The 54,628-nt window shown below is 62.7% G+C and carries 54 protein-coding genes and 1 tRNA gene (2 of these 55 cut by a window edge); 26 read left to right on the plus strand and 29 right to left on the minus strand.

Annotation, left to right across the window (positions count from 1 at the left end):
- Positions 1-262: the 3' end of a phosphocholine cytidylyltransferase family protein gene (locus ABUH87_RS05795; protein WP_367772134.1), read on the plus strand. The gene continues 482 nt to the left of window position 1, outside the view; only the last 262 of its 744 coding nucleotides appear in the window; the start codon falls outside the window, past its left edge; it ends in the stop codon at positions 260-262.
- Between the two features lie 28 nt (positions 263-290).
- On the opposite strand, the gene ABUH87_RS05800 is transcribed toward ABUH87_RS05795, so the two are convergent.
- From ABUH87_RS05800 to ABUH87_RS05810, 3 genes are read right to left on the minus strand one after another with little or no spacing between them, the layout of a single operon-like run.
- Positions 291-1,412 (minus strand): glycosyltransferase, encoded by a 1,122-nt coding sequence (locus tag ABUH87_RS05800; RefSeq protein ID WP_367771024.1) that lies wholly within the window; start codon positions 1,410-1,412, stop codon positions 291-293.
- A 12-nt stretch (positions 1,413-1,424) separates the two neighbouring features.
- Positions 1,425-1,850, minus strand: a complete 426-nt coding sequence (locus tag ABUH87_RS05805) for an HIT family protein (protein ID WP_367772136.1) — start codon at positions 1,848-1,850, stop codon at positions 1,425-1,427.
- On the minus strand, positions 1,850-2,989 hold the full coding sequence (locus ABUH87_RS05810) for a CDP-alcohol phosphatidyltransferase family protein (protein ID WP_367771027.1): 1,140 nt from the start codon (positions 2,987-2,989) through the stop codon (positions 1,850-1,852). Before ABUH87_RS05810 ends, ABUH87_RS05805 begins: the two co-directional genes overlap by 1 nt.
- Positions 2,990-3,159: 170 nt before the next feature.
- Here ABUH87_RS05810 and ABUH87_RS05815 point away from each other — a divergent pair, with 170 nt between their 5' ends.
- The 3 genes from ABUH87_RS05815 to ABUH87_RS05825 are packed head-to-tail and all read left to right on the plus strand — an operon-like array spanning position 3,160 to position 5,899.
- On the plus strand, positions 3,160-4,200 hold the full coding sequence (locus tag ABUH87_RS05815) for a diacylglycerol/lipid kinase family protein (protein ID WP_367771030.1): 1,041 nt from the start codon (positions 3,160-3,162) through the stop codon (positions 4,198-4,200).
- Positions 4,197-5,093 carry a hypothetical protein gene (locus tag ABUH87_RS05820; protein WP_367771033.1) on the plus strand — a complete coding sequence of 299 codons (897 nt, stop codon included), beginning with the start codon at positions 4,197-4,199 and terminating at the stop codon, positions 5,091-5,093. The genes ABUH87_RS05815 and ABUH87_RS05820 overlap by 4 nt, the downstream gene beginning before the upstream one ends.
- On the plus strand, positions 5,090-5,899 hold the full coding sequence (locus ABUH87_RS05825) for a nucleotidyltransferase family protein (RefSeq protein WP_367771038.1): 810 nt from the start codon (positions 5,090-5,092) through the stop codon (positions 5,897-5,899). Before ABUH87_RS05820 ends, ABUH87_RS05825 begins: the two co-directional genes overlap by 4 nt.
- Here ABUH87_RS05825 and ABUH87_RS05830 read toward each other — a convergent pair.
- A complete protein-coding gene (locus ABUH87_RS05830; RefSeq protein WP_367771044.1) occupies positions 5,865-6,401 on the minus strand; it encodes a DUF2141 domain-containing protein in 537 nt (178 codons plus the stop codon). The genes ABUH87_RS05825 and ABUH87_RS05830 overlap by 35 nt on opposite strands.
- A 220-nt stretch (positions 6,402-6,621) precedes the next feature.
- Here ABUH87_RS05830 and rpe point away from each other — a divergent pair, with 220 nt between their 5' ends.
- The 6 genes from rpe (at position 6,622) to dxs (ending at position 13,871) form a co-directional block, all read left to right on the plus strand.
- Entirely contained in the window at positions 6,622-7,281 is a 660-nt protein-coding gene (gene rpe / locus ABUH87_RS05835) for a ribulose-phosphate 3-epimerase (RefSeq protein ID WP_419956670.1), read from the plus strand.
- Between the two features lie 4 nt (positions 7,282-7,285).
- Complete coding sequence (locus ABUH87_RS05840) at positions 7,286-9,202, plus strand: heparinase II/III family protein (RefSeq protein ID WP_367771054.1); 1,917 nt, start codon at positions 7,286-7,288, stop codon at positions 9,200-9,202.
- 145 nt (positions 9,203-9,347) lie between these two features.
- Complete coding sequence (gene purH, locus ABUH87_RS05845) at positions 9,348-10,940, plus strand: bifunctional phosphoribosylaminoimidazolecarboxamide formyltransferase/IMP cyclohydrolase (RefSeq protein WP_367772138.1); 1,593 nt, start codon at positions 9,348-9,350, stop codon at positions 10,938-10,940.
- Between the two features lie 122 nt (positions 10,941-11,062).
- On the plus strand, positions 11,063-11,230 hold the full coding sequence (locus tag ABUH87_RS05850; RefSeq protein ID WP_367771057.1) for a hypothetical protein: 168 nt from the start codon (positions 11,063-11,065) through the stop codon (positions 11,228-11,230).
- A gap of 127 nt (positions 11,231-11,357) precedes the next feature.
- Positions 11,358-11,816: a Fur family transcriptional regulator gene (locus ABUH87_RS05855; RefSeq protein ID WP_367772140.1), complete on the plus strand. Its 459-nt coding sequence runs from the start codon at positions 11,358-11,360 to the stop codon at positions 11,814-11,816.
- 132 nt (positions 11,817-11,948) lie between these two features.
- Entirely contained in the window at positions 11,949-13,871 is a 1,923-nt protein-coding gene (dxs, locus tag ABUH87_RS05860) for a 1-deoxy-D-xylulose-5-phosphate synthase (RefSeq protein WP_367771060.1), read from the plus strand.
- A gap of 4 nt (positions 13,872-13,875) precedes the next feature.
- Here dxs and ABUH87_RS05865 read toward each other — a convergent pair whose 3' ends face one another.
- Together ABUH87_RS05865 and ABUH87_RS05870 are read right to left on the minus strand one after the other, a co-directional pair.
- On the minus strand, positions 13,876-14,331 hold the full coding sequence (locus tag ABUH87_RS05865; RefSeq protein WP_367771063.1) for a DUF3429 domain-containing protein: 456 nt from the start codon (positions 14,329-14,331) through the stop codon (positions 13,876-13,878).
- Positions 14,332-14,423: 92 nt separating this feature from the next.
- Entirely contained in the window at positions 14,424-16,079 is a 1,656-nt protein-coding gene (locus ABUH87_RS05870) for a peptide MFS transporter (RefSeq protein WP_367771066.1), read from the minus strand.
- Between the two features lie 244 nt (positions 16,080-16,323).
- Between ABUH87_RS05870 and ABUH87_RS05875 the strand changes: the two genes are divergently transcribed.
- Positions 16,324-16,605, plus strand: a complete 282-nt coding sequence (locus tag ABUH87_RS05875; protein WP_367771068.1) for an integration host factor subunit beta — start codon at positions 16,324-16,326, stop codon at positions 16,603-16,605.
- Positions 16,606-16,739: 134 nt separating this feature from the next.
- A tRNA-Leu gene (locus ABUH87_RS05880) sits at positions 16,740-16,824 on the plus strand.
- Positions 16,825-16,948: 124 nt separating this feature from the next.
- On the opposite strand, the gene ABUH87_RS05885 is transcribed toward ABUH87_RS05880, so the two are convergent.
- Complete coding sequence (locus ABUH87_RS05885; protein WP_367771071.1) at positions 16,949-18,148, minus strand: FUSC family protein; 1,200 nt, start codon at positions 18,146-18,148, stop codon at positions 16,949-16,951.
- Between the two features lie 140 nt (positions 18,149-18,288).
- Between ABUH87_RS05885 and ABUH87_RS05890 the strand changes: the two genes are divergently transcribed.
- A complete protein-coding gene (locus ABUH87_RS05890) occupies positions 18,289-18,915 on the plus strand; it encodes a PilZ domain-containing protein (protein ID WP_367771075.1) in 627 nt (208 codons plus the stop codon).
- A gap of 22 nt (positions 18,916-18,937) precedes the next feature.
- Here ABUH87_RS05890 and msrB read toward each other — a convergent pair whose 3' ends face one another.
- Genes msrB through ABUH87_RS05905 form a run of 3 tightly spaced genes read right to left on the minus strand, consistent with a single transcriptional unit; the run spans position 18,938 to position 21,739 of the window.
- Positions 18,938-19,456, minus strand: coding sequence for a peptide-methionine (R)-S-oxide reductase MsrB (msrB, locus tag ABUH87_RS05895; RefSeq protein ID WP_367771081.1), 519 nt, complete (start codon positions 19,454-19,456; stop codon positions 18,938-18,940).
- A 31-nt stretch (positions 19,457-19,487) separates the two neighbouring features.
- Entirely contained in the window at positions 19,488-20,750 is a 1,263-nt protein-coding gene (locus ABUH87_RS05900) for an ABC transporter permease (RefSeq protein ID WP_367771084.1), read from the minus strand.
- Positions 20,747-21,739: an ABC transporter ATP-binding protein gene (locus ABUH87_RS05905; protein ID WP_367771088.1), complete on the minus strand. Its 993-nt coding sequence runs from the start codon at positions 21,737-21,739 to the stop codon at positions 20,747-20,749. The genes ABUH87_RS05900 and ABUH87_RS05905 overlap by 4 nt, the downstream gene beginning before the upstream one ends.
- Here ABUH87_RS05905 and queG point away from each other — a divergent pair.
- Positions 21,738-22,871 carry a tRNA epoxyqueuosine(34) reductase QueG gene (gene queG / locus ABUH87_RS05910; RefSeq protein ID WP_367771091.1) on the plus strand — a complete coding sequence of 378 codons (1,134 nt, stop codon included), beginning with the start codon at positions 21,738-21,740 and terminating at the stop codon, positions 22,869-22,871. The two genes, ABUH87_RS05905 and queG, sit on opposite strands and share 2 nt — an antisense overlap.
- On the opposite strand, the gene ABUH87_RS05915 is transcribed toward queG, so the two are convergent.
- The 4 genes from ABUH87_RS05915 to ABUH87_RS05930 form a co-directional block, all read right to left on the minus strand.
- Positions 22,855-24,081 carry an NAD(P)/FAD-dependent oxidoreductase gene (locus tag ABUH87_RS05915; RefSeq protein ID WP_367771094.1) on the minus strand — a complete coding sequence of 409 codons (1,227 nt, stop codon included), beginning with the start codon at positions 24,079-24,081 and terminating at the stop codon, positions 22,855-22,857. The two genes, queG and ABUH87_RS05915, sit on opposite strands and share 17 nt — an antisense overlap.
- 88 nt (positions 24,082-24,169) lie before the next feature.
- Positions 24,170-25,150, minus strand: a complete 981-nt coding sequence (locus ABUH87_RS05920; protein WP_367771096.1) for an LLM class flavin-dependent oxidoreductase — start codon at positions 25,148-25,150, stop codon at positions 24,170-24,172.
- Positions 25,147-25,986, minus strand: a complete 840-nt coding sequence (locus tag ABUH87_RS05925; protein ID WP_367771098.1) for a tetratricopeptide repeat protein — start codon at positions 25,984-25,986, stop codon at positions 25,147-25,149. The genes ABUH87_RS05920 and ABUH87_RS05925 overlap by 4 nt, the downstream gene beginning before the upstream one ends.
- A gap of 18 nt (positions 25,987-26,004) precedes the next feature.
- On the minus strand, positions 26,005-26,751 hold the full coding sequence (locus ABUH87_RS05930; protein WP_367771100.1) for an alpha/beta hydrolase: 747 nt from the start codon (positions 26,749-26,751) through the stop codon (positions 26,005-26,007).
- Between the two features lie 119 nt (positions 26,752-26,870).
- Between ABUH87_RS05930 and ABUH87_RS05935 the strand changes: the two genes are divergently transcribed.
- The 3 genes from ABUH87_RS05935 (at position 26,871) to ABUH87_RS05945 (ending at position 31,114) form a co-directional block, all read left to right on the plus strand.
- Entirely contained in the window at positions 26,871-28,202 is a 1,332-nt protein-coding gene (locus tag ABUH87_RS05935; RefSeq protein WP_367771103.1) for a glycosyltransferase family 39 protein, read from the plus strand.
- 234 nt (positions 28,203-28,436) lie between these two features.
- A complete protein-coding gene (gene thrS / locus ABUH87_RS05940) occupies positions 28,437-30,446 on the plus strand; it encodes a threonine--tRNA ligase (protein WP_367771107.1) in 2,010 nt (669 codons plus the stop codon).
- The gene (locus ABUH87_RS05945) at positions 30,443-31,114 is read left to right on the plus strand and encodes a spermine/spermidine synthase domain-containing protein (RefSeq protein WP_367771110.1); all 672 of its coding nucleotides are present in this window, start codon (positions 30,443-30,445) and stop codon (positions 31,112-31,114) included. Before thrS ends, ABUH87_RS05945 begins: the two co-directional genes overlap by 4 nt.
- Positions 31,115-31,284: 170 nt before the next feature.
- Here ABUH87_RS05945 and ABUH87_RS05950 read toward each other — a convergent pair whose 3' ends face one another.
- The 6 genes from ABUH87_RS05950 to ABUH87_RS05975 form a co-directional block, all read right to left on the minus strand.
- Positions 31,285-32,256 (minus strand): agmatine deiminase family protein, encoded by a 972-nt coding sequence (locus ABUH87_RS05950; protein WP_367772142.1) that lies wholly within the window; start codon positions 32,254-32,256, stop codon positions 31,285-31,287.
- A 64-nt stretch (positions 32,257-32,320) separates the two neighbouring features.
- A complete protein-coding gene (locus ABUH87_RS05955; RefSeq protein WP_367771113.1) occupies positions 32,321-32,602 on the minus strand; it encodes a DUF167 domain-containing protein in 282 nt (93 codons plus the stop codon).
- A complete protein-coding gene (locus ABUH87_RS05960; protein ID WP_367771116.1) occupies positions 32,602-33,168 on the minus strand; it encodes a gamma carbonic anhydrase family protein in 567 nt (188 codons plus the stop codon). Before ABUH87_RS05960 ends, ABUH87_RS05955 begins: the two co-directional genes overlap by 1 nt.
- Entirely contained in the window at positions 33,165-35,378 is a 2,214-nt protein-coding gene (locus ABUH87_RS05965) for a fused MFS/spermidine synthase (protein WP_367771119.1), read from the minus strand. The genes ABUH87_RS05960 and ABUH87_RS05965 overlap by 4 nt, the downstream gene beginning before the upstream one ends.
- 65 nt (positions 35,379-35,443) lie before the next feature.
- Positions 35,444-36,439 carry a porphobilinogen synthase gene (gene hemB, locus ABUH87_RS05970; RefSeq protein WP_367771123.1) on the minus strand — a complete coding sequence of 332 codons (996 nt, stop codon included), beginning with the start codon at positions 36,437-36,439 and terminating at the stop codon, positions 35,444-35,446.
- Positions 36,440-36,470: 31 nt separating this feature from the next.
- Complete coding sequence (locus ABUH87_RS05975; RefSeq protein ID WP_367771126.1) at positions 36,471-38,114, minus strand: M23 family metallopeptidase; 1,644 nt, start codon at positions 38,112-38,114, stop codon at positions 36,471-36,473.
- 285 nt (positions 38,115-38,399) lie between these two features.
- Between ABUH87_RS05975 and ABUH87_RS05980 the strand changes: the two genes are divergently transcribed.
- The 5 genes from ABUH87_RS05980 (at position 38,400) to ABUH87_RS06000 (ending at position 42,883) form a co-directional block, all read left to right on the plus strand.
- Positions 38,400-40,946: a helicase-related protein gene (locus tag ABUH87_RS05980; RefSeq protein ID WP_367771129.1), complete on the plus strand. Its 2,547-nt coding sequence runs from the start codon at positions 38,400-38,402 to the stop codon at positions 40,944-40,946.
- A gap of 18 nt (positions 40,947-40,964) precedes the next feature.
- Positions 40,965-41,279, plus strand: coding sequence for an RNA-binding S4 domain-containing protein (locus ABUH87_RS05985; RefSeq protein ID WP_367771132.1), 315 nt, complete (start codon positions 40,965-40,967; stop codon positions 41,277-41,279).
- Complete coding sequence (gene fdxA / locus ABUH87_RS05990) at positions 41,276-41,614, plus strand: ferredoxin FdxA (protein ID WP_367771135.1); 339 nt, start codon at positions 41,276-41,278, stop codon at positions 41,612-41,614. The genes ABUH87_RS05985 and fdxA overlap by 4 nt, the downstream gene beginning before the upstream one ends.
- Positions 41,615-41,893: 279 nt before the next feature.
- On the plus strand, positions 41,894-42,427 hold the full coding sequence (locus tag ABUH87_RS05995; RefSeq protein ID WP_367771138.1) for a CarD family transcriptional regulator: 534 nt from the start codon (positions 41,894-41,896) through the stop codon (positions 42,425-42,427).
- 84 nt (positions 42,428-42,511) lie between these two features.
- The gene (locus ABUH87_RS06000) at positions 42,512-42,883 is read left to right on the plus strand and encodes a hypothetical protein (RefSeq protein ID WP_367771142.1); all 372 of its coding nucleotides are present in this window, start codon (positions 42,512-42,514) and stop codon (positions 42,881-42,883) included.
- Positions 42,884-42,890: 7 nt separating this feature from the next.
- Here ABUH87_RS06000 and ABUH87_RS06005 read toward each other — a convergent pair whose 3' ends face one another.
- Positions 42,891-43,835 (minus strand): L-threonylcarbamoyladenylate synthase, encoded by a 945-nt coding sequence (locus ABUH87_RS06005; protein ID WP_367771145.1) that lies wholly within the window; start codon positions 43,833-43,835, stop codon positions 42,891-42,893.
- Between the two features lie 24 nt (positions 43,836-43,859).
- Here ABUH87_RS06005 and ABUH87_RS06010 point away from each other — a divergent pair, with 24 nt between their 5' ends.
- Positions 43,860-44,732, plus strand: a complete 873-nt coding sequence (locus ABUH87_RS06010) for an ATP-binding protein (protein WP_367771148.1) — start codon at positions 43,860-43,862, stop codon at positions 44,730-44,732.
- Positions 44,733-44,765: 33 nt separating this feature from the next.
- Here ABUH87_RS06010 and ABUH87_RS06015 read toward each other — a convergent pair whose 3' ends face one another.
- Positions 44,766-46,196: a PQQ-dependent sugar dehydrogenase gene (locus ABUH87_RS06015; RefSeq protein WP_367771151.1), complete on the minus strand. Its 1,431-nt coding sequence runs from the start codon at positions 46,194-46,196 to the stop codon at positions 44,766-44,768.
- 62 nt (positions 46,197-46,258) lie between these two features.
- Here ABUH87_RS06015 and ABUH87_RS06020 point away from each other — a divergent pair, with 62 nt between their 5' ends.
- Positions 46,259-46,741: a GAF domain-containing protein gene (locus tag ABUH87_RS06020; protein WP_367771161.1), complete on the plus strand. Its 483-nt coding sequence runs from the start codon at positions 46,259-46,261 to the stop codon at positions 46,739-46,741.
- A 195-nt stretch (positions 46,742-46,936) separates the two neighbouring features.
- Positions 46,937-47,677, plus strand: a complete 741-nt coding sequence (locus ABUH87_RS06025) for a glycine zipper 2TM domain-containing protein (protein WP_367771164.1) — start codon at positions 46,937-46,939, stop codon at positions 47,675-47,677.
- Positions 47,678-47,723: 46 nt separating this feature from the next.
- On the opposite strand, the gene ABUH87_RS06030 is transcribed toward ABUH87_RS06025, so the two are convergent.
- The 6 genes from ABUH87_RS06030 to ABUH87_RS06055 are packed head-to-tail and all read right to left on the minus strand — an operon-like array spanning position 47,724 to position 53,594.
- Complete coding sequence (locus ABUH87_RS06030; protein WP_367771167.1) at positions 47,724-48,689, minus strand: ParB/RepB/Spo0J family partition protein; 966 nt, start codon at positions 48,687-48,689, stop codon at positions 47,724-47,726.
- Positions 48,686-49,462, minus strand: a complete 777-nt coding sequence (locus tag ABUH87_RS06035; protein WP_367771170.1) for a ParA family protein — start codon at positions 49,460-49,462, stop codon at positions 48,686-48,688. The genes ABUH87_RS06030 and ABUH87_RS06035 overlap by 4 nt, the downstream gene beginning before the upstream one ends.
- 5 nt (positions 49,463-49,467) lie before the next feature.
- Positions 49,468-50,100 carry a 16S rRNA (guanine(527)-N(7))-methyltransferase RsmG gene (rsmG, locus tag ABUH87_RS06040; protein WP_367771173.1) on the minus strand — a complete coding sequence of 211 codons (633 nt, stop codon included), beginning with the start codon at positions 50,098-50,100 and terminating at the stop codon, positions 49,468-49,470.
- Entirely contained in the window at positions 50,097-51,980 is a 1,884-nt protein-coding gene (mnmG, locus tag ABUH87_RS06045) for a tRNA uridine-5-carboxymethylaminomethyl(34) synthesis enzyme MnmG (protein ID WP_367771176.1), read from the minus strand. The genes rsmG and mnmG overlap by 4 nt, the downstream gene beginning before the upstream one ends.
- A gap of 44 nt (positions 51,981-52,024) precedes the next feature.
- A complete protein-coding gene (gene mnmE, locus ABUH87_RS06050; protein WP_367771179.1) occupies positions 52,025-53,302 on the minus strand; it encodes a tRNA uridine-5-carboxymethylaminomethyl(34) synthesis GTPase MnmE in 1,278 nt (425 codons plus the stop codon).
- A gap of 25 nt (positions 53,303-53,327) precedes the next feature.
- Positions 53,328-53,594 (minus strand): DUF6489 family protein, encoded by a 267-nt coding sequence (locus ABUH87_RS06055; RefSeq protein ID WP_367771182.1) that lies wholly within the window; start codon positions 53,592-53,594, stop codon positions 53,328-53,330.
- Positions 53,595-53,703: 109 nt separating this feature from the next.
- Here ABUH87_RS06055 and ABUH87_RS06060 point away from each other — a divergent pair, with 109 nt between their 5' ends.
- Positions 53,704-54,402, plus strand: coding sequence for a dienelactone hydrolase family protein (locus tag ABUH87_RS06060; protein ID WP_367771185.1), 699 nt, complete (start codon positions 53,704-53,706; stop codon positions 54,400-54,402).
- 168 nt (positions 54,403-54,570) lie between these two features.
- Here the strand turns inward: ABUH87_RS06060 and ABUH87_RS06065 are convergent, their stop codons facing one another.
- Positions 54,571-54,628, minus strand: partial view of a TerC family protein gene (locus ABUH87_RS06065; RefSeq protein ID WP_367771188.1) — the end only. Its footprint extends 647 nt past the window's final position; 58 of the gene's 705 nt are visible here — the last part of the coding sequence; its start codon lies off the right edge, out of view; the stop codon is at positions 54,571-54,573.

Genomic DNA, 54,628 nt, shown 5'->3' on the forward strand with positions numbered 1-54,628 from the left:
TACCGCCCAGCAGTCCAATGCCGAATCCATCGGCTTTCTGGCTTTTCGCGGAGAGGGCGCGGACTTGTTCCGCGAAGCCGTGCGGCAGGCCATGCGTACGCCTGAGGGCGTGCAGCACTGGTATCTCAAAGTCATCGACAGCCTCGCGCCGACCGGCAAGGTCGGAACTGTTTCGATTGAGGGCAAAGACTGGGCGGAAGTCGATTTCCTGAACGATATCGAGATCGCAACCGCACTCACCGATCGTTGGCAGGGTAGCTGACTACGCCGTACAGCATGCCCGGCCCGGCTCACCGGGCGGCCAAGGTTTCCTCGAACAAGGCTTGGTAAGCCAGCAGCGTCAACGAACGGTCGAATTCGAATGCCCGATCACCGGGCAGAATCGCGCTAGAGGGGTCAAGCTGCGCCAGAATTGCCTGCGCCATGGCTGAGACGTCGTACGGATCGATCAGCACACCGAAGCGCCCCTCGTCCAATAAAGACGCTGCGTTTCCTGCGGTTCGCGAGGCGACCAAAGGGGTTCCGCAGGCGAGTGCCTCAAGCAGCACGTTGGGCGATCCTTCCCAAAGGGATGGAATGACGACCACACTGGCGGCGCGGAAAAAAGGGAAAGGGTTGCTTACCCTGCCCACAAAGTTGACGTCCCTGGCGACACCCAACTTCGCGGCATGCTCCTCCAACGCTGCCCGCGCCCGACGCTTGCCGCCACCGACAATGGCAAGGCTTAGTGGCCGCTCGGCACGGGCAAGGGCGAACGCCTCGATCAGACGAGCGAAATTCTTCTGCCGTACCAGCCGGCCCACACCCAGAACGATCGGGACTGCCGCACCTTCGAGCCCGTCGCACGGAACGGCGGCCCGGAGACGGACCACCTCCACATCCACTCCATTGGGGATGATGCGCGCCTTGCCAGTCTGTACGTGTGGTTTGAGGATACGGTCATTCGCCAGGTCTGGCGATACAAGCACAATGGCGTCGGCATCTCGCGCGACAAGCCGAGCCGTAAGCCGCCGGCTACTCAGGCGAGAGCGCAAGCTGCCCGGCGTGGCCGCATGGGCGAGATCGTTGCTGAAGCGGTAGATACGACGATAGCGGGCCGAGCCGCAGGCGGCTGCAAGCAGGGCAAAATGCGCATGATTGCCCGCGGAAAGGACTATGTCTGGCGCCAGCTGCCGCAGCGTTTCGCGAAGGCGCGGGATCGAAAGTGCAAGGTCGTGCCTACGCGACCGTGCACGTCCGCCCAGCGCTACATGTCGTACTTCGGGCGCGGCGCCGGCCAGTTCGCCGCCGTCTCGCACCGTCACCAAGCTGGTATCCCAGCCTGCGGCGTGCATGTGACGGGCAATCGCGATCGCGTTGCGCGCAACGCCGGTGGCCACCAGCTGGTGGAGGAAAACAACGAGCCGCGCCATGGTGGCGGGATCTCAGAACCGCTCGGCCAGCGTCCGGGATAGAGCGTCTATTTCACTCTCGTTCAGCGCGACCGCGGCTCCCAGTTCAGGCACTTTCGGCCAGCCAGCATCGGCGAAGCTGCGGCCCTGCCATTCCCGCGCACCCTCATACCGAGGTATGACGTGAAAATGAACGTGGGGATCGACCATCATCAGCATCAGATAGTTCAGACGCGCGTAGTCAGTGAAGCCGCTCAGGACCCGTTCGATGGCTTCCGTCACTTGCTTCAGTTCGGCATGGGCCTCGCCCGGCAGGTGACCGAATGCCGTTGCCTCTGACTTCGCTGCAAGAACAAGGCTGCCGAGCGTCGGCTGAGCCGGTCGCAGAAGCACCAGCCAATGCGTGTATTCGGCAATCAGCGTAGCGGGATAGCCGAACTTCGAGATGGTGGCGTTCATCATGCGGGAACCCCCTCGTCAGACAACCAGCTCTTGATCTTGCCGCCCCGCGCCCGGATGACCCAGGCTTGGAACAGCCGCACCAAGTGTATCAGACAGGAAATCACCGTCCACCAGGCCACCGCGATCAGCCCGAGATCGGGGCGGGCGAAGAGCATGAACGCGAACAGAATCACCATGTTCGGATTGCGTCGTGCAGTGATCAGCCGGAACTGGCTGTCGAACTTGCGCCAGACGTGAATGTGCATCCCGTTCTGCCGGATGAAGATCCCCTCGATCAGACGCTGGACCACATACCCTAGCTGGATCGCTCCCTGGACCCACCAGAAGGTTGCGTCCTCGTAAGCCAGCCCCCAATGGCCCAGACCAACGGCCCAGAACCACCACCAGAACGGTGGATGGACGAGATCCATCCCGTGATCGAACACGTTGCCCCAGGCGGAAGACGTGATGGTGCACCGCGCCAGTTTGCCGTCGACGGTGTCGAGCACCATGAATGCCAGGCCGAGGCCCATGCCCAGCCAGTACAGGCCCTCTGCGAAGCACCAGGTGGCCAAGACACAGAACACGGCGCCGATGAAAGTGATGAAGTTCGGGGTCAGGCCGAGCCGGGCCGCCACCCGCGTGAGCACCAGTGCCCACTCCGGCCACAGGTACTTCGTCAAGATATCGGTGACGCCCTTGTAAGCGCCGAAATAGCTGGCTCGCTCGATCCGTCGGACAGTGTCAGGGCGCAAGGGTATCAAGAACGGCGTCTCGCGCTTGCGCAGAGTCTTGTTTTCGATTGTCGGACCATCTTCGTAGGCCAGCACGCGCAGCGACGTCGCTGAAAGCGGTCGGTCCTCCTGCATGGCGGCGGCCAGTTCCTGCACCTCTGCGGGATCGCGCGCATGACCCAGAGCAGGAACGCCGCCCGACGTCAGCACCAGGCCGGGCTGTTCGGCCACGTAGTGGAGCCATGCCGGATCGAACGCAAAGGCCGCATTGGCGAGCACACTGGGGCCACTTGTGGCATCCTTCGGCGCCAGATTCGCCGCTCTTGCAATTCGCCGCCCTCGCTCGGCAGCGGTGAGGCCCCAAAGGCGGGTGTCGTTTTCGCCAACGGACGCGAAGGATGGCGAACGGTCGATGGAATCCATCGGCGCGCCCTAGTCGAGGGTCGGGATGCAAGCAATCTCCGGCCGTCAACGATTCAGCGGGAACCTGGAGGGGGCCCAAGCCTATGAAGGTAGCAAAACTGTAACACGGATGTGTCACCGGTCGATTTTTGCGTGATTTCCGCCAGACGCATCCCTAGATGGAACGCGCTGTGCACGGAAAGATATACGAATTCGAGACCTTGCCCCGGTTTTCCGACCTCGGAGGGCACGTGGCATCCAACTCCTCCGGCTATGTGCCGCGCGGGCGGGCGGTTCCGCTCGTCGGTATCATCCGCAATCCGCGTAGTCACCGGAACAAGGGACACGAGGCGGAACTGGCGCAGTGCTCCAATATTCTCACCCAGACGCCCCGCAGCCGCGATGCGCTTCGCGAGAGCCTTGGTGAATTTGCCGAGCGCGGAATCGATTATCTTGTCATCGATGGCGGCGACGGGACCGTGCGCGATGTGCTTACCTGCGGTGCAGACATCTTCGGAGAGACCTGGCCAGCGCTGATCGTGCTGCCGAAGGGGAAAACCAACGCCTTGGCAGTCGACTTGGGCCTGCCGAATCGCTGGAGCCTGTCAGAGGCTCTCGTCGCGGCGCGTAACGGCGGCGTGGTGCAGCGGAGCCCCATGCGGATCTCTTCGCAGCGCGATGGCGGCTCTGCCCTCGGTTTCTTTCTGGGATCAGGCGTATTCACCAAGGGCACGGAAGCCGGTCAAGCCGCACATCGGCGAGGAGCGTTCAACAGCTTCGCGGTGGGCCTGACGATCCTCTGGACAATCCTGCAGGTTGTATTTGGACGTAAGGGCAATCCCTGGCGGGCAAACACCCGCATGCGGCTGCGCGATCACCTGAGCGGTCGGGAACTGCCGCATAGCGGCCGGGGCTCTCCTGACGAGCGCTTCATGGCGATCGCGACGACTTTCAAGAACTTCCCGCTGGGGGTGCGACCATTCGGCCGTCGTGTACCGGACGGCCTCAAGCTGGCGGTGCTCGATTCTCCCGTGCGCTGGCTGCTACTGATGCTTCCGGCAATACTGCTGGGCTTTTTCGGTCGCTTCATGGAACGTGCGGGTGCCACGCGCGTCGCAGCCACTTCGGTCGACTTCGATCTCGAGGGCGCCTTTATCCTGGACGGAGAGGCTTTCCCGCCCGGGCACTACCTGCTTGAGGAAGGGCCGCAGCTCACTTTCGTCGTCCCATGACGGACACTCTTGAGGAGCGCACGGCGGAGGCGCTCACTCATCCGGTCGAGCCTCAAGTGAAGGCATTTGCGGAGCGCTTCGCCGGAGAAGCCGTGCTTGGAGTGCTCTTCTACGGCTCCAACCTGCGAACCCACTCGCTTGAGGGCGTGCTGGACTTTTACGTGCTGACCCAAGGTCCCGTAGAGACCGGGATATGGCCCCGCGTAAGTTATCACGAGTGGGAGACCGAAGGGCAGGTTTTGCGCGCCAAAGTCGCAACAATGACGCTGGCAACTTTCGCAGCGGCCGCCTCGGGTAAGCTCGTGGACACGACGATCTGGGCTCGCTTCGTGCAACCCAGCGCTCTTGTCTGGAGCCGCGACGTCAGCGCTTCCCATGCGATCCAGGGGGCAGTGGCGCGAGCGGCACGAACCGCAGCGCGGCTGGCGGTGGCGCTTGGACCTTTCAGCGGAACCGCCGATGTTTATTGGCGCGCTTTGTTCCGCGCCACATACGCCGCCGAGTTCAGAGTCGAAAAGGCCGGACGGGAGGATTCAATCCTCTCAGCCAATCGCGCGCACTTTGATGGGCTTCTTCCTCTCGCCCTGACAGCTGAAGGCATCGCCTACACAAGAGGCACGGGCGATGTCCTTCAGCCTCAAATGCCCACCGCAGAGCGCCGCAAAGCACAGCGATGGTGGAAACGGCGACAGCGGCTCGGCAAGCCATACAATTTGATGCGTCTGGTGCGTGCATCCACGACCTTTGAAGGCGCCGCCCGCTATGCCGCATGGAAGATCGAGCGCCATACTGGCGTGGCGGTGCCGCTCACGCCTTGGCGGGAGAAGCACCCGGTGCTCGCCGCGCCCGCAGTCCTGTGGCAGGTCTGGCGGGCGAAGCGAGCGCAAGTATGACCGTGGGAGAGGCGCGCGCGCGGACCGCACTCGTGCTGGCGGGCTCTCGTCCCGGCAGGCCTGATCCCGTCGCGCTTGCCGAGGGCGCGGCGCACAAGGCGCTGGTCGATGTAGGCGGGTCGCCAATGCTCACCCGCGTGGTCGCAGCCCTGAGAGGCGCCGGAATTGAAACGATTGCCGTGAGCGCCAACGACCCCGCCGTCGTGACGCTAGCACGCGAACTGGCCTGCGAAGTCGTACCTCCGGGCGGGGGACCTAGCGCCAGCGTCGCGGCTGCATTTGATCGCTATGGCGCACCGATGCTGGTGACGACTGCGGACCACGCCCTGCTCGAAAGCGCGTGGATCCAAGACTTCATCGCTGACACGCCCACAACGGCCGATGTAGCAGTACTACTCGCACACCGCGATACGGTTGAGGCCGCGGTGCCAGGCAGCCGGCGCACATACCTGAAGCTGGCGGACGGCGGCTGGTCCGGCTGCAACCTCTTCCTTCTCGCGACGGCTCGGGCCTCCGCCGCCATTACAACCTGGGCTGCTGTGGAGGCCGATCGCAAGCGTCCCTGGCGAATTGCGGCACGGCTGGGAATAGGCACCTTGTGGCGCTACGCGCTCGGCAGGCTGACCATGGCGGAAGCAATTGCGCGCCTGGGTCAGCGCATCGGAATCCACGCTGCCGCCGTGGCGGCACGCAACGGGCTTGCGGCTGTCGATGTCGACAAACCAGCCGATCTGGCGGACGTGCGGGCGCTGGTCGCAGCCAGCGCCACGATTACATATACCGCATCTGGATCCGGATCGACTTAACGTCGTTGCCCACCGTGAAGGCAGTCTTGCTGTAATGCGGTTTGCCAAGATTGAAGATGTTGATGCTGGGGTTGTTCGACATGGCGCCGCCATCGCTGGTGAGGTCGGTACGGCCATTGCCGCTCACGTCGTGACGCACCGCGATCGCATACTGGCCGGCTGATGGCACCGGCACACAGAAGGTCATTGTTCCAGCCTTGGCGGGCACCTCGATACGCGAGAGCCAACGCCCCTTCTGCAGCCAGTCCGCCGGCGTTGCCTTATAGGACTGCACCCGGATCTTGCCTGTCGAGCTCTTCACGTTGTCGACGGTCACCATCACCGCCGGCCCCGATCCGGCAGTACACCGACGCATATCGCTGCGAATTTCCTGGCGATACTGCGCCAATGCTGGCGTAGCGCCCACGACCGCAATGCTGCCGAGAAGCACGGCCACTGCCGCGGCAGCCCGACGCCGGACGCGAGGACGCACTGATGAAACGGAAGAATTCCTGCTGTTCATGCCTTGATAATCTCTCTGAAGCTCAAGAACCTGCAGCTACCGCGCAGCGCAGGCCCGTCCCCCTTGTGTTGCCAACCCTTTGTCACTTGTGCGCTTAATCCAGACTGAACTTCCTGTCAGGCGGCGTTCGGCTTCGCGCAAGGGCAGTGTGGAAAACGGTCGGGCCGCAACTTGTCGGCACAAGATGTAGTGCCCTATTCGTCAATAAAGGACTTTGTTCATGCCCCCCCTGATTTCTCCTTCGATCCTCTCCGCTGACTTCTCCCGCCTCGGCGAGGAAGTGCGCGCGATTGACGCTGCCGGCGCAGACTGGATCCACGTCGACGTGATGGACGGCCATTACGTACCGAACATCACGATCGGCCCTGCCGTTGTGAAGGCGCTCCGTCCTCACACAAGCAAGCCGTTCGACGTCCACCTGATGATATCGCCCGTGGATACCTACCTTGAAGCTTTCGCAGAGGCGGGTGCGGATATCATCACGGTTCACCCGGAGGCAGGTCCGCACATTCATCGGACGGTCCAGGCAATAAAGGCACTCGGCAAGAAGGCCGGGATCTCGCTCAATCCGGGCACGCCGGCCAAGATGCTCGACTACCTCATCGACGAGATCGACCTTGTTCTGGTCATGAGCGTCAATCCGGGATTTGGCGGTCAAAGCTTCATCTCAAGCCAGCTTCGAAAGATTGAAGCCGTACGCAAGATGATCGACAAGACCGGACGAGACATCCGGCTGGAGGTTGACGGAGGCGTCGATGCAACAACCGCGCCTTCCTGCATCAGTGCCGGTGCTGACGTGCTGGTCGCCGGTACGGCAACATTCCGGGGCGGACCGGATCGGTACGCCGCGAACATTCGCACGCTGAAGGGTCTGGGCTGAGCCAATGTCGCAAGAGGTACGCACGAGGAGGCGCCGGGGCCAAGGGAACCGCAGCGACCCTCGGGCGATACCGTTCGGGAACGACACCGGGGAGGAAGCCCTGAAGGAGCAGGATAGCAGAAGCGCCGCGCCTGCGTCCGATGTTTCAGCAGTGCACGCGCCCAGCGAGACAGCGCCTCACGTGACCGGCGAATTAATCGAGCCTGGTCGCGCGCTTGCGCTTCACGATTTCACTCCGCCGGAGATTGGAACTGGAGAGCGCCTGATCCGGTTCGCTTATCGCTTGGGTATCCCCGGCTCGATGCTCGTGTCCCCGGTAGGGAAGAAGTCGAAACTGCGCCTTCTGGCCACCGTAACCAATCCTCTCCCGGGGGACCGCGTTGCGGGAACAGCGCTGCGTGCCGGTCACTTCCTGGTTCACGGCGCAAAGACGCCCATTGCACAGGTCGATTATGCCGGGGCAGCCAGAGTTTCCCCGCCCATCGAGCGAACCGTCCATGCCTTTACATGGCTCACGGACCTCGATGCCTGCGCGCCTCGCAGCCAGGTAGCGCCCATTGCCGAGCGGATCCTGACCGCCTGGCTTCATGCCAATCCGATGCCGCCGGCACGTCCTGGCAAGGGGCCAGCCTGGACCGTCGGCAACACAGGGTGCCGGCTGCTGCACTGGCTGGTGCATGCTCCTCTTATCCTTTCCGGCGAGAAAAGCCTGCGAAGCCGTGCCTTGAGGGCGATGAGCGAAACAGCTCGATGGCTGGATCGCAACGTGGGCCATGCGGAGGACGGGCTCGCAGAAGTCGCTGGTTGGTGCGCGATTGTCGCTGCCGGCCTGTTGCTGCCCGATGGCAAACCGCGGCGCCTCTACGGCGAGGCTGGCCTGATCAAGGCGCTGGGCGACGTCGTGGGGGAAGACGGCGGCGTCCTTTCACGCAGTCCGCTGGCGCAAATGGAAGCGATCGCGCTGCTGGTGCGGCTGCGCGCCTGTTATCAAGCGACACGTCGTGAACCGCCCAAGGCGTTGGATGCCATGCTCACATTGCTGGTGCCGCCGCTGCTGGCCTTGATCCACACCGATGGCGCTCTTGGCAGTTGGCAAGGCGGCTGGGCGGTTGACGCGGACGACGTGGCGGCGCTGGTGGAAGCCAGCGGCGTTCGCACCCGGCCGCTGCGGGATGTGCGCCAGTGGGGTTATCAGCGCGTGCTCGCTGGCAAGTCCGTGCTTCTGTTCGACGCTGCGCCGCCGCCGATGCCACGCCATGCCCGCTATGGCTGCGCTTCGACACTCGCGTTTGAGATATCTCACGCCGGCCACCGGCTGATCGTCAACTGCGGGGGCGCAGCGGGCGCTGGCGGCCTCGTGCCGGTGCGGCTAGAGCAGGGCCTGCGCGCAACCGCCGCACACTCGACCTTGGCTCTCGACGATGCGAACTCCACTGCAATCCTGATCAACGGTGCGATCGGCGTTGGCGTGTCGCAAGTCGATATCGAACGGCGCACGATCGATGCAGGCGGCAGTTCAGCTACCCGGCTTGAGGCAAGCCACAATGGATACGCCAGCCGCTACGGCCTGACGCACCGCCGCATCCTGATCCTGCGCGATGACGGCACCGAACTGCGTGGCGAGGATCTGCTCCTGCCTACCGGGCGCAAAGGAAAACGCGGCAAAGTCAGCTTCGCGATCCGGTTTCACCTGGGACCGGACGTGGAAATCGGCGTCTCCGATGATGCGCAGGGCGCAGGGCTTGCCCTGCCGGACGGCAGCTACTGGCAGTTTCGCGCCTCCGGGTGTGAGGTCACGGTCGAAGACAGCCTCTGGGTCGATGCTCAGGGTCGGCCGGTCGCAACTCAGCAGATCGTGCTTCAGGGTCTCATCTCGCGTGGGGGCGGGAACTTCGGCTGGCTTTTGAAGAAGATGGGCTGAACGCCGGGTTCGCACCCACTTTTCCGACGCGAACAGCACGCAGGTCGGTTCCGGTTGAAAAGCGCAGTGCCATGCCGCTGATGCTTGCCCCTCGGGCCCACCCGACCTAGGAGCGCGCGCAGTGCCAACATCGGAAATCGCCGCCATGACCCAGTTCGTCCCCGTCCGCCGCGCCTTGCTGTCCGTTTCGGACAAGAGCGGCCTAGCCGAGCTGGGGCAGTCTTTGGCCGCACGTGGAGTAGAGCTGGTTTCCACCGGGGGCACGGCGAAGGCTTTGCGGGACGCGGGTCTGACGGTGAAGGACGTCTCTGAGGTGACGGGCTTCCCCGAGATGATGGACGGCCGGGTGAAGACGCTGCACCCGATGGTTCACGGCGGGTTGCTGGCGGTTCGCGACAATGCGGAACACGCAAACGCGATGGCCGAACACGGGATCGGTGCGATCGATCTGGTCGTGGTGAACCTCTATCCGTTCGAAGCCACGGTCGCAAAAGGCGCCGAGCGCGACGAGGTCATCGAGAACATCGACATCGGGGGGCCCTCGATGGTGCGCTCCGCCGCCAAGAACCACGCCTATGTCACCATCGTGACCGATCCTGCCGACTACGCTGATCTGCTCGCTCAGCTTGGTAGTCACGATGGCGCCACCAGCGCCGAGTTCCGCAAGCGGATGGCGGCACGCGCCTTCGCCGCGACAGCGGCTTACGATTCGGCCATCAGCCAGTGGTTCGCCACCGTCGACCAGCAAGAGAAGTTCCCGCCACGTGCAAGCATGACGCGCGTTCTTGCCGGCACTCTGCGCTACGGCGAAAACCCGCACCAGAATGCCGCCCTCTATGTGCCCGCAGGCGTGGACACGAAGGGGCTTCCCCAGGCCGAGCAGGTGCAGGGCAAGGAGTTGTCCTACAACAACTACAACGACGCCAACGCTGCGCTTGAGCTTGCCGCTGAGTTCCGCGGGCAAGCCCCCGCCATCGTCATCGTCAAGCATGCCAATCCTTGCGGTGTCGCTCAGGGAGCCACTCTGCTCGACGCCTGGAAAGGTGCGCTCGAATGCGACAGTGTCTCCGCTTTCGGCGGCATTGTTGCCTCGAACCAGCCCCTTGATGGCCCCACAGCCGAGGCCATCTGCGAGATCTTCACCGAAGTCGTGGTTGCGCCCGCTGCCGACGAAGCGGCACGCGCAGCCTTCGCGCGCAAGAAGAACCTCCGCCTGTTGCTGACCGGCGGCCTGCCGGACCCGCGCCGGGCTGGCCAGACGCTGGCAGTGATCGCGGGCGGCATCCTCATGCAGGACCGGGACAACGGCGCGATTTCGGCCGAGGACCTGAAAGTCGTCACAAAGCGGGCGCCGACGGAGCAGGAACTGAGGGATTGCCTCTTCGCCTGGACAGTGGCGCGCCACGTCAAGTCGAACGCGATCGTCTATGCCAAGAACGGCGTCACGGCCGGGATTGGCGCGGGGCAGATGAATCGGCGCGACTCCTCTCGCATTGCTGCGATGAAGGCAGCCGAGGCCGCGCAGACCTATGGCTGGGCCAAGCCCCGCACCGTTGGCAGCGCTGTCGCCTCCGACGCCTTCTTCCCCTTCGCGGACGGCCTTCTGGCAGCTGCTGAAGCAGGCGCAACCGCGGTGATCCAGCCAGGTGGCTCTATCCGTGACGAGGAAGTGATCAAGGCGGCTGATGAGGCTGGGCTGGCGATGGTGTTCACCGGCATGCGCCACTTCCGCCACTGATTCGGTGTAGCCACGCCGTTTGTCGCCTCGATCTCGCGGTTGGTCGAGATTAAGGCGCTTTGATGACGCCATTCAGCGCAGTGCAAGCGCGAGCCCGATAACGCCGGAAGGACGGAGGGCAAGTGAGATCGGAAATGCAGATGAGCCTCTTCAAGAATGAATTCAGCCGCTTCTTCGCCCTCGGTTTCCTGGGCGGCGCGGCGCTTGTGGTCGCAACGATCAGCCTCGACGGCTCTAACGACCTGGCGGCTGGCATCGTCCCGCCAGCCGAGGCAGCAGTAGCTCAGTAATTCGTCGAGGGCCCCCGATTGCTGCGCCCCAGCAAACGCAGTGCCCCGACATCGCCGAGCCGCATTCATCCTTGCTTGAAGTACCCGGATGATTGCGCCCGGCACCGTCGCCCGCCATATTCCCCCCATGGTGGGACACAAGCATCACGAACATTCCGGCGACAACCTCGTTTCGGCAGCCCGAACGGCGCTGGTCGACGCGGGCGAACAATGGACCGATATGCGCGCAGACGTTTTCTCGGCACTGGCCGAAAGCGAGAAGCCCGCGTCCGCCTATGATCTCGCGGAAAGCGTTTCCTCGGCCCGGGGCAAGCGGGTGGCGCCCAACAGCGTCTATCGCATTCTCGACCTGTTCGTGCGGACGAATCTGGCCCGGCGAGTGGAAAGCGCCAACGCTTACGTTGCCAACAGCCATCCCGGCTGCCGGCATGACTGCATCTTTCTGATCTGCGATTCGTGCGGCGCCATTGTGCACATCGATGATGATCGGCTCACCGGATCGTTGATCGGTGCCGCACGCGATGCGGGGTTCGCCGATGTTCGGCCGGTCGTGGAGTTGCGGGGCACCTGCTCTGCCTGCAATTGACCCATAGCGCAGACAGTAAACCGCTCCTGCACCTATTCGCATGACCGGTTTTTTCTGTCTTTAACCAGCGCAGGCTCATATTGCACCTTCGCGCTATTCGACACTTCTCTAGCACGCGTGTACAAGCCCGACATGACAGCCGACCCGGCAACGCCACTTCTCGACACCGTCGCCACGCCCGACGACCTGCGCCGCCTCAAGCCCGCAGACCTGCGACAGCTTGCAGACGAACTGCGCACGGAGACGATCTCCGCTGTGGGACAGACCGGAGGGCACCTCGGTTCGGGCCTCGGCGTCGTCGAGCTGACCGTGGCGATCCACTATGTTTTCAACACGCCGGAAGACCGCCTTATCTGGGACGTCGGCCATCAGGCGTATCCTCATAAGATCCTGACCGGACGCCGCGACCGTATTCGCACCCTGCGGCAGGGTGGCGGCCTTTCGGGCTTCACCAAACGGTCAGAGAGCGAATACGACCCTTTCGGAGCCGCACACAGCTCAACCTCGATATCCGCTGCGCTCGGCTTTGCGATCGCCAACAAGCTGAACGATGCGCCGGGTCGCGGTATCGCCGTCATCGGCGACGGCGCGATGAGCGCCGGCATGGCTTACGAAGCCATGAACAACGCCCGTGACGCGGGCAATCGGCTGGTGGTGATCCTCAACGACAACGACATGTCGATTGCGCCACCTGTCGGAGGGCTGTCCTCGTACCTGGCCAGGCTGGTCTCTTCGGGCCAGTTCCTGGGCTTGCGCGAACTGGCGCGCAAGTTCGCTCGCAAGCTGCCCCGGCCGCTCCACAACGCTGCGCGCAAGACGGACGAGTTTGCCCGTGGCATGGCCATGGGTGGCACCCTGTTCGAGGAACTGGGCTTCTACTATGTCGGTCCGATCGACGGTCACGATCTCGATGCCTTGGTCCCTGTCCTCGAGAACGTGCGCGACGCGGCCGAGGGGCCTTGCCTGATCCATGTCGTGACCAAAAAGGGCAAAGGCTACGCACCGGCCGAGGAGAGCGCCGACAAGTACCACGGCGTCCAGAAGTTCGATGTCATCACAGGCGAGCAGGTGAAGAGCGCGGGCGGTCCTCCCAGCTATACCAATGTGTTCGCCAAGGCTCTGACGGCAGAAGCCCAGTCAGATAGGCGGATCTGCGCGATCACTGCGGCCATGCCCTCCGGCACGGGCTTGGACAAATTCCAGCAGGCTTTTCCCGATCGCACCTTCGACGTCGGCATCGCCGAGCAGCACGCGGTCACCTTTGCGGCAGGCCTCGCAGCCCAGGGCATGCGGCCCTTCTGCGCGATCTACTCCACCTTCCTGCAGCGTGCGTTCGACCAAGTTGTTCATGACGTCGCGATCCAGAACCTGCCCGTCCGCTTCGCGATCGATCGCGCCGGTCTGGTGGGCGCTGACGGTGCGACTCACGCGGGTTCCTTCGACGTGACCTACCTCGCCACCCTGCCCAACATGGTGGTCATGGCCGCAGCGGACGAGGCGGAGCTGGTCCATATGGTCCATACTGCTGCCCAGTACGACGCCGGGCCGATTGCCTTTCGCTATCCACGCGGCAACGGCGTTGGCGTGCCGCTCCCGGCCAAGCCGCACCTTCTGGAGATCGGCAAGGGGCGCATCGTTCGCGAAGGCACGAAGGTCGCTCTGCTCTCATTGGGAACACGCCTGGGTGAGGCGCTCAAGGCAGCCGACGCGCTGGATGCCAAGGGCTTGTCGACGACTGTCGCCGACCTTCGCTTCGCAAAGCCGCTCGACAGCGAATTGATCCGCAAGCTCATGCTGAGCCATGAAGTGATCGTGACAGTCGAGGAAGCGGCTGTCGGCGGACTGGGCGCCCATGTGCTGACTTTGGCCAGCGACCAGGGGTTGACCGATGGAGGCCTGAAGATCCGCACCATGCGGCTGCCGGACGTATTCCAGGACCACGACAAGCCCGAAAAGCAGTACGATGAGGCTGGGCTTAACGCTCCGCAGATCGTGGATACGGTTCTCAAGGCACTGCGCCACAACAGCAGCGGCGTGAGCGAGGCGCGCGCCTGAGGTCTCAGCCGCCGTTCGCAGCCGGGATGGACAGCAGGACCAGCCCCGCCAGAGCAATGGCCATCTGCGGCGGCCGCAATCGCGCGAAATAGCGCGGCGCGGCGCCCGTGCGTGCAGCCCGTGCATCGTAGAAAGGGATGCTGAGGTATCCCAGCCCAAGGATGCCGAAGGCAAAGGGCGGCGAGATGATGAGTCCGCCTATTCCGCACAGAAAGCGCAAGAGCATCATCAGAAGTTGGGTCATGCGCGGCCCTCCTTCGGTGAAGAAGCTCAAGCCGCGTACGACGCCTGCAAGGAAGATCAGGATTGCTGCCGCCCAGAGCTGGCCGAACCGTACCGCCCATAGCCGGTCGAACAGGAACGCGACGCCTGCCAGGAGGATGATCAACACGGGCCCATAACCAAGAAGGAGGCTCAAGAGCGGGATGCGCTCAGGCGTATCGGTGCGGCGCGCGCTCATGCCTGTTCAATGCGCGAGTACTGCTCCGGTTCTAGCGCAATCTGGGAGCACGCCAGCGGACCCGCCGCCGTGCCCCTCACCTCCCGACGGCCTCAGTGCGGGCGCACCGAAGGATGGATGCCCGCCTCCTGCGCTTCCAGCCCGGCCTGCGGCTGCCCGCGCAAGTCGTCGCTCACGTTCCTGTCCTGCAGCGTCTCAAGGTGCATCCACTTCTTCACGAAGCGCGCCAGGACCAGCACGACAACGGCAACGCCAATCGTGATCCAGCCGATCTTTGAGTAGATCGCCAGCGTCAGCTCCTTGGTCATTTCGCCGCTCTCACCCCCCGTGGCTTCACCGATCTTGCCGGCGACGAAGTTACCCACCGCCGTCATGTAGAACCATGCCCCCATGATGAAGCTCCCGAGCGTGGCTGGCGCCAAGCGGGTCATGGCAGAGAGGCCGACAGGCGAGAGGCACAGCTCGCCCGTGGTCTGGAGCAGGTAGATCAGGAAGACGAAGAGCACGGGGGTCATTGCCGCCATGCCGACCGACTGAGCGCCCCACACGAACACGAGGAACGACAATCCCACCTGAAGCAGCGCCAGGCCAAACTTGGCAGGCGCGGAAGGCTCGATACCCTTGCGGCCCAGCCACTGCCAGAGTGCCGCGAAGATCGGTCCGAAGATCACAATGTAGATCGGGTTGATCGACTGGAACAGGCTGGTAGGCACGCCGCCCTTGTCGACGTACTTGTCGGTGTAGAGGTTCAGTGAACCGCCCGCCTGCTCAAAGAGGCCCCAGAACACCGGATTGAGTGCGATCAGGAACAGGATCGCGAAGATCCGCTCCCTTGGCTCCTTCGGTAGCTTGAACGCTTCGTAGAGCGTGTAGCCCAGCATGGCGAGACCGGACACGATCAGCAGCGACTGGATGACGTCCTGATACTGCACCAGGAACCAGATCACGGCGACAGCTGCAGCGCCGGTGGCATAGAGAGTCCACTCCACCTTGCGCGCAAGGGGTGCAGGCGGCTCTCCATTGCCCTGGAGTGCCGGTCTGCCGAGCACGAAGATGATCAGGCCCAGCACCATGCCGATGCCCGCCAGCCCGAAGCCCCAGGACCAACCGATCGTCTCGCCCAGATAGCCGACCAGGATGGTGCCCAGAGCCGCACCGACGTTGATGCCCATGTAGAACACCGTATAGGCCGCGTCGCGCCGGGTATCGCGCATGCCGTAGAGCTGACCCACGATTACCGAGATGTTGGCCTTCAGGAAGCCGGAGCCGACGATGATGAGCGACAACGCCAGCCAGAATACGTTGATCGCGGGATCAGCCTGCTTGATGGCAGGATCCGTCACGCCGTGCATGCCTTCTACAGCCATGAACAGGTGTCCAAGCGCCAGCACGACGCCGCCGAACAGGACGGCCTTTCTCTGCCCGAGCCATCGGTCGGCCAGATACCCGCCGAGCACCGGAGTGATGTAAACCAAGCTGGTATAGGCGCCGTAGATCAGGTTCGACTTGCCGTCGCTGAACAGCCAGAACTTGGCCAGATAAAGCACCAGCAGGGCGCGCATGCCGTAGTAGGAAAAGCGCTCCCACATCTCCGCGTAAAAGAGCACGAACAGCCCACGAGGATGGCCGGCAAATTCGCCGCTCTTCCGCGTGGCTATCACGCCGCCGATCACCAGCACCGCAAACAGGGCAACGGCTGCGATAGCGGCGATCCAGTCGCCTTCGTTCCAGACAGCGATATCCTTCATGCGAAGTCGAATTCCTTGTGATCTGCCGCAGGAGTGAGACTGCCCTGGTTAGCGGCCAATGTCCTGTAGCGAAAGTGCAATGGTCCGCCACGGCGAGCTACCTTTGTCCCGCACCTGCGCCACAACCAGGCTGCGAGGCTGTGGCTTCGCTACCCCATTGCGGAGATATCGGAATAATGGCACTCGGTTTACGTGGGAAATTAGGCCTCCACGCGCATGCGTGAGACGCTATCAGGGGGGTTATATGATCCGATCCGAACTGCTGCAGACTCTCGCGAAGGAAAATCCTGAGCTGCGCCTGGATGACGTTGAGCAGGTTCTCGACACCTTCTTCGGCGAGATCGGAGAGACGCTCGCGGCAGGCGGCCGGGTCGAATTGCGCGGATTCGGCGCTTTTTCCACTCGCCAGCGCGACGGTCGGCAGGGACGCAATCCGCGGACCGGAGAGACCGTCGAAGTCCCGGAGAAGCGCGTCCCGTATTTCAAGCCCGGCAAGGAAATGCGTCAGCGCCTCAATGTGACCTGACGCGTTCGCTCCTTGAGCGGCCGCATCGGGCCGGGTGCCGGACTGACGCAAGCTCGCTGGTCACGGTGAGACATGCCGGCGCATCGCTGGCCCATTGCCGGACGCACATCGATCTGCCACAGCACCCAAACCGTGCGGACGTGGCGGAATGGTAGACGCAGCGGACTTAAAATCCGCTTGGGGTTCCCAGTGCGGGTTCGAGTCCCGCCGTCCGCACCAATCTATAAACGTTGCGTTTTCCCTGGGTCCGGCTGTTTCGCGCTGTTTCTCTTCAGCGGGCGTGTGTAGTTCTGGCGTAAACCCGTTAGGGAAAGCCTACGCAGGCAAGCTCCGATCTACGGCATCAACATCGAGACAGCGCCTGATCGAGAGCTTCCAAGTCGCAGATGAGTTCTTCCAGCGCGAACGTCAGTGGCGCCAACCCGCCTTTGCCTGTGTCCTCTCTGGTTGCCTCGATGGTGCAGCGAATGGCCGCGCTGGCAGGTTCAAGATCGAGATGCTGGCCTAGCTGCGCCTTCTTGAGCGCCGCGCAGACCTGCTCACGCATTTCGGCCAATCGTGATCTCACCATCTCGTTCTCAGCTATCGGGGCTCGGCGGCCCGCTGCTCGTTGCAGTCGGTCCAGTATAATCAACGTGTGCCACAGCCGAGAATTGGCCTCGATGAGCGCGCGTATATTGCGACCACTTTTGCTCCAACATTGCGCCTCTGTGACCAGCTCGCGCGCCTGCCCATTGGCTGTGAGAAAGCGCCGATGCAGATCGTCGCATGACATCTTCTCGTCTCGCATGAGAGCGTCGGCGTCGGTGTCGAGCAGGTCGGCGCATGCCGTCAGCGCACCCATGATAGCCCGACTCGCGCGCTTGGTGGCACTCTCCGGCCAGACAATGAAGGTGCAAGCTGTGCCGACCAGTGTGCCGACCGAGATGGCCACGCCGCGGTCGACCGCACCGGCCCAGGCATCGCTGCCGCCGGGCAGAACGATGACGGCTGCGGCAACCACTCCGTACTGCATGGTCGGCAGCATCACGGCCAAGCCATTCATCGCCAAAGCGACAGCCGCGAGCCGCCAGCCGACATCATCTGCGCCCGGCAGCAGCAACACCGCAGCGAGGCCGACCACAGAACCGAGCAGAGTGCCGCCTATCCGACCCATTGCAGCCCTGAAGGTCGCGTCCAAGTTCTGGTGAGTCACGAAAACTGCGGAAATGACCGCCCAGGATAGCTCAGGCAGGCCAAGGGCGCGCACGACCGCATAGGTGAGCACTGCTCCAGCGGCCGATTGCAGCCCAAACCGCACGGGTTCGCGGCACTTCTCCCAAGTGATGTTGCGCCCTCTCACGAAGAGACTACCGAGAGGAGGCCCAGATGTTCCCGTCAGCCTTGTCGCACGCCTTTCTAGTGGAGCGGGATTGCTGCCTTCCTGGCGAGCAGTGATACCGGAGGCTTGGCTACAGGCTTCGGGGCAACCCTGCTCCGCAAGGCTATGGCGCTTGCTATACCGCCGCGTCGTACGGACCGGGCAGCCGATTTCATCGATCATCTCGACTCCTGCCGTCCGCACCATTGCACTCAACCTGCTTTCTTTCACCAATCGTTAGGGACCCACCGGTAAGGCTTGCCAGCCCCGCGGAACACAGAGCGCGAGGCACGCAGCTATGATCGTGGGCGCGTGAGGGGGCGATGCGAGATTTGGATCAGGAAAGCGCTGCAGAACGTGATCTGCGCAAGAGCGTGGCGGACATGCGCGGCGCGCCGCGCTTCGCGCTCATGCTGCGCAGCGCCAAGCTGATTGCAGATGGCACTGACTATCTGTGCATCATTCGCGACGTGTCCGAAACCGGCGTAAAGCTGCGGTTGTTTCACGCCGTTCCCAAGGCCGAAACGCTGATGATCGAGCTGGCGAGCGGAGAACGTTATCCGATGGAGCTCGTCTGGGCTGCCAACAACGAGGCAGGCTTTCGCTTCCTTCGCCGGATCGATGTGGATGCCTTCGTGTCCGAGGCTGGGCCCTACCCCAAGCGTCCACTGCGTCTACGGGTGCATCATCCGGCGACCGTGAGGCTCGGCGCAGATACGTGGAGGGTGACTATCCTCGATCTTTCACGACAGGGTGCGCGCATCCAGTCGCCGACGAGGCTTGCGATCAGACAGCGGTTCTGGCTGGAAGCAAGAGAACTGCCGCTATTCGAGGCGACGGTCTGCTGGCGCCGCGAGCCCGAGTATGGCGTGGTTTTCAGCCAGCTGATGGGCCTGGACGAACTCGCCCAGCGTGCAGCGCGTATGATCCGGCTCACCACCTCGGCTTGACGCCGACCGCCGCGCAAGAACGTCAGGCCGGACGGAAGACCATCGCTGCGCCGTTCATGCAGTAACGCTTCCCTGTAGGCTTCGGTCCATCATCGAAGACGTGCCCCAGATGGCCTCCGCAGCGGGCGCAGTGTACCTCGGTACGAGGCAGGCCGAGCTTTAGGTCGGTCGATGTTCCGACCGCCCCGGGCAAGGGCTTCCAGAAGCTGGGCCAGCCAGTTCCGCTCTCGAACTTGGTAGCGGACGAAAAGAGCGGATTGCCGTCTGCCGCACACAGGTAAGTGCCCTTGCGATGCTCGCGATTAAGTGGCGAGGAATAAGGCCGCTCCGTCCCCTCTTCGCGCAAGATCCGGAACTGCTCTCCGGTCAGGCGCCGGCGCCACTCTGCTTCAGAATGCTGAACCGGGTAGCTCCTGGCTGCGGCGGGACCGCTGCCGCAGGCCCCGAGCACCGGTAGTGCCACTCCGGCCGCCAGCCAGCCGAGCATCTGACGTCGAGATGATTTCGCGTTGTCGATCAAGGCTGGTTCGTGGCGTCCCATCCCTGCTAAGTTGCTATCGGAACGCAGCTTTTCAATGCGCACTTTCAGGCAACTCCGTTTGGCGCTTGCGCCGGAAGACCCGCAGTCCGCCCCCGCGCGCCGGGCCCGATTTCATAACGCGTCGCCGGAACAGCTGTGAGCCCGCACGCACTATCGCCATGACGCACAGGCTCTGCCAGCCAATCGCGAGCAAGTGCTGTCCGAGCCCCGGCTGCTGCGCCGCGCGTGCAACCATCGCGTAAGGTGAGCTGAATGGGAACACGACGGCGGCAGTCTCTGCGGCGCTGCCGGGCTGCATCATTGCGAAGCTGGCGAGGAAAAACACGAGGAGCTGCATCATCGTGGCGGGCATCGAGAGTGTCTGCACTTCACGTACCGTCGTGGCGAGCGAGCCAAGCGCGAGGAACACCGATCCGAGCAGCAGGTAAGCCATGGCGAAGTAAACGACTCCCAGGACGATCATCGCGGGCCATCCCACTGCCGGCTCCGCCATGGCGGCAAGGCCCGAGTCAGCGCTCATCACGAACACCCCTGCGGCTGAGCCCCAAACCGCAATCCCAACGAACGAGATGGCCAGCATCGCGAACAGCTTGCCAAGGAAAACTGCATCCATGGGAATCGCAGCTGCCAGGATCTCGATGACCTTGTTGCCCTTCTCCTCGACAAGGTTCGACAGCACCATGCCTGCCAAGAGCATCGTGAGCAGGAACAACAGGGTCTGAGCGGCCTGCGCGGTCAGCAATTGCCCTGTGCGCTCGCTGGCCGTGCTGGTAGCCATGCTCTGGAGCGTTACTTCCGGTAACGGCCTTGCCACTCCCCCGACCGCGCTCGCGGCGATCAGAGCGACCGGGCCTCGCCAATCCTCTATTCGCTCTTTGGTGCCGGTCAGAACCGGGCGGTCAAGGCTGCCGGTCAGCACGGCCCCGATATCCCGACGCCCGCCCGCCAGAGCCTGTGCCGGATCGTATGACTCACCGGGCGCGAGGCGACGCAGCACCACGACCTTAGGCACGATGTCTCCGAGCGTTTTTGCCAGTTCCGCACGCGCATTCAGCATGGCGGTCACATCCTTGTCGGTCATCGCGGCGCCGAGCTGGGGGCGATCGACAGTATCGCGCAACTGTGCGCCCACCCCTCCTGCGAAGCTCGCTACGACGATGGGAAACAACGGCCCCAGAAGGAAGAAGAGGAAGCTGCGGCTGAACAAAATCGCCATGAAATCGCGGCGTGCCACGACATAGGCGGCGGACAAGCGCGACAAGCGCCCGCTTTTACCTCCCTGCAGGCCAGTCATTTCCGCTCCTCTCCTCCTTCGTCTGCTGCAAGGGAACGTGCGGCTGCTTCACCTGCGATAGCAACGAAGGCGTCGTGTAGGCCGGCCCGTTCGATGGAGAGCGATAGAATTCCGGCATCGCTTGCAATCAGTGTGCGCAACAGCGGCTCGACCCCGGTGTCGGGCAGCGGAAAATGCCAGAACCGACCTTCGCGTCGTACGCTGGACGGCAGCGCATGGACCCAGTCGCCCGCAACTGCGCGGGTCTCCAGACGGACTTGTGCAGGGATCCGGTCTCGGGCCAAGTCGACTGAGCCTGCAAACGGCACCTTACCTCCGGCGATGATCGCCACGTCGTCGCAAAGCCGTTCGGCATGTGCGATCACGTGCGTGGAAAAGATGACGGTGGTGCCCTCTGCGGCGAGACCGCGAATCATCTTCTCCAGCTTGCCCTGATTGAGAGCGTCGAGGCCCGAAAACGGCTCATCAAGCATCACCAGGCGCGGACGATGTACGAGAGTGCCGAGTATCTGCACCTGTTGCGCCATGCCCTTTGAGAGCTGCCGAATCTGCCGGTCGGCGGCATAGCCGAGACCATACTCCTCCAGCAGCTTGCGAGCGCGGCGGCGGCCCTCGCGCAAGGGCAGTCCCCGCAGCGCCCCGACAAAGGCGATCGCCTCAGTCGCTTTCATCGCCGGATAAAGGCCACGCTCCTCCGGAAGATAGCCGATAGCGCGGGCCACATCGTGAGGCCGCTCTGACCCGAGAATACGGCGGTAGCCGGCGTCAGGATCGATGATGCCAAGGAGCATGCGCAACGTGGTAGTCTTGCCCGCACCATTGGGCCCCAGGATCCCATACACTGCGCCTTCCGGCACAGCGAGGTCTACACCGTCCACTGCGGTAAAGCCGTCAAAACGCTTCACCAGCCCTCGAGCCTCGATAGCCAGTGCGCGGGACATTACGCCTGCGTTGCCCGCCAAGCCTGCTTCTCCTATCTGAGCCCTCATGCAGGCGCCCGACCCTCGTGCCACGTCAACGGCAGCATCGGCAAGCACGGTCGATGACCCGCTCAACGAACTTGTCGCTGCCTTGAAGGCCAAAGCCGCGGAGCTGGGGTTCTGCGCCTTCGGGATTGCGTCGGCTCAAGACGACGAGGCCAATGGTGATCGGCTCTCTAGCTGGCTGGCGGAGGGGATGCATGGCACCATGGACTGGATGGCCGAGCGAGCGCACCAGCGCCGAGGCCCGCAAGCTCTTTGGCCAGAGGCGAAGAGCGTCATAGCGCTCGGCATGAGTTATGCGCCCGCCACCGATCCTTTGCGGTTGGCGGAACACCCGGACCTGGCTCGCATCTCAGCCTATGCGCAGGGCGCCGATTACCACGACGCGCTCAAAAAAGGGCTGAAGGCGCTGGCTCGCTGGCTGATAGCGGAAACGCCGAGACATGGCTTGGCGGAGCCGGAGGTGAAGGTCTTCACCGATACCGCACCCGTCATGGAAAAGCCCCTGGCGCAAGCCGCCGGTCTGGGCTGGCAGGGCAAGCACACGAACCTCGTGAGCCGTGAGCATGGTTCCTGGCTGTTTCTGGGCGAGATCTACACCACTCTGGATCTGCCGACCGGCCGCGACGTCTCCGATCGCTGCGGCTCCTGCAACGCCTGCCAGGATGCTTGTCCGACAGGCGCGTTTCCCCAGCCCTATCGGCTCGATGCACGCCGGTGCATCAGTTACCTCACGATCGAGCATAAGGGCGCAGTACCGAGCGAGTTGCGGCCCATGCTTGGCAACCGCATCTACGGCTGTGACGATTGCCTGGCTGTGTGTCCCTGGAACAAGTTTGCCCAGACCGCCAACACGCACCGTGCATATCTGCCGCGGGCAGAGCTGACCACGCCGGAACTGCGCGATCTCCTCACGCTTGACGATGCGGGCTTCCGCAAGCTGTTCAGCGGCTCACCCGTCAAGCGGATCGGGCGGGATCGGTTTGTGCGCAACTGCCTCTACGCAGCGGGCAACAGCGCCTGCGCCGACCTGCTCGAACAGGTCGAAGCGCTGCGGGGCGATCTCAACCCCGTAGTCGCAGAGGCAGCCGAGTGGGCTGCCTCGCGATTGCGTAGCGGGATTACAGCAGTTCCTTGAGCGGAACATCCTTGTCCGCCAGCGCGGCAAGGTCAGGCTTGGCGCCGGCTTCAACCAGCTTCCGCCCCTGCACATAGTCCTTGACGGTGTTCACACAATCGAGCGCAAGAATGCGGCCCTCCTTGAGGTAGACCACTGTGAACGCGCGATCATCGGGATTGCCGCGCACGACGCTGCGGTCATAACCCACGTTGAGGCCGGCAGTCTGCAGACGCAGGTCATACTGATTGGACCAGAACCATGGGAAGGCCCTGTACGGCTTCTCATCACCGCAGATGGCCTTGGCGACGCATGTCGCCATGTCGTTGGCGTTCTGCACTGATTCGACGCGCATGACGGTGCCGCCAGCGAAGTCGCAGGCGAAGGCGGCGCAATCTCCGATGGCGTAGACGTCAGGCAGCGAGGTGCGGCAGTACTCGTCGACATCGACGCCATTTGCACCTGAGGCACCGGCCAGGATCAGCGGACCGACCGCCGGTACGATGCCGATGCCGACGATCACGGCCTGGGCAGGTACCTCTTCTCCGTCAGCGAGGCGCACGCCGGTGACTTTGTGGCCGTCGCCGACGATGCAGTCGACTTTCACCTCGGTGCGCAAGTCCACGCCGTGATCGCGGTGTTCCTTCTCGTAGAAGGCGGAGAGTTCCTCTCCCGCCACGCGGGCCAGCACCCGCGGCAACGCTTCGAGCAGCGTGACCTTGCACCCCATTTTCGTGAGCACAGCCGCCGCTTCGAGACCGATGTACCCGCCGCCGATGACGACAACCTGCTGCGTGCCTTCGTCGATTTCGGCCATCAGGGTATCGCAGTCCTGGCGCGTACGGACCGCATGGACACCGGCAAGCTCTGCGCCCGAGCAGGACAACCGGCGCGGATCGCCGCCCGCAGCCCAGACCAGCTTGCCGTAGCCCAGCTTGTTCCCGTTGGAGAGCGTCACCTCGTGCGCCGCAGCATCGACCTTCGTCACCTCGACGCCGAGTTCGAACCGGATCTCCTTTTCGGCCCAGAACGTTGGCGGACGGATATAGAGGCGGTCAAATGTCTTTTCGCGGGCGAAGTATTCCTTCGAGAGCGGCGGCCGCTCATATGGATACTCCGGCTCCCGTCCGATCACCACGACAGTGCCGGTAAACCCGTTCTGCCTGAGCGCAATCGCGCATTGCGCGCCCGCGTGCCCAGCTCCCACGATAACGACGTCTGCTTTTTCCATGCACCGTTCGATCCGGCAAAAGTGCCTTCGCGTCAATGCCCGGCGCGCCGGCAGCTTGTCTCCATCGGCACGGCGTTCGTACCGGAGTTTACTTCAGGGCATCCATCGTCAGCTGCAGGGACTGGCGCTGAGCTTCCGGATCATAGGTAGAACCCGAGATGATCAGTTCGTCGGCCTGGGTTCGCCGGACAAAGGCGTCTATCCCCTCACGCACGGTTTCCGGCGAGCCGATCGCGCTGACCGATCGCATCTGGTCGAGCATCGTCAGCGCCCCTGCTGGCAGCGTCTCGCGATAGTTCCGGATGGGCGGCTTCATCCGTCCCGGCGAGCCGGAGCGCAAGGCGACGAAAGCCTGTTCGTTGGTAGAGGCAAGGAACTGCGCTTCCTCATCCGTATCTGCCGCAATGACGTTGATCGCAGCCATGAAGTGGGGCTTGTCGCGGACTTCGGAGGGTTGGAACCGCTCGCGGTAGATCGCCGCCGCCTGATCGAGCATGGCCGGCGCGAAGTGCGAGGCGAAGGCATAGGGCAGCCCCAGCATGGCGGCGAGCTGGGCGCCGTAAAGACTGGAGCCCAAAATCCACAGGTCGACGTCCGCACCGGCGGCCTGCGGCGCCGCAACGCCCGAGACGGCTTCGCCCGAGAAACGCGCCTGCAGTTCGACCACGTCCTGGGGGAAGGCTTCGGACGCTTTCACGATGTCCTTGCGTAAAGCATAAGCAAGCCGGCCATCGGCTCCGGCAGCACGACCAAGCCCTAAATCGATACGTCCCGGGAAAAGTGCGTCCAGAGTGCCGAACTGCTCTGCAATGACATAAGGGTTATGGTTGGGGAGCATGATCCCGCCCGCTCCGATGCGGATCGTGCTCGTCGCATGCCCGATGTGTGCAAGAACGACCGAGGTCGCGCCGCCAGCGATGCCATCCATTCCGTGGTGCTCGGCCACCCAGTAACGCGCATAGCCAGCTTTCTCCGCTGCCCGAGCGGTCCTCGCGGACTCGGCCAATGCTTCGGCGACGGTTCCGCCCTCACGAACAGGAACAAGATCTAGAACGGAAAGCGGAATCATGGCGTGTTGTCCCTTGGCGCAGTGCCTTCGAGTTGTGCGAGATAACCACTGGCGGTTTCGGCAGCTTCGCTCTGAGGTGCGCCATCCACTACGGATTGCCAGCTTTTGCGCGCCGCATCTTCGCGGCCATCGAGGACGGCAATGACACCTGCCTCCAGGCCAATCTCCGGGTCACGGGGACTAAGCTGGGCTGCGCGCTCGATCTGGGCCTGCGCTTCGGAGAGATTGTCCGCCCGGCGCGAGAGCGTGGCGGAAAGCAGCCAAGCCTGCGCATTGTCGGGCAAAGCAGCGCGGGCCTCTGTCAAAGCGGTAGCAGCCTGATCCTGCCGCCCCAAGGCGACCAGAGCGCGTGCGCGGTCAATGGCGACAGTCCCGGTCAGCGCATTGTCCTCGGTGCTCCTGGCATCCGCCTGAGCGGTGTCGAGAATTGCCAGCGCGGCCTCCGCCGAGCCCGCCGCAAGAGCCGCATTGCCCGCCATCGCGCCGAGCCTTGCTCGGCTCGCAACGTCTGTCGCTGCCGCTGCGTCGCGAGCCTGAAGAAATGCAGTACGAGCTTCGTCCCACCGCTCCATCGCACCCAGCGCCGCGCCCAGACAGAGACCGGCGCGTACCCGTTGCTCGCCTTTGGCGCGATCCAGCGCTTTTTGAGCAGCTATAGCTCCTGCGGCCGGACTCGATATCATCTCGTCAATGCAGCCGGACCCGGCAACCGGAGGCAACACCGGGCCTGCCGCTGGCGTACTGCGGCGGGCTTCTATGGCCTTCCGGTCGAGTATCTCGGGGGGCAACTGGCTTACGGTGGCGCCATACTGCAGGATGAGGAGGAATAGCGACATAGGGGACTCCAGGGCTTTTCAGCCGGACCAGCCCGCGACTGCGGCCACGGTATCAAGCAGCAAGGCAATGTCAGCCTCGCGCGAGAGGCGATGATCGCCGTCCTTGAGCAGGATCGTCTGCACGTCGGCTGAACGCAGCATCTCGGCCAGCCGCAGGGAGATCGCCCAGGGTACGTCGGGGTCCTGCTGCCCGTGCAATAGGCGTACGGGGCAGTCGAGAGCGATTTCCGACCCCAGCAGCCGATTGGCCTGCCCGTCCGCCCAGAAGGCGGCGTAAGTGGGCGTTGGCTCCGGACCATAGGGGTTCTCAGCCCAAAGTGTCTCACCCGCCGCAAGACGCGCCTGATCCTCGCCTGGCGTGCCCCAGTCGGTGAAATCGGGTGCGGGCGCGACGCCGATGAGACCGGCAACTCTTCCCGGCGCAAGCGCAAGAGCGACGAGCAGCATCAGCCAGCCGCCCATCGAGGAACCAATCAGCACGACGGGTCCAGGGCAACGCGCCTCTATGAGGCCAAGCACTTCCTCACGCCAGCGGGACAGGGTTCCGTGCGCGAATGATCCCGAACTAGCGCCGCAACCGGAGTAATCGAGCAGAAGGCAGCTTTCCCCTTTTTCCCGGGCAGCTTCGAAGACTGCTGTGGCCTTGCCGCCCGCCATGTCCGATTTGTAACCCGGCAGGAACACGACTGTGGGGCCTGCGCCCGGCATGAAGCGATAGGCGATGCGGCGCCCATCGGGCATTTCGTGGAACGCAATCTCTGTCATGGGCAGGTAGTGGCGATCCTGGCCGTCGCCGACAAGTGGTTCGCATGGTTGCGAACGGACCTGACGGCACGTCGGAGCGTCAATCCGATTTTAAGCGGCACCCGATAATCCGTGCGTCGATGGCAAATCTGGCAAGACAAGCAAGCCCGCCGCTGATCGAGCGCTTTGCCGCCTCACCCCGCGTACTGCCTGCGATCTGGTCAATCTATGTGACGCTTCGCCTTGCAGTGCTGCTCATCCCGGTTACGCCCATGTCGGATGCCGAGTGGTATGTGCAGAGGGCGAGCGAACTCGCCGCCGGATCGGGCTACCTGGACAGCAACGGTTTACCGACGGCCTTCTGGCCTCCCGGCTGGCCCCTGGCTCTATCGGCAGTCTTCCGGTTTACCGGCCCCTCGTTGCTCGCCGTAGGATTGTTCAACCTGGCGAGTGCCTTGCTGATCGGCTGGCTCACTCTCCTGCTTGCACGCCGCCTCTTCGGCAGCGAAGCTGGAGCACGTCTCGCTCTGCTGCTTCTTGCCTGTTACCCAAACGCGATCGCCTACGTCCCGCTCGGCCTGACAGAAGTGTTCTATACCGCGCTACTCATGCTGGGCTGCTGGCTTGTCATCGAGCGACGCTCCGCCCTGTGGCTCATGGTCGCGGGCCTGGTGTTCGGCATTGCGGCGCTGGTGAAAGCGCAAACCCTGCTGGTCGTGCCGCTGCTGTTCGCGATCGAATGGCTGCGGCAAGGCGACCTATGGCGACGGCTTCCCCAGCTGATGGCACAGGGCTTTTTGCTCCTCCTCGCTTCCGCGCTGGTGATCGGCCCTTGGTCGCTGCGCAATGAAGCACAGCTTGGGCACTGGGTGACGGTCTCCACCAACGGCGGCTACAACCTGCTGATCGGGAATAACGAAGATGCGACTGGCGGCTATGGCGAGGATGCCCGCGCTTACGTCGCTCTCATGGCCCGGAGCGACCTTGATGAGGTGGCGCGCGATACCGAGGCAAAGCGCCTCGCCCTCGACTGGATCAGACAGAATCCAGGCCAGTTCCTCGCCCTTGCCCCTCGCAAGCTAGCGCTCCTGTGGCTGCCGGACGGAGAGGCCGAATGGGGCTATCAGGCAGGAGCGCCGAGCTATCCTCGTCTTCAGCCACTCTACCGTGCAGTTCGGCTCGCGAACCAGGCTTACTACGCCGTTCTGCTGCTCTGCTCCGGTGCAGCCTTGGTCTTGATGACCCGCAACCGGCGCGCTCAGAGGCGGCGATGGCTCGACTGGTGGGTCCTGCCGTGGGTCATAGCGGCTTACCCGAGCTTGGTCGCGGTAATGGTCTTCGGCCAGTCACGGTTTCACTATCCGGTCATGCCGTTCATCTGCGTGGCCAGCGGATGGGCTGTCGCTGAAGCGTGGCGAATCTGGACGGCCAAGACGCCGAAGGTCCGGCCACTCACCGCCACGAATGCGTGACATAGGCGCTTCACCGCTCTATATCCTCGCTCATGGCGCAAGCTCACACCACGGACACGTTGACTACCACCGGGATCTTCCCGGGATGTCCGGTCGCGCGCTGAGCGCTTCCGCCGCAGCCCGGGTCCGGGCGGCTGGCGTCACCTCCCGAACCTCTTGAAAACCGGCGCCGGACTTCCCCAGCGTGAGCCCTTGTGCCATGGCGCGCCCCGGAATTGAGAAAGAAGCCTGTCGATGTCCGAGATGTTCAAGATCAGCCTGCCCGATGGCTCCGTGCGCGAGATGCCGCAAGGGGCGACTCCTGCAGACGTGGCCGCGGCAATCGGTCCGGGCCTTGCAAAAGCAGCGCTCGCCGCGCGGATCGACGGCGAACTGGTCGACCTCACGCGCCCCTTTGAAGGCGACGCCTCGTTGGCGCTGGTGACGTCTAAGGACGAGGCCGACGCGCTCGAACTCGCACGGCACGATTATGCGCATATCCTGGCCGAAGCGGTGCAGGCGCTGTTTCCGGGCACGCAGATTACCTTCGGGCCATCGACCGACGATGGCTTCTATTATGATTTCGCGCCCCCGAAGATCGACGGCAAGGATCGGCCCTTTACCGAGGAAGACCTGCCGACCATCGAAGCCAAGATGCGCGAGATCATCGCCGCCAACAAACCGCTCAAGCGTGAAGTTTGGACTCGCGAGGACCTGATCGCGCGCTGGAAGTCCGAAGGCGAGAGCTTCAAGGCGGAATGGGCCGCCGAGCTTCCCAAGGGTGAGGAGCTCACGGTCTACTGGTCTGGCGGCGATTGGCTCGACATGTGCCGGGGCCCGCACTTGCCCTCGACCGGCAAGCTCGACCCGGCGGCGTTCAAGCTGACGCGCGTCTCGGGCGCCTACTGGCGTGGCGACCAGAAGAACGCAATGCTCAGCCGCATCTACGGGACCGGCTGGCTGAACAAGAAGCAGCTCGACGCGCACATGACGCGCCTCGAGGAAGCCGCCAAGCGTGACCACCGCAAGCTCGGCAACGAGATGGACTTGTTCCACCTCCAGGCCGAGGCGCACGGCAGCGTATTCTGGCACCCCAAGGGCTACGTAATCTGGCGCGAGCTGGAGGCCTACATGCGCCGCGCCATCGACGGCGCCGGCTATCGCGAGGTCAAGACTCCGCAAGTCATGGACGCGCGCCAGTGGGAGCAGTCCGGGCACTGGGGCAAGTACCGCGAGAACATGTTCGTCATCCCCGACGAGGTTCCGAACGTCGAGGATGAAGGCCCGATCATCTCCGATGATGCGGACTGGATGGCCCTGAAGCCAATGAACTGCCCCGCGCACGTTCTGATCTTCCGCCAGGGCATCAAGTCATACCGCGACCTGCCGATGCGGCTTTATGAGAACGGCTGCTGCCACCGCAACGAGCCGCACGGCGCGCTTCACGGGTTGATGCGCGTGCGCCAGTTCACGCAGGACGACGCGCATATCTTCTGCCGCGAAGACCAGATCGTCGCGGAAGTGCAGGCGTTCTGCGAACTGGCCGACCGCGTCTACCGCGACTTCGGCTTCACGTACTCGATCAAGCTGGCGCTCCGTCCTGAGAAGCGCTTCGGCACCGAGGAAATGTGGGACCAGGCCGAGGCCGAGCTGCGCGACGCCGTGCAGCGCGCCGGCCTCGCCACGCCCGAATACGGCTGGGAAGAGCTGCCCGGCGAAGGCGCGTTCTATGCGCCCAAGCTGGAATGGCACTTGACGGACGCGATCGGCCGCACCTGGCAAGTCGGCACGATCCAGTCCGACCGCGTGCTGCCCGAGCGCCTCGACGCCAGCTATGTCGCCGAGGACGGCGCCCGGCATCGCCCCGTCATGCTGCACCGCGCGATCTTCGGCTCTTACGAGCGCTTCATCGGCATCCTGATCGAGCACTTTGCCGGCAAGCTGCCGGTATGGCTCGCCCCGGTGCAGGCGGTTATAGCGACGATCGTCTCCGACGCGGACGGCTATGCCGCCGAAGTCACCGCCAAGCTGAAGGCGGCAGGCGTGCGAGTCGAAACCGACCTGCGCAACGAGAAGATCAACTACAAGGTGCGCGAGCACTCACTCCAGAAGGTCCCCTACCTGCTGGTCGTCGGCAAGCGCGAGGCGGAGGAAGGCACCGTCGCGATCCGAACGCTTGGCGAGCAGCAGCAGAAGTTCGTGAGCCTCGATGAAGCCATCACCATGCTCCAGGATGCTGCCATGGCGCCGGACCTTCGCTCATGATCCAGCGCGAACTTCTCGATACAGCGCAGGTGCCCGGCGGCGAGGAGCTCAAACTCTATCGCCATGATCGCGATCACATGATCGTGCTGGGCCACAACGAGCTGATGAGCACACGTAAGTGGGGCTCGGAAGAAGCACTCGCGACGATGGCCTTCGAGAAGGTCCGCAACTCCAAGCAGCCGAGCTTCCTCATCGGCGGTTACGGCATGGGCTTCACCTTGCGCGCCGCGCTCAAGGTGCTGCCCGCCAACGCCCAGGTCACTGTGGTCGAGCTGGTGCCCAAGATCATTGAGTGGGCGCGCGGCCCGATGGCCGAGCTGACGGCCGGTTGCCTGGAAGACTCACGCGTTCAGCTGGTAATGTCCGATGTCGTACCGTTTATCGCGGGCGCGCATGCCGACTACGATGCCATCCTGCTCGATGTCGACAACGGCCCTGACGGACTGGTGCGCGAGGACAACAACATCCTCTACTCCACGCCTGGCCTCCGCGCCGCCAAGCGCGCGCTGACCCCCGATGGCGTGTTGGCGATCTGGTCAGCCGGCCCGGACCCCACGTTCACGCGGCGACTGGAAAAGTGCGACTTTGTGGTGGACGAGGTGAAGGTCGCCTCGCGCAGCAACGGCAAGGGCCCCAAGCACGTCATCTGGTTCGCCAGAAAACGCTGACGGCCCCGTGCGTCAGAGGCCGAAAGGCGCTGGCGCCAGGATCAGCGCCAGGGCACAGCCGCAGACAATGCCGGAGCGCAACAGGTTCTCCTGAGCACGTGTCGCACGCGAAGCAAGTTCAAGAACAAGGACCATAAAGGGACATTGGCCCGCCTCTGCTTGGGAAAGCGTTAACGCCGCGCCGGCATCTGCTGGCTGGAACAGTGGAACGAACCGCCACCGGCCAGCACCGCGTCAGCGAGAACGCCTACCGTCTCACGATCGGGGAACAGCGCGGCGACGGCCGCCACACCCTCTTCGTCATGAACCGTGCCGTATGTGGGAACAACCACCATCTTCGAGGTGATCGCAAAGTTCATGTAGCTCGCGGGCTCGATTCGGCCAGCGGTCTCCACCCTCCCCGGTGAGGGTACTTCGCGCACGGTAACGCCGAACGCTTCGGCCCGCGCCTTGGCATCGGCATAGATCGCTGCGTTTGGATCATTGGCACCCGTGGCACGCGGAAGCGCGAGCGTGTTCGGCGCCACGAACCGCGCAAGATTGTCGACGTGCCCGTCGGTATGATCGTTGATCAGCCCCTCGCCCAGCCAGAGCACGCGATCGTAGCCCAGGTCCCGAAGCAGGCGCGCCTCCAGATCATGACGCGTAAGGTGTGGATTGCGGTTGGGGTTGAGCAGGCACTGTTCCGTTGTCACGACAAGTCCGGTTCCGTCACCGTCGATCGCACCGCCTTCCAGAATCCAGTCGGCAGTCGAGACCTCAAGACCCGCGTCCACCGCCAGCTCGGCGCCAATCTCCTGATCGCCGTCCATCAGGTACTTCCCGCCCCAGCCGTTGAAGCCGAACCGCATCGCCTTGCGACCGCCCTCTCCGTCCGACACGACCAGTGGCCCGGTGTCTCGCAGCCATACATCTCCGTACTTCCGGATCTCCAGCTTCACCTGGGACGAGCAGAGCTGGGATGCGCGAACGCGATTCGCCTCGTCACGCACTAGCAGGCGGACTTCCTGCCCACTCTCGGCCACGGCGCTCGCGAAGGCCGCCATCTGCTCCTGCGCGCGCGCGAGATAGCCCGGCCACTCCACCGGATCGTGCGGAAAACCGATCCAGAGCCAATCCTGCGGGTGCCACTCAGGCGGCATGGAGTAAGTCGTCACGGAAGGTCCTTCACTCGTTCGTGCGGCTGCGTTCGGGCAACTAGCGGGTTCAAGGCAAGATGCGGAACAGCTTTTCGCGCGATGTCATTCCCCGCAGCAAGATGAGCCGCGACGGCGCCAGGCGGAGCGCAGCCGCGAGCAGCGCACGCACCGCTTCGTTCGCCTTGCCGTCCTCCGGTTTCGCGCGGACTTTGGCGAGGATATGGCCAGCGCCGATCTCCAGCCCTTCCGTCTTCGCACCCGGGGTCACGCGAACTGCGAGGCGGCCTTCCTCATCGGCAAGAGCCAGCAGGCTTTCCGCCGCAGGAAGCGCCACCTTGGGTCGTGCCATCAGTGGCCAAGCGCCTCCGCATGCAGTCGCCCGTTGACAACGTAGCCGTCGATGCCGGCGCGGTGAGAGGCCAGGGTCTGCTCGTCCAGGTCGCGCACGTATTTCGCCGGGCGCCCCATCCACAGCTGGCGCTCACCGATCGTCTTGCCTGCCGTCAGCATCGCGCCTGCCGCGATCATGCCGTCGCTCTCGATGACACAACCGTCCATGACGATCGCGCCGAGTCCGACGAAGGCACGATCATGAAGCGTACAGCCGTGAACCATCGCCATATGCCCGATCAGCACCTCGTCCCCGATGATCGTGGGGTATCCCTCGGGTCGGCCGGGCTTGGGGCTGTCGCAATGGACGACGGTACCGTCCTGAATGTTGGTGCGAGCACCGATTACGATGCGGTTGACGTCGGCGCGTATGACACAGTTGTACCAGATGCTGGCATCGGGCCCGACCTCGACATTCCCGATGATCCGGCAACCGGGCGCAATGAACGCGCTGGAATGAATCTTCGGCGCCTTTCCATTCATGGCGGCAATGGTGATGTCGGTACGTTGCGTGATGGCTGTCATAGTTCCCCCAGGATGTAGCCCCAGCGAATGTAAGGCATGACCGAGGCGTGGTCATCGGTCCAGGCAGCGCCCTCGGCCGGCTTCAGCGGCGCCCATTCGAGATTGCCACTGTTCGCCTTCAGTTCGTTCAGGTTCTCTGCACTGTGAGTCAGGACCACCCAGCTCGAAGCAACCGTAAGATCGCCCGCAGGTACATCCCGGCGGATCAGCGCGTACATGCCGCGTTCGGCAGCGATAGCAGCCAGGATCGGCTCCAGCTCGATGTAGCGGTTGGAGATATGGAGAAGCAGAAGCCCATCCGGCGCCAATGCTCGTTCATACACGCCAACGGCTTCGTCCGTCAGAAGGTGGAGCGGGATGGCGTCGGACGAAAAGGCGTCCACCGCCAGCACGTCGAATGATCCGGGCCGCACCTTCTCAAGTTCCAGCCGGGCGTCCCCCAGAACGATTTGCGCATTGGGCGCGCACGTCTCGAGATATGTGAAGGTGCCATCTTGGGAGAAGCGGACCATAGCCGGATCGATCTCGAAGAAGGTCCAGACTTGGCCGGGCTTGCGGCGGCACGAGAGCGTCCCGGTACCCAGGCCTACGACGCCGATCCGTGCTTCGGCTCCGAACAGACGTGGAGCCGCATCGATGGCCAGCCCCACACCCGATGTGTCACCATAGTAGGTGGTCGGTTCCCGCACCCGCGAGGGGTCGAGCGGCTGCTTGCCGTGCAGCGTCGTGCCGTGGGTCAGCAGTCTGGTCTGCTCAACTGGATCATCGTAGACGGTGTAGATGCCGAAGTAGCTGCGCGTGCGTTGCCCCTCCATTGTCGTATGGAAGGTGGAGATGCCCCCCTGCGCCAACATGGCAAGCAGCAACACACCCACGAACGCCCACCTCCACGGCAACAGAAGCAGTCCGACGCCGGAGAGCATGGTCAGCAGGAAGAACTGCAGCAGTTCGTTGTCGCCATCCGTCACCAGCCATTTGAGGTGGAGCGCGAAGAACAGGGCGGCCACGATCAGCACGCCCAGTGCGATGCGCGACATCTCCCGATCCAGTCCGGCCATCCGTCGCCAATCAAGCGAAGGCGGAAGCGGCAGGAGCAGCGCTCCGGCAAGGATCAGGATGGGATGCTCCCAGACCCAATCGAACACGACGGGCGCGACAAGCGCAGTGAACGCGCCGCCGATTGCTCCGCCCGCCGACATAACGAGATAAAAGAACGTGAGCTTCGTCGTTCCGGGCCGCAGATCATAGAGGCGCGCGTGAAGGGACACCGCAATGTCGAAGAGCAGCAACAGCGCCCCGAACGCGGCCACCATCGTTCCGGTGGACGCCGACACCATGGCAAAGCTTCCCGCAAAGAGCACCGCAGCCGGGGTCAGCAATACGATCGCGTTCGCTACGCCACGGTTGTCCGAAAAAGCGATCGTGAAGCTGAGCAAGTAAAGACCGAGCGGGATCACCCACAGCAACGGCATCGCGAAAATGTCTGTGGTGAGATGCGTGGTGGTCGATAGCAACAGCCCTGAGGGCACCGCCGAGAGCGCCAGCCAGAGCAGCACGCGTTTTGCACCGACGCGCTCTTCCTCTGCGGCATCCACTCTGCCGAGAGCAGGCGTCGCGGGGGCGCTCCAGCGAGCCTTGGCGGCAAGTGCGACCAGCAGGAACAGAGCGGCAAAGCCCAAAGCCCAGGCAAGGCTTTGCTCCCGAAGGCCGAGAAGAGGCTCCGCCAGGAGCGGATAGGCGAGAAGACCGGCGAAGCTTCCGAAATTTGAGGCAGCGTAAAGCGCCCAGGGCTCACCGGCGTCCGGGTCGGCCGCGTACCATCGCTGCATCAGCGGTGCCTGCGCCGACACGACGACGAAGACCGGACCGATCGTCGCCAACAGCAGCAGCGGAACCCACAGGACCTCCCAGCCGGGAGCCGGAGGCGAAAGCCCGGCCAACGCAATAGGCAGCGTCAGCGCAGCGAGGGCCAGCATACTGAGGTGGATTAAGGCCTGTCGCCTTATATCAAGCTGCGAAAGCCGGTGCGCGTAAGCATATCCGGCGAGCAGCAGCACCTGGTAAACGACCATGGCGCTGTTCCAGACATTCGGCGCCCCACCCAGCTGCGGCAGTGCCATTCGGGCGACCATCGGTTGGACGAGGAACAGCAGAAAGCTGCCCGTCAGGATGGTTGCGAGAAAGAGCGGGCGGGCCGCCGAACCCGTCATGCGGGACAGCACTTTGATAAGATCAGCTGCATCGTGAGATTAGCCGCAGGTTCCTGAGCCACCCCTCATCCATGCAGCAGCCTCGCCGCATGGGCAGCATGGTACGTCAGCACGCCCGAGCAGCCGGCGCGTTTGAACGCAAGCAGCGTCTCAAGCACAAGCGCGTCGCGCTCACCGGCTCCGGTCGCAACCGCAGCCTCGATCATCGCGTACTCACCTGAGACCTGATAGGCGAACACCGGCACTTCGAAGCGCTCCTTCACGCGGCGCACGATGTCCAGGTATGGCAGTCCCGGCTTGACCATCACACTGTCCGCACCCTCTGCCAGGTCCATCGCCACTTCGCGCAAGGCCTCCTCGCTGTTCGCGGGGTCCATCTGATAGGTCTTCTTGTCACCTTTCAGGAGGCCACGAGAACCCACCGCGTCACGGAACGGGCCGTAGAAGGCAGAGGCGTACTTCGCCGCATAGGCCATGATCTGCACGTTTGCATGGCGCTCGCCCTCCAGCGCCGCACGGATCGCACCGATGCGCCCGTCCATCATGTCCGAGGGTGCGATGATATCCGCTCCGGCTGCCGCCTGGTTGAGCGACTGGCGGACCAGAACGTCGACCGTCTGGTCGTTCAGGACATAACCAGCATCGTCAATGAGGCCATCCTGGCCATGGCTGGTGTAAGGATCGAGCGCCACATCGGTAAGAATCCCAAGGCTTTCCCCCACCGCATCACGGATCGTCCGGATGGCACGGCACATGAGGTTGTCAGAGTTGAGCGCTTCGCGACCATCCTCACTGCGGCGATCGGGCTGAGTGTTAGGGAACAGTGCCAGGCAAGGAATGCCGAGTGCGACGGCTTCCCGAGCTCGCTCTGCAATCCCATCCAGCGACCAGCGCGAAACTCCGGGAAGGGAGCTAATCGGCTCCTCAATCCCCTGCCCGTCCGTGACGAAAAGAGGCCAGATCAGATCAGCCGGAGTGAGCACCGTCTCGCGGTGCATGGCGCGACTCCAGGCGGCGGCACGTGTCCGGCGCAAGCGGGCGTGGGGAAAAGCAGCAGTCATCCCCGTCGCTTGCCGCAAATCGGCCGCCGCTTCAATTGTGCTGGCGGGAGTCCTCGATCGCAGCGAGTCGACGGACGACCGGCTGACTGTTCCCCATCGGTGCGGGATCCCGATGATCGGCCAAACGGTCGATCTCACGATGCAACTCGTGCTCCGAGGCCACTGCGGCTGGGGCGATGCTGTCCAGCGCAGCGCCAGGGCGCACGGCCATGACTGTGCCCAGCCGCTGTTTGAATGCCGCAAGCTCGCGCTTGTCGATTTGCGGACGAGACGCGAGCCGCAAACCGGCGGGGTTGACGGTACGGCCGCCGCGATAGGCCTCGAAGTGAAGATGCGGCCCGGTCGACAGGCCGGTAGATCCGACATATCCGATGACCTGCCCGGCTCGCACGCGAGCACCGCGGCTCACGGCTATCCGGCTCATGTGTGCATAGCCGGTGCCATTGCCAGCACCGTGGTCGAGTCGGACGAAATTGCCGTGCCCGCCATGCCGTCCGGCGAATGACACCACGCCATCGGCGACTGCGTAGATGGGCGCGCCGTGACGCGCTCCATAGTCCACACCCGCATGCCGACGCACGAAGCCGAGTATCGGATGACGGCGCATGCCGAAGTTGGATGTGACGCGACCGGCAACCGGTGCTCCCACGCTCCGCGACTGGCTTGCGGCAGTCAGGGAACCGGCAGCGACCATGTTCCCGTCCTTGCCCCAGCGCAGCAACTGCAACTGCGGCTTCCCGCCGCGCTCCAGCCCTGCGTAGAGCAGCTCCCCGACTTCCCGCTCTCCCTTGGCGGAGCGCTTGTAAGCGACCACAATATCGAAGGAGTCACCAGCCCTGAGATCGTTCTCAAGGCTCAGGTGGCGGTCGATAGCATGAAGGTACGACTGGATTGCCACGACGGGGGCGCCTGCATTGCGCGCCGAGCGATAAAGGCTGCTGCCCACTTCCCCGCGAATGCGCAGCGGCGTTTCATCCACGGCAATCGGATGGCGCTGCAGCGTCAGCGCGCCATCCTGGCGGGCGATAGTTAGGTCCAGATCAAACCGCGCCCGGAAGTTGATGCTCTCCAGCGTGCGCGCGGCGCCCGGTTCCGGACGCCTTCCCAGTGTGATGTCAAACTGGGTGCCGGATGCGATCTGCCTCGTCGGCAGAACACCGCCCATGAGCGCGCTGATCCGATCAATGTCGCTCTGGCCAACACCGGCACGCGCCAGCATTCTGCCGAAGCCATCGCCCTGCCCCAACGTGGTCATCAACTGGATAGAGGGTCGCTCCGGCGTGTTGGTCAATGGGCGTACCAGCGTAGTCGCACCCATTCGCCGTCCGCTATCGGCCCCCAGCGCCAGCGGCATGATCATCTGACTGCGGAACTCGTCGCGGACCGCCGGGTCGTCTGGCAAAGTGGCAGCAGCCTCAACCTGCGAAAAGTCGGGCCACAGGGAAACCGCCGCAACGCCAAGCCCCAGACACGTACCCAGACGCGGCAGCCACTTGCGGCGGTCCACGCCATGCACGAGACCGACGGCCGTAGCTGCGCGTGCAGTCAGGCTCTCGACCCGCTTGCGCCAGCCAGCGCCCTTGCTGTGGGCGCCGACCACTTGCCCACGGACAAGCGCTGCCGGTCCTCCCGCGCCCAAGCTGCTCTCTTCAATATGGCCAGGTTCCCTGAACAAGCCCTCATCCCGATTGCGCCCCGCTGGCGTTCCCATACGCGCCCCTGCGACATCAAGGTTAACAACTTCTCAAAGCTGTGGATTCGTTGGCAATTTACCGTTGAACCGTTTCTGGTTCGGGGTGACCCGTGGAACCGAGCCCACCTTTTTGCGCCCGGCCTCGGATAGCCGCACGCAATCTGCGGCATCCCTCTGCCCCGTCGCGCGGATTTCCCCAGTTGCAGAGCCGCGGAAGGCGCACCTGCCTTGCGGTTCGCCTGTACTGATGCCACATCTTTAACCGCGATGGCTGCTTCCCGACCCGCCGACGCTCGCAACTGGGACTCAAGCCGTGTTCGGGCCGTTCTCGGCCCTACCAACACGGGCAAGACCCATCTGGCGATCGAGCGTCTCTGTGCGCACTCCAGTGGTGCCATCGGTTTTCCGCTGCGCCTGCTTGCCCGCGAGGTTTATGACCGTGTCTGCGCGATAAAGGGCCCTAATCAGGTCGCCCTGATCACCGGAGAGGAGCGGATAGAGCCAAAGGACGCGCGTTGGCTGCTCTGCACGGTGGAGGCGATGCCGGTAGTGCAGGATCGCCTCGCCTTCGTCGCCATCGACGAGGCGCAACTCGCTGCCGATCGCGAGCGCGGCCACGTCTTTACCGACCGCCTGCTCCATGCCCGCGGTCGCGAAGAGACGATGATTTTGGGTTCTGCGACTATCGAGCCACTCGTCAAATCGCTGATTCGGAACGTCGAGGTTGAATCCCGCCCCCGATTCTCGGTTCTGCGTCATGCCGGCGCCAAAAAGCTCAGCCGCATCCCACCACGTAGCGCGATCGTCGCCTTCTCGGCCGAGCAAGTCTACGCGATTGCCGAGATGCTTCGCCGATTTCGCGGCGGTGCCGCGGTTGTCATGGGCGCTCTCAGTCCGCAGACACGCAACGCGCAGGTGGCGCTCTATCAATCTGGCGAAGTCGATTACCTCGTCGCCACGGACGCCGTGGGCATGGGCCTCAACCTGGACGTCGAGCACGTTGCATTCGCTGGACTTTCCAAATTCGATGGGGTGCGCCAGCGTCGCCTTACGACGGCAGAGATGGCGCAGATTGCCGGTCGCGCCGGACGCCATCAGAAGGATGGTACGTTCGGAACACTCGCCGGGAGCGATCATGCAGCGGAGTTCACGGACGAGGAAGTCTATGCGATTGAGGAGCATCGCTTCCCGCCAGTGACCAAGCTGTTCTGGCGCGAGCCGGAACCGCGCTTCGACAGTCTGGCGACCCTGATCGCTGACCTGGAGACGCTGCCAGCGTCGCGGGAACTGGCACCCGCTCCGGAAGCCATCGACCTTGCTGTTCTAAAGCTGCTTGCCGATGACGCGCAGGTTTCGGGAAGCGTCCGATCAGCGGGAATGGTTCGTCGCTTCTGGGATGTCTGCCGCCTGCCCGACTTCCGCAGCCAGGGACCGGAGACACATTCGCGCTTCGTTGCCCGGCTTTGGCAGGACCTGCGAGAGGGTGAATTGGGTGCCGATTACGTGGCGCGTGCCATTGCGCAACTGGACGTCACGTCCGGCGATATCGACACTCTTCAGGGGCGGATCGCGGCGATCCGCTCCTGGGCATATATCGCCCAGCGACCTGACTGGGTGCTCGCGCGGGACGAGATGGCGGCCCGCGCCCGGGCAGTGGAGGCGCGTCTGTCCGACGCGTTGCATGGGAAGCTGACCGAGCGGTTCATCAACCGTCGCACGGCTGTCCTCATGCGCAAGCTGGGAACCGATGCCGGATTGCTTTCCGTGCGGGTGGAAGAGGAGGAAGTGCTGGTGGACGGCGAGCATATTGGCTCACTCAAGGGCTTCACGTTCCAGGTCGACCCTGGCGCCCGTCTGTCCGACCGCAAGCTTTTGCTGGCGGCTGCCGAACGGCACCTCCCTGCCTTGCTGGAGCGTCGCGCAGCCGAGTTGGTTCCGCAAATCAGGGCGGGCGACGCAGACTTGTCGCTGCAGGATGGGGCCATCATCATGGAAGGCGCCAGGATTGCTCGCCTGGTGCCCGGCCGGTCACGGCTTGCCCCGCAGTTGCTGGCTGACAAGTCACTCGACGCTTTGGGCGCGCCGGCCCGCAAGGAACTGCTGGCAGCATTGGAAGAGTGGCTGGAGCTTCTTCTGAAACCTCTCGAGCCTCTCCGTCAGATCGAGCAGGCAAGCCGCAGCGAAGATGCAGGGCCGGAATTGCGCGCGCTGCTGATCGCACTGGTGGACGGCGGAGGAATGATCGAACGCACGGGCTCGGGCCTTGATCAGATGGACAAGCAGCAGCGCCTTCGGCTTTCTCGCCTCGGAGTCCGCGTCGGCTCTCTGGACATCTTCGTACCCGCCCTGCTCAGACCGGCCGCCATTCGCCTGTGGGAGGAACTGGGCAAGGCGAACGGAACATCAAAAGAAACCACGGCCTTGCCGGACGGCATGCCCCCGGCGCTGGAGGCGAAACGGATTCCGCTGCGCGGATACCGCAAGGTGGGCAAGCAGTTGATCCGCCTGGACATGGCGGAAAAGCTCCTTCGTGAAGCGCATCAGGCGCGCACGCCTGCCGGTCGCCGTCCCATTGTGCTCGATCCGGCAAAGGCGATCTCGATGGGTTTGACGCACGCGAGCTACGATCACCTTCTGCGGCTCGCCGGATTCCGTCCGATACATCCGCCGGCCATGCCCGAGGGCGCGATGGGACCACCGGCCCCGACGCGCTGGCGCTGGCGTCCCACCCGACAGGCTGCGCGGCCCACTGCTCCGGCATCATCGCCTCCGCAGCACAGCGCATTTGCCGGATTGGCAGATCTCGTCCGGTAAATGCAGGAGCGTTCCGCGATGAGAATCGACAAGCTTCTCTGGTATCTGCGCCTCGCCCGCACTCGGTCGGTTGCTCAAACGCTGGCAGAGGACGGGCACATGCGGCTGAACGGCAGGCGAATCGACCGAGCGCATCAGAAGGTCGCAGCGGGCGACGTGCTGACTCTTCCGACCGGAACTGGCGTACAAGTCCTCGAATTATTGGCCCTGCCCACGCGCCGCGGTCCTGCTCCTGAAGCGAGAAGCCTTTACAGAGTGCTTGACGGGACCCGCGCTGATCCCATAGGCGCCAGCGCGATAGAGACGTTCCAGGAAGGGTTTCCGCAGCCATGACTTATGTCGTCACCGACGCCTGCATCCGGTGCAAGTACATGGATTGCGTCGAAGTCTGCCCCGTAGATTGCTTCTACGAGGGTGAGAACATGCTCGTCATCAATCCCAGCGAGTGCATCGATTGCGGCGTGTGTGAGCCGGAATGTCCGGCCGAAGCGATCCTGCCCGACACCGAAAACGGGCTGGAGCAATGGCTGGAACTGAACGCGAAGTACTCCGCGGAATGGCCGAACCTCACCACCAAGAGGGATTCGCCCGAGGATGCGGACGAGTTCAAGAACGTGGACGGCAAGTTCGAAAAGTTCTTTTCTCCGGAGCCCGGCGAGGGCGACTAAGCCCCGCCTGACGGCTGCGCCTCGTCCTCCACACACTTTTTCCGGCGAAATGCATGCCTTGGAGGGCATGATGCCCCCTGCGCCTCTGGAAATTTTGTGACAGCAGTGCTATATGGGCGCCAACTGCCGGGGCGATCTGCCTGTCGGCGGTCGTTTTCATTATGAGGCAAGGTTCGGCAGCACTCGGTTGAGATTGCGATCTGACCGGCGGTGAGGCTTTTGCCTCACTCAGATCGCCCTCTTCGCCGAGCACCGGACTTGCACGTGAAAGGACGATTCATGGCAACCAGCGCCAATGCCTTCGATGTTGGAGATTACGTCGTTTATCCGAAGCACGGTGTCGGCCGGGTCATCGAACTGCAAAGCCAGGAAATCGCAGGCATGCAGTTGGAGCTTTATGTTCTGCGGTTTGAGAAAGAGCGGATGACGCTCCGCGTGCCTGTCAACAAGATCGAATCGATCGGCATGCGTAAACTCTCTTCCGACAAGACCCTGCGCGAAGCGCTCGACACACTCAAGGGCAAGCCGAAGGTCAAGCGCACCATGTGGTCGCGCCGGGCTCAGGAATATGAAGCGAAGATCAACTCGGGTGACCTCGTCTCGATCGCGGAAGTGACACGAGACCTCTTCCGCGCTGACGATCAGCCGGAGCAGAGCTATTCCGAGCGCCAGATATTCGAGGCCGCGTCTTCGAGGCTCGCCCGCGAGCTTGCCGCAATGGAAAAGACTGATGAGCCTACTGCACTGAAGAAGATCCTGGCGATCCTCAACGAGCACGCACCGAAGTACTACGATACGGCAGAGACCGCCTAGGTTGCCCTTTACCGCGTGAGTGGACCGAAGGGGCTGTCGCGAAAGCGTCAGCCCCTTTGTCGTCGAGAGCGAGCCGTATCTGCAATGTTCATTGCCTCGCAAGTCGAGGCATGGCAGCACCTCGCAATGCCCCGCAAAACCCCTGCCCTCCTTGCCGCGATCGCACTTCTGTCGCTTTCCGGCTGCATCGCCCGCACCGCCGTCGGCGTTGTGACCGCCCCGGTGCGTGTTGCTTCGAAGGCGGTTGATCTCGCGACGACGAGTCAGTCAGAAGCCGACGAGAAGCGCGGACGAGAGATTCGCCGCAGAGAGGAGCGGGTCGGCAAGCTCCAGCGCAGCTACGAGAAGAATTTGCGGCGATGCGAACAGGGCAGCGACTCGGCTTGCGAGAAGGCCCGAGCCGAGTACGACGAGCTACAGGAGCTTCTACCTACAATTCCGTACGAGCGGCGCTGACAGCCTGTTAGGCTGCGGCCCGCCGCAGCCGGTCGTTGAGCGCAATTCCAATATCCGCCTCTGGTATGGGGGCGACTGCGATCCGGGGCTTCGGCGAGGCTGCGCCCTCATGCAGCAGCGCATAGAGGCGCGAAGCCGCTTCACCGACGTCCCCGGAGGCAGAGAGTTGGACGTCGCCAGCAATGGGGCCGAACCCGATGAAGAACTCATCCGCTTCGGCCGCTCGCGCATTGAGCCTTACGGGCTTTCCCGGAGCATAGTGGCTGGCAAGTTGCCCTGGCGCTTCAATCCGGCCCGCCTGAGCGCACGATGCCGTTCCGATCAGATCCTCGATCTCTGACTGGCTGATCGGGCCGGGTCGCAGAACCTCCCAACGATCCTCTGGCCGAAGAGCAACGATCGTCGATTCAAGCCCCGCAGTACACGGGCCACCGTCGAGGACGAGATCAACCCTCTCTCTCAGCGACGCGACCACGTGCTGGGCACAAGTCGGGCTGACAGCTCCACTTCGGTTGGCTGACGGCGCAGCGAGCGGCACGCCCGCCTTTTCCAGAACAGCTCGCATGACAGGATGAGCAGGACAACGCACTGCAATGGTCGAGAGCCCAGCCGTGACACCCGGAGCAATCGCAGCATCGCCGCGCGCAGGCAAAACCATCGTCAGCGGTCCCGGCCAGAATGCAGCAGCGAGACGCCTTGCTCGTTCATCGAAGACCGATACCCTCTGCGCCTGAGCCACATCGGACACATGCACGATGAGCGGGTTGAAGCTGGGCCTCCCCTTAGCCCGGTAAATCGCTTCAACGCTTTCCTGCCGATCGGCGCGGGCCGCCAGCCCGTAGACCGTTTCAGTCGGCAGCGCGACCAGACCGCCACCCCATAGTACCTCGGCCGCTCGGCCAATGCCGTCCGCGTCGGGGGCCACAACTGAGGGGCTGCTAGCCTGCGTCATTGGCTGCCGCTATAGGCTGCCTGCATGGATTGCCAAGAGAAAGAGCAGCCGACGCAGAGCCTGGCTGCAGGTGCGGACATCGTCGAAACACTCTCGCGGATCGCCAACGCACTAGATCGCTTGGCGCCTTGCAAAGCCGCAAACGTCGACTGGTGGGCTTTCCCAGGCTATATCTGGGATGGTTCACAGACCCGTGGTGTCGCACGACTTGATGCTCCGTCACTCGATCTGCTTCGTGGCATTGAGAGCCAGAAGGAACGTGTCGTAACGAACGTGAGGCGGCACGCTGCCGGCCATGCTGCACATGACATGCTGCTTTGGGGTTCACGCGGGATGGGCAAGTCGGCTCTCTTGCGTGCAGCTGTGCTTGAAGCCCAAGGCGCCGATCTCTCCCAGATCGCTCTGGTTCAGGTAAGCCAAGCCGCGCTGCCCGAGATAGGGCGGCTGTTCAACGAGCTGAGCCGCTACGATCGCCGTTTTTTTGTTTTCATCGATGATCTGGGGTTCGAAGAGGCTGATACTGCCGGACCACGGCTCCTTCGCTCCTGGCTGGAAGGCGGAGTGGAAGCACGCCCGTCCAATGTGCGCCTGGCCGTCACATCGAACAGGCGCGCCATCGTCGGCCGATCGATGGTCGAACAGGACGACCCCATCAACCCGCGTGACGCAGCGGACGATAAGCTCGCTCTCGCGGACCGCTTCGGCCTCTCCATCGGCTTCCACAATTGCAGCCAGGACGATTATCTTGAGATCGTCTCCGGCTATGCGTCAGCCCTTCATCTGCGCTGGCGAGCCGAAGATGCGCTTGAATGGTCGCAGCGGCGAGGTGCCCGCTCTGGCCGCGTTGCGTGGCAATATATCGCGGAACTCGCAGGACGTGCCGGAAAGTCGCTCTGAGCGCAGCTTTCCGGCCTAGCACATCACCTTACATCACCTTGGCCGAGTGGGATCCACAAGCTCCTCCTGAGGCTCTAGAGGATCTGTCTCGACGCGTTGAGGCCCTGCGCTGGGAGAGGCTTGGGGATTGATGGCCCGCCAGATGACTCCGCCAGTGTCGTCGCTCACTAGCAGGGCTCCAGGCTTGGTCCAGGCGAGCCATACCGGGCGTCCACGCGCCTTGTCGCGCTCGGTTTCAAGGAACCCTTCCAGCACCGGCAGCGGCTGACCGGTCGGGTTTCCGTTCGCGTCGAACGGTACGAACACCACATCGTAGCCCGAACGCGGCTTCCGGTTCCATGAGCCATGTCGCGCCACGAATGCGCCATTCGCATAGCGTTCGCCCATCCGGTGGCCAGCACTCGCGAACTCAAGGCCCAACACTGCGGTGTGAGCGCCCATCGCGTATTCGGGCTTGCGTGTGTATTCGAGCATGTACGTGTCCATCGGCCACTCTACACGTTCGTCGAACTGGTCCTTCCAGTAGACCCAGGGCCAGCCATACTGCGCGCCAACCGGAACATTGGTGAGATAATCGGGCACAAGGTCCGGGCCCAGCATATCGCGCTCCTGAACGACAGCCCACATCTCACCGGTCGAGGGGTTCCAGTCCAGACCGTTTGGATTGCGCATACCTGCCGCATACTGCCGACGTCGACCGGTCTCGGTGTCGATCTCCCAGATCGCAGCGCGGCCAGCCTCGGCCTCCATGCCGTTATCTGCGATGTTCGTCGCCGACCCTACGGCTACATAGAGCTGCTTGCCGCCGGGACTCAGCAGTAGATTGCGCATCCAGTGATTGCCACCGGCCGGCAGTTCCATGATCTGCCTGGGAGTTCCCGTGAGCTTCGTGGCACCCGGCTCGAATGGAAATGCCAGCACCGCGTTATGATTGGCGATGTAGAGGGTGCCGTCGTTGTAAGCCATGCCGGATGGGGAGTGCATATCGGCCTTGCGGAACTCGAACCTCTGCTCTGCCTTTCCGTCTTGATCTGCGTCGCGCAGAAGCATGATCGTGTCTGGCGACGGAGCCCCGGCCCCGACGCGGCCCATGAACAGCTTCATGAAAAAGCCTTTGATGCCCCCGCCTCCCGCACGAGCAGGTGAATTCGTGAGGGCAACCAGGACGTCGCCGTTAGGTAGGGTGAGCATGGTTCGCGGATGATCGAGGTTCTCTGCGAAGCGGGTAACGACAAGCCCCTCAGCCGCCTCTGGTGCTGCGTTCTCACCCCATCCGGACGGCTCTGCCAGTGCAACACTGGGGATCAACTGCTCGTCTGGTTCCACAAGTTGCGGCTCCAGCCCCGTGGTGGCGGATATCGGCAAATCGGAACGGTGAGCCCTGTCGTGGTAGACAAACAGACCTGCCACGAGAACCACGACGACCACGAGGGCGATAAGCGTCTTACGCTGCCAGCTTTTCATGGTGCACGAGATAAGCGCCTGATGACTAGCCGACAACCATCGTCACAGCTATGGGAGCGACGATGTTCGACCTTGCTCCAGATCCCGATCTTCCCAAGGCTATGCTCTACGCAGCGCTAGCGCGTTCTGCTGCAGCGCTCGTGGAGGGAGAACGCGATCCGGTTGCCAATATGGCCAATCTGGCCGCTTTGATCTGGCACTCCGTCCCCGGACTGAATTGGGCGGGATTCTACCGCGTTCTGGGGGACGAACTTGTCCTTGGCCCCTTCATGGGCAAACCCGCCTGTATTCGCATACCGCTCGGCCGAGGCGTGTGCGGAACAGCGGCTGCGAATGGCTCGATACAGGTGATTGAGGACGTGGAGGCCTTCCCAGGCCATATCGCGTGCGATGCGCTAAGCCGATCCGAACTCGTGGTGCCCGTGATGAGTGCCGGACGAGTCTGTGCGGTTATCGATCTGGACAGCCCCGAGCTAGGCCGCTTCGATCAAGAAGATGCAGACGGTATGATGGCGATCGCCAGCCTCGCAGCGCAGTTCTTGTAGAGAGTTCCAAGTTCACCCAAGCTCTGAGGTTGAGAGAACGTCCGGATCAAAGAACCGCAGAGGCGCAAAGCCTTGGTTCAATTCGGGACAACGCTACTATTACGGCACCGCACGGTTGGTCCTCTGCCCATCAAGATGCTAAATTTCGCGTTAACACCGCTGCCTGCGGTGATGTTCGCGCGAAAGGACCATCTCTTGGTAATCCGCACTTTCATTCCCCGCTTGCTTTCCCTGGCCGCTGGCCTGCCTTTAGTGCTCCCGATAGCTGCTGTAGCTCGCGAACCAGGTATGGAAGCGGGCTGGCGCGAAGGCCGCTGGCACGGTGCAGATCAGGTGGTCCAGGATAGCCAACCGACCGGGTTTTACTCGCCGGCACAGGAGGCTTGGCTTGCCGACTGCCGCGCCCGGATCGAAGAGCGGGACGATGGCGCGGGCGGCGCCTTGATCGGCGGAGCCGTGGGCGGCGTAATAGGAAACCGTATCGCTGGACGCGGCAACCGCACTACAGGAACACTGGCTGGCGCAGCAGTCGGCGCCACGGCGGGAACCCTCATCGACCGCGCAGAGGACAGAGAGCGCACGCTCGACGAATGCGAGGCCTACCTGGACCGTTATTACGCGCAGTACGAAAGCCCAAGCTCACCGTGGCATCGCGGGAGCCAAGCCAGCGCTCCAGGCATCACTGCTTACGGTTCTGGCAGCAATAACTATCCTGGTTACGACTACCGGTCTCAACTTTACGCTGGCTGCTGCCATCCAGGTCCGGCGTTCGTACCTGCGCCCATCCAAGCCACACCTCAGTGTACCGAAACGATAGAATACGTCTACGAAGATGTTCCGGTAAAACGCCCGGTCTATCGCCCAACCAAGAAGATCAAGCGCGTAAGAGACAAGCGTGTGAGGATAACAGGGGGTAACAATATCAAAGGCAACTAAGCTTAGATGATATTATCGCTCACAGCTGCTTAAATCTGATGCACACTTAAATAGAACCGCCGGTTAGCCTCTGACACACCAAGTCCAACTGGTCGAGGGTGGTGTAACGGATCGTCACAGTTCCAGATTTCGGATCTGCATCTGCCTGGATCCTTACGGGCAGTCCCAGCACCTCCTCCAGGTGTCCCTGCACGGCTGCGATATCTGCATCGTCCGCAGCATTGCGGGCCGTACGCGGTTTTCGCGGAGCGGGATCACCCTTCACCTTTCGGCGCACAAGTTTCTCGACGTCGCGCACAGACATCTGCTCAGCCGCAGCTCGGCGACCGATATCCTCCGCATCGTCACAGCCAATGAGCGCTCGTGCATGGCCCATGGAGAGTTCACCACGCTCCACCAGCTCGATCACCGATTCAGGCAATGCAAGAAGGCGCTGTAGATTGGCCACGTGACTGCGGCTCTTATCTACCATGCGGGCGATCTCAGCTTGGGTAAGCCCTTCCCCTTCGGTAAGACGATGATAGGCCCGCGCTTCCTCAATGGGGTTGAGATCCTCGCGTTGAAGGTTCTCAATAAGGGCCAGCGCCATTACGTCGCGCTCACTTAGCTCCCTCACCAGAGCAGGAATCTCGTGAAGCTGGGCCTTCTGGGCCGCGCGCCATCGCCGTTCTCCCGCAACAAGCTGGTAGCGACCGGTAGGAAGTGCTCGCACAATAACTGGCTGAATCACGCCCCGTTGTGCAATCGATGCCGCCAGCTCCTCCAATGCTGCCTCGTCAAAATGCCGACGGGGCTGCTCTGGGTGTGGCTCGACAGCGGCGACAGGAAGTACGATCAGTCCGCTTGAGCCAGGCAGTTGCGCGGTGTCGCTCACCTCTCTCGTGCTGTCCGCACCACGAACAGGTTCCTCACGACGCGTTTCGCCGAGCAACGCGCCAAGACCGCGTCCAAGGCCCTTGGCCTTGGCTCTGGGTGCGGGGTTCGCAACACCAACTCCGGCGTCATCGCTCATGCGGCTTTCCTTTCTTCCGGCATGCGGGTCAGCAGCTCACGAGCCAAAGCGATATAGGCCCTGCTTCCCGCACATGCGTGATCGTAGATCAGTGCAGGCAGGCCGTGGCTCGGCGCTTCCGAAAGCCGCACATTGCGCGGGATGGTGGTCTCAAAGACCAACTGACCAAGGCATGACCGAACGTCTTCAGCCACTTGATCGGTTAGCCGGTTCCGGCGATCAAACATCGTCAGTGCAATCCCGATGATGCCCAGCTCGGGGTTAAACCGCTGCTGCACGCGCTCAACCGTCTGAAGAAGTTGACTCAGTCCCTCGAGCGCAAAAAATTCGCATTGCAGAGGCACGAGAAGAGTATCCGCAGCTGTGAGCGCGTTGAGAGTGAGAAGCCCCAACGAAGGCGGGCAGTCGATCAGGCACACGTCATAGGCGAGGTTTGACCGCAATGAGGCCTGCAAACGGTGCGCACGATCTTCGGCTGTAACCAGCTCGACTTCTGCACCCGACAAATCCACGGTTGCAGGGCACAGATCAAGCTTAGGGATCGATGTCTGGATGATGCAGTCTTCGATGGGAGTTCTGTCTACGAGCACATCATAGGTAGAGCGCTCCCGTTGGCCTGCGCCTACGCCAATGCCCGTAGAGGCATTTCCTTGAGGATCGAGATCGACGAGCAATGTCCTCCAGCCCGTAGCAGCCAGCGCGGTTGAGACATTGATCGCCGTGGTCGTCTTGCCCACGCCGCCTTTCTGGTTGGCTATAGCTATGCGGATCATCGGGTTCAGCCTTTCTGGCCAAGTAACGTGCCCACCACAATACCAGCGTCAGGGTCGGTAAGCGAGTGTTCCACGTGAAACATATGGTGCCAGCCTTTCAGCTCAGCGACTTCTTGCGCTGCCGACCGGCCCTTGGGCAACACCCACAGCGTAGCAGGTGTGGAAAAGCGGGAAGCGAGACTTAGCAGCTGCGGCAGTGGTGCGAAAGCTCGAGCCGAGATAACATCGCAATGTGCCTCTGAGATCAGCTCCAGGCGCGCCCCGGCAACGGAAGCATTGTCTAGCTCAAGAGCGTTGCACATATCCTTCAACCACATGATCCGGCGGTTACGCGACTCAACCATTGTCACCGATGTTTCCGGACGAAGGGCTGCGATCACCAATCCCGGAAATCCAGCACCGGTTCCCAAGTCCAGCCATCGCATACCTGTTCCACGTGGAACATGACGCAACAGCTGCGCACTGTCTGCGATATGGCGCTGCCAGATTTGCGCGAGCGTTTGTCGTGCGACCAGGTTCTGACGAGAGTTCTCCTCTATCAGCGACTCTTTCAGGATCTCCAATTTCTGAAGAGCAGCATCATCGCACTCGGGCAGATTTCTCACCCAATCGCGAGCAGATGTCTCGTCGCCAATCATGCCACATGCCGCCTTGCGTGGACCAACAGTGCCGACAGCGCCGCGGGCGTTATGCCCGATATTCGCCCTGCCGCGGCCAAAGTTGCGGGCCGCGCCTGGGTCAATCGCTCAACCATCTCTCGCGACAATCCGGGAACATCCGCATATGGGAAATGCTCGCTAAGCACCAAAGCTTCACTCGCTCTCAGGTCCCGCAACTCCCGGTCCTGCCTCTCGAGGTAAGGGGCGTATGCGACATCCTCGGTTACCTCCTCCCTCATGTCGTTCTCGCAATCGGCGGCCTCTCCAAGCCAGGGCGTCAGGGTGCTAATCTCCACACCATCAAATCGCATGCAGTCGCGTAGCGCAATTTGTCCTAGATCCGCCCGAACCGGTAAACCTGCCCGATTTAGATCTGCCGCCGCCACGCTTCTTTGCAAGGCGTCCAACAGGTGTTGTCGCTTCCCTTCCCTTTGCGTGAACCAGGCCTCTCGTTGTCTCCCTACCGTGCCTGCTTTGAGGGCCAGCGGCGTGAGACGGGTTGTCGCGTTGTTTGAGCGAAGACGCAGCCGATACTCCGCGCGGGCCGTAAGCATGCGGTATGGCTCGGTCACCCCCTGAAGAGTCAGGTCATCGATCATCACAGCAAGGTAACTGTTCGCGCGATCAATACCTGGTGCCTCTCGACCGAGCACCGCTGAAGCGGCGTGGAGACCCGCTACCAAACCCTGAGCAGCAGCTTCTTCATATCCAGTTGTGCCGTTGATCTGCCCCGCAAAGTATAGATTGCCGAGGTCGCGTACTTCCAGAGTCGAACGGAGCGCTCTGGGATCGACATGATCGTACTCTACCGCATAGCCGGGCACGATCATCTCTACCTGGTCTAGGCCCTCTATGGTGCGAAGCATAGACAGCTGGACATCTGCAGGTAGCGAAGTGCTGATGCCATTTGGATAGACCAGATGCGTCGCCAACCCCTCAGGCTCTAGGAAAATCTGGTGCCCATCGCGGTCGCCGAAACGGTGGATCTTGTCTTCGATCGACGGACAGTAGCGCGGGCCTCGTGCACCGATGGCTCCAGTAAACATCGGAGAACGATGGAGGTTCGCGCGAATAATATCATGGCTTCGCTCGTTTGTCCGGGTGATCGCGCAGAACACTTGCGGGTTCACGCGCGTCTTCTGCAGCGGCGACATCGTCCATGGCTCAGAGTCGGAGGGCTGTTCCTCTAAACGCGACCAGTCGATCGTTCTGCCATCCAGGCGCGGGGGTGTGCCTGTCTTTAGGCGCGCCATAGGCAATCCGCTTTCGCGCAATTGCGAAGCGAGCCTTTGGGCAGAGGCTTCCGCAATGCGGCCGCCATTCATCCGCTCCTCCCCCCGGAAGAGAGTTCCTCCGAGAAAAGTGCCCGTACATAATATAACTGCAGAGCCTTGCAGACGGGTGCCGTCGGCAAGCTCAACGCCCTGCACCGATCCGCCCTGCACAATCAGGGATGCGGCTTCTCCGGCAATCAGTTGAAGGCTCTCTTCCCGAGCAAGCATCGACTGGATGGCAAGTTTGAAAAGGTCACGGTCCGTTTGCACCCGCGGCCCTTGAACCGCACTTCCCTTGGAGCGATTCAGCATACGATAGTGAATTGCTGCCGCATCAGCCGCCCGGGCGAGCAAACCGTCGAACGCATCAATTTCGCGGACAAGGTGACCCTTGCCCAAGCCTCCGATTGCCGGATTGCAGCTCATGGCACCTATGGTGTGCAGGTCGAAACTGACGAGAGCCACCCGCGCACCCATCCTGGCTGCTACTGCTGCAGCCTCGCAGCCGGCGTGACCACCACCGATAACAACTATGTCGAAGGAGCGCATGACCGAGCCCTTAGCCGAGCCAAACGAGGTGGTCAAAGACGGCGCACGTGAAGCCCTACGCACATGTTCCACGTGGAACACTATTTTCCGATACAGAACCGCCCGAACAGGGTGTCGAGCATATCTTCTGTAGCAGCATTTCCGAGCAGCCGGTCGAACGCACCGCGAGCCGTTCGCATTTCTTCTGCGATCAGAAGCAAGTCTGTAACGCCTTGCGCCCTGTCCAGCGCTTGCCTCGCGATTAATAGAAGCTGCCGTTGCCTTTGGTTGAGAGCAACGGTGCCCGGCTTTATCATCGAGCCACGGGCAGTCTCAATGAGGTCGTTCCGGAGTCCGTCAATGCCCTCGCCGCTGACTGACGACACTCTATGCCGCGCACTGGCCTTCCTAGGCGCGAAGGTATCGGCAAAACTCTCGATCTCCCAAACCTGCTCGGAATCGGACTCACCTTCGGGTCCGAGCCACAGCACAATATCAGCAAGGGTAAGCTCGCCCTTCGCTCGCTGGATGCCAATGACCTCGACCGTATCGCTCGTGTCTTCGCGCAGGCCTGCTGTGTCCGCAAACAGGAAAGGTATTCCGGCCATAGCAACCGGTCGTGTCAACACATCACGAGTCGTTCCCGGGATAGGAGCGATGATCGCAGCGTCTTCGTTCACCAACTTGTTGAACAGGCTACTTTTTCCTGCGTTAGGCGGTCCCGCCAAGACTACTCGGAAGCCCTCCCGCAATCTCTCGGCGCTCGGACTCTCCAACGAAGCTCCGATCTCGCCCGCCAAGCTTCCAATCCGTTCGCTGAACGCTGCCGGGAGATCCTGGACATCGTCCTCGTCGCCGAAATCGAGAAGCGCTTCGATCTGCGCCGAAGCGAGGAGGACTGCTTCGCGCCACCCGCTCACCTTTGATGACAAGCTACCACTCGCCATGGCAAGTGCTTGTCGCCGCTGCAATTCCGTCTCGGCTTGAAGCAGGTCTGCCAGACCTTCTGCTTCAGCAAGATCAATGCGACCATTGGCGAAGGCACGACGTGTGAACTCGCCTGGTTCAGCCCGCCGCATACCCGGTAGATCCGCTAATGATTTCTCAACGGCCGCGATGACCGCCCTGCCCCCGTGCAGATGTAGCTCAGCCAGATCCTCGCCCGTGGCGGTGCCGGGCCCCGGGAACCATATGACCAATGCGTTGTCCAACAGCTCACCGCCAGAGCCCCGCAAGAGACGCACGCTCGCCTTTCGAGGTTTAGGCCTAACCCCGGCTAGCGCATCCAACGCATGTCCTGCCTGCGGACCGCTAATCCGCAGAACTGCGATCGCAGCGGGAGGTACGCCGCTAGATAGAGCGAAAATGGTGTCGTTCACGAAAACGTCGGCAAGCGAAGGGGGATCAGCTCTCGTCTTTCTGTGTACCGCCGGCAGGACTTCGCGTCATGGAAGCACCGCCCTCCATGAATTGCTGAAACAGCTTTAACCCGATTTGTCCCATCGGAGCGACCTGCTTCGCAACCTCTTGAAGCTGTTCGAAATTACCAACCCCCTGCATCGCATTCGCAAGAGCATCAACATAGACGTCGTTGGCCTTGGTCACGTCTGGCAATCCCAGAAAGCGACGCGCTTCCTCAGGACTGCATTCCACTTCGACATTGACCTTCATCGGCCTCTCCTGGAAGCAACTGTCCCTCATTGCTGACACAGACGGTTGGCAAAGTCCACCGCACCGGCCTACTCCATGGGCAAGACCAAATCACAAGAAGGAGAGCTCGATGGCGACCAACACTCAGATCCCCACGCTCGAGAAGGATGGCATGATTCCGGCCTACGTTGTGAAGCCCAAGGGCACCCCGCGAGGCGCAATTATCGTGCAGCAGGAAATCTTCGGTGTCGATCCCGGAATCCAGAAGAAGTGCGGCGAGTGGGCCGACCGGGGATACCTGGCGGTCGCTCCGGACACGTTCTGGAGGCAACAGCCGGGAGTAGAGCTCGACGCCGACATCCCTGAGCAGTTTCAGGAAGCCGTCGGATACATGATGAAGCATGACTTCGATCAGGGCATTCGCGATATCGAAGCCGTGATCCACTGGATCCGTCAGGACCAGGGCGTTGCCAAAGTTGGCCTCGTTGGCTTCTGCATGGGTGGCCGTATTGCCTATATGGCTGCTGCCCGCACCGACATCGATGCTTCGGTCGGCTACTATGGCGTGATGATCGATCAGATGCTGAACGAAAAGCACGCAATCGCAAATCCGCTTATGCTGCACATTCCTACGGCGGACCATTTCGTACCAGCGGAAGCGCAGAAAGCCATGCACGAAGGTCTAGACGATCACCCCAAGGTCACGCTGCATGATTACGAAGGTCTGGATCACGGCTTCGCAGCAGAGATCGGTTCACGTCGTAACGAGGCCGCTGCAAAGCTCGCCGACGAACGTACCGCAGCATTCTTCGCCGAACACGTAGGCTGATGCACTGCCGGTCGACCGGAGTTGTATTATCTTAAAATAGATGAGGTGAGCGGCCTTCCATGCACCGCTCACCTCATTCTCAAGTTTCAGCGTTCAGAGGACTAGCCTGCTGAAGAGATCTGGTCCCTCACCGGCTCATAGAGTCGCGCCGATGAGGGATGTCGATACTTAGAACAGCGTTCCAACGCCCAGCTGGGGATCGACCCAACCGTCGTAAATCATCTTG

Origin of the sequence: Novosphingobium rhizovicinum (genome assembly GCF_040813635.1) — a bacterium.
Taxonomy (GTDB): Bacteria; Pseudomonadota; Alphaproteobacteria; order Sphingomonadales; family Sphingomonadaceae; genus Novosphingobium; species Novosphingobium rhizovicinum.

What these genes read in the sequence shown, in the direction of transcription:
- ABUH87_RS05875 (WP_367771068.1), top strand. Translation starts at nt 16,324, where the DNA reads ATGATCCGATCCGAACTGCTGCAGACTCTCGCGAAGGAAAATCCTGAG.
- ABUH87_RS06035 (WP_367771170.1), bottom strand. Translation starts at nt 49,462, where the DNA reads ATGATCCGCATAGCTATAGCCAACCAGAAAGGCGGCGTGGGCAAGACG.
- ABUH87_RS05920 (WP_367771096.1), bottom strand. Translation starts at nt 25,150, where the DNA reads ATGATTCCGCTTTCCGTTCTAGATCTTGTTCCTGTTCGTGAGGGCGGA.
- ABUH87_RS05840 (WP_367771054.1), top strand. Translation starts at nt 7,286, where the DNA reads ATGTCGCAAGAGGTACGCACGAGGAGGCGCCGGGGCCAAGGGAACCGC.
- ABUH87_RS06055 (WP_367771182.1), bottom strand. Translation starts at nt 53,594, where the DNA reads ATGAAGGTCAATGTCGAAGTGGAATGCAGTCCTGAGGAAGCGCGTCGC.
- ABUH87_RS05960 (WP_367771116.1), bottom strand. Translation starts at nt 33,168, where the DNA reads ATGACAGCCATCACGCAACGTACCGACATCACCATTGCCGCCATGAAT.
- ABUH87_RS05890 (WP_367771075.1), top strand. Translation starts at nt 18,289, where the DNA reads ATGCGAGATTTGGATCAGGAAAGCGCTGCAGAACGTGATCTGCGCAAG.
- ABUH87_RS06000 (WP_367771142.1), top strand. Translation starts at nt 42,512, where the DNA reads ATGTTCATTGCCTCGCAAGTCGAGGCATGGCAGCACCTCGCAATGCCC.
- fdxA (WP_367771135.1), top strand. Translation starts at nt 41,276, where the DNA reads ATGACTTATGTCGTCACCGACGCCTGCATCCGGTGCAAGTACATGGAT.
- thrS (WP_367771107.1), top strand. Translation starts at nt 28,437, where the DNA reads ATGTCCGAGATGTTCAAGATCAGCCTGCCCGATGGCTCCGTGCGCGAG.
- ABUH87_RS05805 (WP_367772136.1), bottom strand. Translation starts at nt 1,850, where the DNA reads ATGAACGCCACCATCTCGAAGTTCGGCTATCCCGCTACGCTGATTGCC.
- ABUH87_RS05800 (WP_367771024.1), bottom strand. Translation starts at nt 1,412, where the DNA reads ATGGCGCGGCTCGTTGTTTTCCTCCACCAGCTGGTGGCCACCGGCGTT.
- ABUH87_RS06030 (WP_367771167.1), bottom strand. Translation starts at nt 48,689, where the DNA reads ATGAGCGATGACGCCGGAGTTGGTGTTGCGAACCCCGCACCCAGAGCC.
- ABUH87_RS06010 (WP_367771148.1), top strand. Translation starts at nt 43,860, where the DNA reads ATGGATTGCCAAGAGAAAGAGCAGCCGACGCAGAGCCTGGCTGCAGGT.
- ABUH87_RS06060 (WP_367771185.1), top strand. Translation starts at nt 53,704, where the DNA reads ATGGCGACCAACACTCAGATCCCCACGCTCGAGAAGGATGGCATGATT.
- dxs (WP_367771060.1), top strand. Translation starts at nt 11,949, where the DNA reads ATGACAGCCGACCCGGCAACGCCACTTCTCGACACCGTCGCCACGCCC.
- ABUH87_RS05825 (WP_367771038.1), top strand. Translation starts at nt 5,090, where the DNA reads ATGACCGTGGGAGAGGCGCGCGCGCGGACCGCACTCGTGCTGGCGGGC.
- ABUH87_RS05865 (WP_367771063.1), bottom strand. Translation starts at nt 14,331, where the DNA reads ATGAGCGCGCGCCGCACCGATACGCCTGAGCGCATCCCGCTCTTGAGC.
- ABUH87_RS05885 (WP_367771071.1), bottom strand. Translation starts at nt 18,148, where the DNA reads ATGATCGATGAAATCGGCTGCCCGGTCCGTACGACGCGGCGGTATAGC.
- ABUH87_RS05830 (WP_367771044.1), bottom strand. Translation starts at nt 6,401, where the DNA reads ATGAACAGCAGGAATTCTTCCGTTTCATCAGTGCGTCCTCGCGTCCGG.
- ABUH87_RS05905 (WP_367771088.1), bottom strand. Translation starts at nt 21,739, where the DNA reads ATGAGGGCTCAGATAGGAGAAGCAGGCTTGGCGGGCAACGCAGGCGTA.
- rpe (WP_419956670.1), top strand. Translation starts at nt 6,622, where the DNA reads ATGCCCCCCCTGATTTCTCCTTCGATCCTCTCCGCTGACTTCTCCCGC.
- ABUH87_RS05810 (WP_367771027.1), bottom strand. Translation starts at nt 2,989, where the DNA reads ATGGATTCCATCGACCGTTCGCCATCCTTCGCGTCCGTTGGCGAAAAC.
- ABUH87_RS05935 (WP_367771103.1), top strand. Translation starts at nt 26,871, where the DNA reads ATGGCAAATCTGGCAAGACAAGCAAGCCCGCCGCTGATCGAGCGCTTT.
- msrB (WP_367771081.1), bottom strand. Translation starts at nt 19,456, where the DNA reads ATGGGACGCCACGAACCAGCCTTGATCGACAACGCGAAATCATCTCGA.
- ABUH87_RS05855 (WP_367772140.1), top strand. Translation starts at nt 11,358, where the DNA reads ATGGTGGGACACAAGCATCACGAACATTCCGGCGACAACCTCGTTTCG.
- ABUH87_RS05955 (WP_367771113.1), bottom strand. Translation starts at nt 32,602, where the DNA reads ATGGCACGACCCAAGGTGGCGCTTCCTGCGGCGGAAAGCCTGCTGGCT.
- ABUH87_RS05915 (WP_367771094.1), bottom strand. Translation starts at nt 24,081, where the DNA reads ATGGAAAAAGCAGACGTCGTTATCGTGGGAGCTGGGCACGCGGGCGCG.
- rsmG (WP_367771173.1), bottom strand. Translation starts at nt 50,100, where the DNA reads ATGATTGGCGACGAGACATCTGCTCGCGATTGGGTGAGAAATCTGCCC.
- ABUH87_RS06005 (WP_367771145.1), bottom strand. Translation starts at nt 43,835, where the DNA reads ATGACGCAGGCTAGCAGCCCCTCAGTTGTGGCCCCCGACGCGGACGGC.
- hemB (WP_367771123.1), bottom strand. Translation starts at nt 36,439, where the DNA reads ATGACTGCTGCTTTTCCCCACGCCCGCTTGCGCCGGACACGTGCCGCC.
- ABUH87_RS05900 (WP_367771084.1), bottom strand. Translation starts at nt 20,750, where the DNA reads ATGACTGGCCTGCAGGGAGGTAAAAGCGGGCGCTTGTCGCGCTTGTCC.
- ABUH87_RS05980 (WP_367771129.1), top strand. Translation starts at nt 38,400, where the DNA reads ATGGCTGCTTCCCGACCCGCCGACGCTCGCAACTGGGACTCAAGCCGT.
- ABUH87_RS05820 (WP_367771033.1), top strand. Translation starts at nt 4,197, where the DNA reads ATGACGGACACTCTTGAGGAGCGCACGGCGGAGGCGCTCACTCATCCG.
- queG (WP_367771091.1), top strand. Translation starts at nt 21,738, where the DNA reads ATGCAGGCGCCCGACCCTCGTGCCACGTCAACGGCAGCATCGGCAAGC.
- ABUH87_RS05950 (WP_367772142.1), bottom strand. Translation starts at nt 32,256, where the DNA reads ATGCCGCCTGAGTGGCACCCGCAGGATTGGCTCTGGATCGGTTTTCCG.
- ABUH87_RS06015 (WP_367771151.1), bottom strand. Translation starts at nt 46,196, where the DNA reads ATGAAAAGCTGGCAGCGTAAGACGCTTATCGCCCTCGTGGTCGTCGTG.
- ABUH87_RS05945 (WP_367771110.1), top strand. Translation starts at nt 30,443, where the DNA reads ATGATCCAGCGCGAACTTCTCGATACAGCGCAGGTGCCCGGCGGCGAG.
- ABUH87_RS06020 (WP_367771161.1), top strand. Translation starts at nt 46,259, where the DNA reads ATGTTCGACCTTGCTCCAGATCCCGATCTTCCCAAGGCTATGCTCTAC.
- ABUH87_RS05995 (WP_367771138.1), top strand. Translation starts at nt 41,894, where the DNA reads ATGGCAACCAGCGCCAATGCCTTCGATGTTGGAGATTACGTCGTTTAT.
- ABUH87_RS05925 (WP_367771098.1), bottom strand. Translation starts at nt 25,986, where the DNA reads ATGTCGCTATTCCTCCTCATCCTGCAGTATGGCGCCACCGTAAGCCAG.
- ABUH87_RS05985 (WP_367771132.1), top strand. Translation starts at nt 40,965, where the DNA reads ATGAGAATCGACAAGCTTCTCTGGTATCTGCGCCTCGCCCGCACTCGG.
- ABUH87_RS05870 (WP_367771066.1), bottom strand. Translation starts at nt 16,079, where the DNA reads ATGAAGGATATCGCTGTCTGGAACGAAGGCGACTGGATCGCCGCTATC.
- purH (WP_367772138.1), top strand. Translation starts at nt 9,348, where the DNA reads ATGACCCAGTTCGTCCCCGTCCGCCGCGCCTTGCTGTCCGTTTCGGAC.
- ABUH87_RS05965 (WP_367771119.1), bottom strand. Translation starts at nt 35,378, where the DNA reads ATGACGGGTTCGGCGGCCCGCCCGCTCTTTCTCGCAACCATCCTGACG.
- ABUH87_RS05930 (WP_367771100.1), bottom strand. Translation starts at nt 26,751, where the DNA reads ATGACAGAGATTGCGTTCCACGAAATGCCCGATGGGCGCCGCATCGCC.